This is a genomic window from Kitasatospora sp. NPDC089509 (assembly GCF_044749365.1).
Taxonomy (GTDB): Bacteria; Actinomycetota; Actinomycetes; order Streptomycetales; family Streptomycetaceae; genus Kitasatospora.
The window spans coordinates 1-54963 of the sequence record NZ_JBIVHS010000010.1 but is presented as its reverse complement, the minus strand read 5'-3'; the positions used below and the strand labels follow the sequence as shown (position 1 = coordinate 54963).

Genomic DNA, 54963 nt, shown 5'->3' with positions numbered 1-54963 from the left:
ACGAGTTCGACAAGCTGATCGCCAACGGCGAGCTGCTGGAGTGGGCCGAGTTCGCCGGGAACCGCTACGGGACCCCGCGTGCGGCGGTCCTGGAGAAGCTGGAGCGCGGCGAGCCCGTCCTGCTGGAGATCGATCTGCAGGGTGCCCGCCAGGTGCGCGAGTCGATGCCGGAGGCCCAGCTGGTCTTCCTGGCTCCGCCGAGCTGGGAGGAGCTGGTCCGCCGGCTCACCGGCCGGGGCACCGAGTCGCAGGAGGTGATCGACCGGCGGCTGGAGGCGGCCAAGGTCGAGCTTGCGGCCGAGGCCGAGTTCGACTCGACCCTTGTCAACACCTCCGTCGAGCAGGTAGCGGCCGAACTGCTAGCCTTGCTCGGTGTAGCCTGACCTGTCAGTCTTTTCCACCCTTTCGGAAGGTTTTCGCGTGTCCTCTTCCATGACCGCGCCCGAGGGCATCATCAACCCGCCGATCGACGAGCTGCTTGAGGCCACCGACTCGAAGTACAGCCTCGTGATCTACGCCGCCAAGCGCGCGCGTCAGATCAACGCGTACTACTCCCAGCTCGGCGAGGGCCTGCTGGAGTACGTCGGCCCGCTGGTCGACACCCACGTGCACGAGAAGCCGCTGTCGATCGCGCTGCGCGAGATCAACGCGGGCATGCTGACCGCCGAGGCGGTCGAGGGCGCCGCCTGAGGCAGCCCCGCACTTTTTCCCGGAGGGCCGGGCGGAGACACTCCGCCGGGCCCTCCGGCGTTTTCCGGTGTGCGGGATCCGGTGTGGGCCGGGCCGCTGTGTGGGCTGGGCCGTGGTGTGGGCCGGGCCACGGTGTGGGGGGCGGCCGAGGGGTCGTAGGGTGGGCGGGTTCCGGATCGGAAGAAAGGTCGTGTCTGACTGTGGACGCTCCCCGCGTGGCTCTGGGTGTCAGCGGCGGGATCGCCGCCTACAAGGCGTGCGAGCTGCTGCGCCGGTTCACCGAGTCCGGCCACCAGGTCACCGTGGTGCCCACCGCGGCGGCGCTGCACTTCGTCGGCGAGGCCACCTGGGCCGCGCTCTCCGGCCGTCCGGCCGCCACCGAGACCTGGGAGCGCGTGCACGAGGTGCCGCACGTGCGGATCGGGCAGCAGGCCGACCTGGTGGTGGTCGCCCCCGCCACCGCCGACCTGATCGCCAAGGCCGCCCACGGGCTGGCCGACGACCTGCTGACCAACACCCTGCTCACCGCCCGCTGCCCGGTCGTCCTGGCGCCCGCGATGCACACCGAGATGTGGGAGCACCCGGCCACCCGGGAGAACGTCGCCACCCTGCGCCGGCGCGGTGTGATCGTGCTGGAGCCGGCCGTCGGGCGGCTCACCGGCAAGGACACCGGCAAGGGGCGGCTGCCCGAGCCCGGCGCGATCTTCGAGGCCTGCCGGGCCGTGCTGCGCCGCGGCGGGCCGGTGCCGACCGACCTGGCCGGGCGGCACGTGGTGGTCTCGGCCGGCGGCACCCGGGAGCCGCTGGACCCGGTGCGCTTCCTCGGCAACCGCTCCTCCGGCAAGCAGGGCTACGCGCTGGCGGTGACCGCCGCGGCGCGCGGGGCGCGGGTGACCCTGGTCTCGGCCAACGCCGAGCTGCCCGACCCGGCGGGCGTGGACGTGGTGCACGTCTCGACCGCGCTGGAACTGCGCGAGGCGGCGCTGAAGGCGGCCGCGGACGCGGACGCCGTGGTGATGGCCGCGGCGGTGGCCGACTTCCGGCCCGCCGAGTACGCGACCGGCAAGATCAAGAAGGTCGAGGGGGTCGAGCCGGCGCCGGTCGCGCTGGTCCGCAACCCCGACGTGCTGGCCGAGCTGTCGGCCCACCGGCCCCGTTCGGGTCAACTGGTGGTGGGTTTCGCGGCGGAGACCGACGACGTGCTCGCCAACGGCCGCGCCAAGCTCGCCCGCAAGGGCTGCGACCTGTTGGTCGTCAACGAGGTGGGCGACGGCAAGGCTTTCGGGCAGGACGTCAACGAGGCCGTGGTGCTGGGCGCGGACGGCAGTGAGACCCCCGTACCGGTGGGGCCCAAGGAGGCGCTCGCGGACGTGGTGTGGGATCTGGTCGCAAAGCGGCTGGAACCGGGTCGGAACTGATCGAGCCCCGCTCAAGAACGGTCTTGATTTCCGGAAGCGGTGGACGTTCGACGGAACCAGCCGGTTAGACTCCAGGAATCAAGTCTTTCCGGATGTCCCCGGTTCGCCGGGGGCCTTCAGTCAGCAGCCGCTGCAACCCCAGGGAGCGCTGTGTCTCGCCGCCTGTTCACCTCGGAGTCCGTGACCGAGGGACACCCCGACAAGATCGCTGACCAGATCAGCGACACCATCCTTGACGCTCTCCTCCGTGAGGACCCGACCTCCCGGGTCGCCGTGGAGACGCTCATCACCACCGGCCAGGTGCACGTGGCCGGCGAGGTGACGACCAAGGCGTACGCCCCGATCGCCCAGCTCGTCCGGGACAAGATCCTGGAGATCGGCTACGACAGCTCCAAGAAGGGCTTCGACGGCGCCTCCTGCGGCGTGTCGGTGTCCATCGGTGCCCAGTCGCCCGACATCGCGCAGGGTGTCGACACCGCGTACGAGGCCCGCGTCGAGGGCGACGAGGACGACCTGGACAAGCAGGGTGCCGGCGACCAGGGCCTGATGTTCGGCTACGCGTCGGACGAGACGCCCGAGCTGATGCCGCTGCCGATCACCCTGGCGCACCGCCTCTCCCGCCGCCTCACCGAGGTCCGCAAGAACGGGACCATCCCGTACCTGCGCCCCGACGGCAAGACCCAGGTCACCATCGAGTACGACGGCGACAAGGCCGTCCGCCTCGACACCGTGGTCGTCTCCACCCAGCACGCCTCGGACATCGACCTGGAGTCGCTGCTCACCCCGGACATCCGCGAGTTCGTCGTGGAGCCGGAGCTGAAGGCGCTGGCCGACCAGGGCATCAAGCTGACCACCGAGGGCTACCGCCTGCTGGTCAACCCGACCGGTCGCTTCGAGATCGGCGGCCCGATGGGCGACGCCGGCCTCACCGGCCGCAAGATCATCATCGACACCTACGGCGGCATGGCCCGCCACGGTGGCGGCGCCTTCTCCGGCAAGGACCCGTCCAAGGTGGACCGCTCGGCCGCGTACGCGATGCGCTGGGTGGCGAAGAACATCGTCGCCGCCGGCCTCGCCCGCCGCGCCGAGGTCCAGGTCGCGTACGCGATCGGCAAGGCCGAGCCGGTCGGCCTGTTCGTGGAGACCTTCGGCACCGAGACCGTCCCGGTCCTGGACATCCAGAAGGCTGTCTCCGAGGTGTTCGACCTGCGCCCGGCCGCGATCATCCGCGACCTGGACCTGCTGCGTCCGATCTACTCGCAGACCGCCGCGTACGGCCACTTCGGCCGTGAGCTGCCGGACTTCACCTGGGAGCGCACCGACCGGGTCGAGCAGCTCAAGGCCGCCGTGCAGGCCTGACCTCCCGGCGTTCTTCGAAGCGGCGTCCGCCCCCGTTCGGGGCGGGCGCCGCTCCGCTGTGTGCGCGGTGTCGGTGTGACCTGGTAGTACTTGGGAGCGATGAGCAGCACAGGGGAGAACGGGGCCGCCGAGCCGGAGCAGCTGGCGTTCATCCGGGAGACGGTCAAGCGGGCCAAGCCACGGACCTGGAAGGGCGCCAAGCGGGCCGAGCACCTGCCGGTGGCCCGGGTGGTGGTGGACAAGGGCGTGCTCACCATCGACAAGCTCTTCGACTACGAGGTGCCGGCCGCCATGGCCGAGGAGGCCCAGCCGGGCGTCCGGGTGCGGGTGCGCTTCGGCGCGCGGGTGGTCAGGGGCCAGCGCGAGGGCGGGGAACTGCACGACGGGTTCATCGTCGCCCGGCTGGAGAAGAGCGACTTCGCCGGACCGCTCGCCCCGCTCGCCCAGGTGCTCTCACCCGAACCGGTGCTCACCCCGCAGCTGCTGCGGCTGTGCCGCACCGTCGCCGACCGCTACGCCGGCACCCTGGCCGACGTGCTGCAGCTGGCGGTACCGCCCCGGCACGCCAAGGCCGAGGCCGAGCCCTCGCCACCGCCGCTGCCCCGGCCGCCGGCGCCCGCCCCGGGCGGCTGGCAGCGCTACCCCGCCGGACCGGACTTCCTCGCCGCGCTGGCCGGCGGCGGTTCGCCGCGCGCGGTGTGGGCGGCGCTGCCGGGGCCCGGCTGGCCGTACGAGATCGCCCGGGCGGTCGCCGCGACGCTGGCCGGCGGGCGCGGCGCGCTGGTCGTGCTGCCGGACCGGCGGTCGGTGGCCCGGGTGGACCGGGCGCTGACCGAACTCCTCGGACCCGGCCTCCACTCCGCCCTGGAGGCCGAGCTCGGCCCGCGCGAACGCTACCGGCGCTGGCTCGCGGTCAGCCGCGGGTCGGTGCACGTCGCGATCGGGACCAGGGCCACCATGTTCGCGCCGGTGCGCGACCTCGGGCTGGTCGTGGTCTGGTCCGACGGCGACGGCAGCCACAGCGATCCGCGCGCCCCGCACCCGCACGTGCGCGAGGTGGCACTGCTGCGCGCCGCCGAGGAGGGCGCCGCCGTCCTGCTCGGCGGGCACGCCGTGACGGTGGAGGGCGCCCAGCTGGTCAGCACCGGGTGGGCACGGCCGCTGGTCGCCGACCGGGAGACGGTGCGGCAGGTCGCGCCGCGGGTGCGCACCGTCACCGACCAGGACCAGCACCGGGACGCCGCCGCCCAGGCCGCCCGGCTGCCCTCGGTGGCCTGGGAGGCCGCCCGGGAGGCGCTGGCGGCCGGGCACCCGGTGCTCATCCAGGTGCCCCGGCGCGGCTACGTGCCCCGGCTGGCCTGCGGGCGCTGCCGGACGCCCGCCCGCTGCCGGCGCTGCGAAGGGCCGCTGGAGGCGCCCTCGGCGGACGCCGCGCTGTCCTGCAGCTGGTGCGGGGAGGCGGAGAACGACTGGCACTGCCCCGAGTGCGGCTCCTTCCGGCTGCGGGCCCAGGTGGTCGGCGCCCGGCGCACCGCGGAGGAACTGGGCAAGGCCTTCCCGCGGATCCCGGTCCGGACCTCGGGGCGGGACGCGGTGCTGGACACCGTTCCCGACGAACCCTCGCTGGTGATCTCCACGCCCGGGGCGGAACCGGTGGTCGAGGGCGGTGGCGGCTACGGGGCGGTGCTGCTGCTGGACGGCTGGGCGCTGCTGAGCCGGCCCGACCTGCGGGCCGGGGAGGAGACGCTGCGGCTCTGGCTGGCGGCGGCCGCGCTCGCCCGGCCCTCGACGGAGGGCGGGACGGTCGTGGTGGTGGCCGAGCCCTCGGCCCGGCCGGTGCAGGCGCTGGTGCGCTGGGACCCGCTCGGGCACGCCGGGCTGGAACGGGACGAACGGGCGCAGCTGCACTTCCCGCCGGTGTCGCGGATGGCCGCGGTGAGCGGGAGCCCGGCGGCCGTCGCCGATCTGCTGAACCTGGTCCGGCTGCCGGAGGGCGCGGACGTGCTGGGGCCGGTGCCGGTGCCCGCGCTGCGCGGGGAGGAGCAGGAGCGGGCGCTGCTGCGGGTGGCGCCGGGGCAGGGGGCCGCGCTGGCGGCGGCGCTCAAGGCGGCGCAGATCGCGCGGATCGCGCTGCGGACGGCGGAGCCGGTGCGGGTGCGGGTGGATCCGACGGACATCGGGTAGGGCGCTGCCGGGGTGGCCGTGCTGGGGGCCGTACTGGGGCGGGGTGAGTGGGCCACCCCGCCCCGGGATGGCCCGGTCCGTGCGGGGGTGGTCAGCCGCGGAGAGGGATGCCGGTCTGCGGGCGCTCGACCGGGGTGCGGTCGCGGTCGAGGGGGGTGCGGTCGATGCCCGGGCGGTCGATGCCGGAGCGGTCGATCGGGGTGCGGTCGAGGGGGGTGCGGTCGATGCCCGGGCGGTCGATCGGGGTGCGGTCGAGGGAGTTGCGCTCCAGGCTGGAGCGGTCCAGGCCGCCCTGGCGGGCCGCGGGGACGGTGGCGGCCAGGCCGCCGCGTTCGGTCGGGGCGGGCAGGTCCTCGGAGCGGTCCGGGCGGGCGGGGCCCGGGACGGCGCTGCTGGCGGCGAGGAGTTCGCTGGTCGGGCGGCGCATGCCGTAACGGCGGTGCACCGCCTGCTTGGTGACCCCGAGGGCGGAGCCCACCGAGTCCCAGGAGAACCCGAGCGCCCGGTCGAACTCGACCGCCGCCGCCACCAGGGTCTCCACGCTCTCCCGCAGCTCCTGCGCCAGGCGCACGGTCGGCGCGGGCGCGCGTCCGTACACCACGAAGCCGGCCGAGGTGCTCGGGCGGCGCGGTCGGTAGACGTTGCCCAGTTGGGCGGTGAGCGTCCGCAGCGCGTCGACCTGGCGCCTCACCCGCTCGATGTCCCGCACCAGCAGGTGCAGGCTCGCCCGCGCCCGGGCGTCGTGGTTGATCTGCTCGGCCATGGCCTACGTGCCACCTTCCGTACGGTTCAGCTCGGCCGGGGCGCGGTGTCCCGCGCGCCCGGCCCCGGTCAATCTCTCTTGACCAACGCGGGAGCGGGGGCCGGGGTAACGCGGCTCGGCAGAGTCGGGATATGCCAACGGCCGACGCGGGCGTCCGGGGGCCGCCCGGCGGAGCGTGTGGTGGCGGCCCGGCGGAGCGTGGGGGACGGCCCGGCGGGATGTGCGGGCGGGTTGCATAGACTTGCGGGGAACCAGTCGTTGCCCGTGAGCCCGCGCCCACCCGGACAGGAGCCCGTACCCCGTGGCGATCCAGCCGATCCGTCTCTTCGGAGACCCCGTCCTGCGGGCCACCGCCCAGCCGGTGACCACCTTCGACAAGGAACTGCGCAACCTGGTCGCCGACCTCACCGAGACCATGCTCGACGCCCCCGGCGCCGGCCTTGCCGCGCCCCAACTCGGCGTCTCGCTGCGGGTGTTCACCTACCACGTGGACGGCGTCACCGGGCATCTGATCAACCCGGACCTGTCGCTGAGCGAGGACGAGCAGGAGGGCCCGGAGGGCTGCCTCTCGCTGCCCGGGCTGCGCTACGACACCAGGCGGGCGTACGGCGTGGTGGCCAAGGGCTTCAACATGTACGGCGATCCGGTCACCCTGGAGGGCACCCAGCTGCTCGCCCGGTGCATCCAGCACGAGACCGACCACCTGGACGGCATCATCTTCATCGACCGGCTCGACCGGGAGCAGCGCAAGGCCGCGCTGAAGGCGATCCGGGAGGCCGAGTGGGGCGCCGGGCCGGCGCCGGTGGTCAAGGTGTCGCCGCACAGTACGTTCGGCGCTGCGCGCTGACGCTCGCTCCGTCGAACTCTCGCTCCATCGAATTCCCGTCTGCAGAAAGGCACTTGATGCGTCTCGTCTTCGCCGGTACCCCCGAGGTCGCCGTTCCCGCCCTGGACGCGCTGATCGCCTCCGACCGGCACGAGGTGGTCGCGGTGGTCACCCGCCCCGACGCCCCCGCCGGACGCGGGCGCAAGCTGGTCGCCAGCCCCGTCGCCCAGCGCGCCGAGGAGGCCGGGATCGAGGTCCTCAAGCCGGCGAAGCCCAGTGACCCCGACTTCGTCGCCCGGCTCACCGAACTCGCCCCCGACTGCTGCCCGGTGGTCGCCTACGGCGCGCTGCTGCGGCCCGGCACGCTGGAGATCCCCAAGCACGGCTGGGTCAACCTGCACTTCTCGCTGCTGCCGGCCTGGCGCGGCGCGGCGCCCGTCCAGCACTCGGTGCTGGCCGGCGACGAGGTCACCGGCGCCTCCACCTTCCTGATCGAGCAGGGCCTGGACTCCGGCCCGGTCTACGGCGTGATCACCGAGGCGATCCGCCCGAGCGACACCAGCGGCGAACTGCTCACCCGGCTGTCGCACTCCGGCGCCCGACTGCTCGCCGCCACCATGGACGGGATCGAGGACGGCTCGCTGCAGGCCGTGCCGCAGCCCGCCGACGGCATCACGCTCGCGCCGAAGATCACCGTCGAGGACGCGCGGATCGACTGGAGCCACCCCGCCCTGCGGATCGACCGGGTGGTGCGCGGCTGCGCCCCGGCGCCGGGGGCCTGGACGGAGTTCCGGGGCGAGCGGCTGAAGGTCACCGGGCCGGTCAAGCTGCTGCCGGAGGCCGCCGAGCTGGCGCCCGGCGAGGTCGCGATGGTCGGCAAGAACAGCGTGCGGGTCGGGACCGGGAGCCACGACATCGAGCTCGGGGAGGTGCGTCCGCAGGGGAAGAAGGAGATGCGGGCGGCCGACTGGGCGCGTGGGGCGCGGCTGGAGGCGGGGGAGCGGTTCGGAGACCTCGGAGACCTCGGAGGTCTCGGAGGTCTCGGAGGCTGAGGCTCCGGATCGGCGTTACTGTTCGTACGAAATAACCACCGCAGCACTTTGAGGTATCTGTGAGCACGTCCCCGAACACCCCCGCCGGCGCCCAGCGCGCCCCCCGTCCGCACCGTCGGCCGAAGAAGGACCCGGCCCGGATCGTCGCGTTCCGCGCCCTGCGCGCCGTCGACGAGCGCGACGCGTACGCCAACCTGATCCTGCCGTCCCTGCTGCGCGAGGCCGAGCAGAAGGGCATGGACCGGCGCGACGCCGCCCTCGCCACCGAGCTGGTCTACGGCACGCTGCGCCTCCAGGGCACCTACGACGCGATCATCGCGGCCTGCATCGACCGGCCGCTGAGCAAGGTCGACCCGCCGGTGCTGGACGTCCTCTCGCTCGGCGCCCACCAGCTGCTCACCACCCGCATCCCCAGCCACGCGGCGGTCTCGGCGACCGTCGAGCTGGCCCGGGTGGTGCTCGGCGACGGCAAGGCCAAGTTCGTCAACGCCGTGCTGCGCCGGATCAGCGCCCACGACCTGGACGCCTGGATCGAGCGGGTCGCCCCGGCGTACGACAAGGACGCCGAGGACCACCTGGCGGTCGTGCACTCGCACCCGCGCTGGGTGGTCTCGGCGCTCTGGGACTCGCTCGGCCGCTGGCAGCCGGACGCGGCCGGACGCACCGCGATCGAGGAACTGCTGCGCGCCGACAACGACCGGCCCGAGGTCACCCTGGTCGCCCGGCCCGGTCGGGTCACCGTCGGCGAGCTGGCCGACGCGCTGCCCGAGGCCCAGCCCGGCCGCTGGTCCCCGTTCGCGCTGCGGCTCGCCGAGGGCGGCGACCCGGGCACGCTGACCGCCGTCCGGGAGAACCGGGCCGGCGTCCAGGACGAGGGCAGCCAGCTGGTCGCGCTGGCGCTGGCCGCGGCACCGCTGGAGGGCCCGGACCGGCTCTGGCTGGACGGCTGCGCCGGGCCCGGCGGCAAGGCCGCACTGCTCGGCGCGCTGGCCGCGGAGCGGGGCGCCGGGCTCGTCGCGAGCGAGAAGCAGCCGCACCGGGCCCGGCTGGTGGCGCGGGCGCTGGAGGGCAACCCCGGCCCGTACACGGTGATCGCGGCCGACGGGACCCGCCCGGCCTGGCGCTCCGAGGGCTTCGACCGGGTCCTGGTCGACGTGCCGTGCTCCGGTCTGGGCGCGCTGCGGCGCCGCCCGGAGGCGCGCTGGCGCCGCCGGCCGGCCGACGTCGCCGCCTTCGGGCCGCTGCAGCGGGACCTGCTGCGCTCCGCGATCGAGGCCACCAGGGTCGGCGGCGTGGTCGGTTACGCGACCTGCTCGCCGCACCTCGCGGAGACCCGGGCCGTGGTCGACGACGTGCTGCGCGAGGAAGGCGGCCGGGTCGAGTGGATCGACGCCCGGCCGCTGCTGCCCGGCGTCCCGGCGCTCGGGGACGGGCCGGACGTGCAGCTGTGGCCGCACCTGCACGGGACCGACGCGATGTACCTGGCGCTGCTGCGGCGCACCGCCTGAGGCGCTGCTCCCGGCGGAGCGGCTGCGGACCGGGGCTGTGGCTACGGCTACGGCTGCGGACCGGGGCGGTGGGCCGGGGCTACGGCCAGCGGGGCGGCGGGCCGGGGCAGTTGGTGAGGAAGGCGTGCGCCTGGGCGCGGAGGTGGTCGACCGGCGGGTCCTCGCAGATCGCCTCGAAGTCGAGGCCGGGGGCGTGGCCGGTGGCGTGGCCCGGGTCGGGGAAGGACCGGTAGGCGAGGTACGGGCGGTGGTCGCCGCCGGGGTCGAGCCCGACCGTGAGGGACGCGTGGCGGTCGGGCCGCCCCCCGGCGGCCGTCTGGCCCCTCCGGGAGAGCTGCCACGCGCACTCGTACGGCTCGGGCTCGGCCGGCAGGTCGAGCAGGGCCTGGGCGAGGCGGCGGACCTCGTCGGGGCCGGCGAAGGGCAGCGACTCGGACCACTGCGGTCCGGCCGCGAACAGCTCCCACTCGGCACCGTTGCGGCCGACGGTCAGTGCCCACCCGCCGTCCTGGTCGCGCCAGTGGCAGTCGAGGATCGGATCCATGGTGGTCAACCTCCCTGCGGGGTACGGTCGTTACGAATTCTCCTCATCGTGGCACACCGGGTGTCCGGGGCGGGGTCCGGCGTGACCCGTCCTCGGGCGGCTCGCCAGGCTTCCTGCAGCGGGCGGTAGTCGAGCACGGTGATGCCGTGCTCGGCGATCAGTCGGCGGGCCTCGGCGGACACCAGGAACTCGTAGTCGGTGCGGCGCACCTGCCAACCGTCGTCGGCCGGAGCGTCGTCGGCCGGTCGGTGGTCCGGCGGGGGGCCGGGGCCGGTGGTGAGGCTCGGGTGGACGGCCCACTCGGTCAGGCCCGGCGGGAGGTCGGCCAGCAGCCGGGCGTAGTGGGCGGACTTGTCCGCCGGCGGGACGGTGAAACTGTCCAGGAAGCCGTGGTCGACCACGGGCAGGCCGCGCTCGCGCATCCGCGCCAGAGCGGGCGGCAGCCAGACCCGGACCGCCAGCCCGTACTCGGCGCCGAGGGCGAGCGCGAGGTCGAGGATGTCGTCGCGACCGCCGTCGGCGAGGCAGTGGAAGTCCAGGTGGGTCGGGCTGAGGCCGCTGGGGCCGACCGCGTCGATCTGGGCGCGGAACTCGCGCTCCACGTCGTCGAGTCGGGCGCGGGCGGCCAGTGCGGCGCGGCCTGCGGGGGTGGGGGCGTACAGCTCGCCGGAGGGGTCCAACAGGGAGGGCACCCGGTCACGGGCGGTGAGCGGGCCCCACCGCAGGTGCGGGGTCTCGCAGACCAGGGTGAGGTGGACGCCGAAGGGGATCTCCGGGTGGCGGCGCAGCAGTTGGAGCGCGTGCGGGGCGGCGTGACACGTGGTCATCAGGCTGGCGGAGGCGGCGATGCCCTGCCGGATCGCTTCGATGACGGCGAGGTTGACGGACTCGTCCAGGCCGAGGTCGTCGCAGTTGAGCAGCAGGAGGCGGGCGTCGGGCGGGTGGCCGAGGAGGCGGTTGGCGTGCGGGCCGTCCGGGGTGGGGACTGCGGGGGGCATGGGGGCAGTCTTCACCGGGGGAGGCGGTGGGCGCGCGGGGATTTTTCCGGTCAGTCCGTGGTGGAGGGGGATGCGGGGGCGGGGTGCCAGGGGCGGTCGGGGCGGGTCGGGACCGGGGACGAGGTGAGGCGCAGGGCGTACACCTCGCGGTCCGGGGCCGGGGAGGGGACCGGGCCGAGGTACGCGTGGCCGGTCAGGTGGCACCAGGCGGGGAGGTCGAGCGGGGCGGCCGGGTCGGTGGTGTGGATGTGGACCACCGCGCCGGCCGGGAGGTGGGCGATCCGGGCCCGCAGCCGGAGCAGGAGTTGGACGCAGAGCAGGCCGGTGCCGTCGATGGTGAGGTCGGGGCCGGCGGCGTGGGCGGTGGTCTCGTTCGGGGTGGCCTGGTCGGGGGCGGTCCGGTCGGGGGTGGCCTGGTCCGGGGTGGTCATCGGGGGGTCTCCTGGGTGATGCGCCAGAGGCGGCGGGGCAGTTCGCCCTCCTCGAAGGGGTGGACCTCGATGAGGTGCCAGCCCTCGGCGAGCCGGTCCACCAGCTCGCGGGGGAAGAAGTGGACGGCGAAGCCGCCGTGTTCCCAGATGTCGTCCCCGTGGCCGGTGCCGGCGCCGTAGTGGGCGTCGCCGGTGTGGCGGACGGTGTAGACGAAGGTGCCGCCCGGGCGCAGCACCCGGCGCACCTCGGCGACCAGCGCTCCGAGCTCCTCGGTGCTGAGCGCCATGCAGAGCAGCATGTGGGCGAAGACCGCGTCGACGGAGGCGTCGGGGAGGGGCAGCGGCTCGCGGACGTCGTGCACGGCGGTGCGCACCCGCTCGGCCAGGCCGTGTTCGGCGGCGGCGCCGCGCAGCTGTGCCAGGCCGGTCGCGCTGAAGTCGGTGGCCAGCACGCTGAATCCCGAGCGGGCGAAGTGGAGCGCGTCGCGGCCGTGGCCGGCGCCGAGTTCGAGGACCTGGTGGGCGCCGGCGGCGGCGAAGGCCCGGGCGGCGTGCTCGGCCGGGGCGGAGGGCCGCTCGCCGTACATGCCGGGGTGGGTCTGGTAGGTCTGCTGCCAGTGGGCGCGCTGGGTGTCGGCGAGGGCAGGCGCGGGCTCCCGGCGGGGCGACGCGGCGGCGGAGCTGCCGGACGCCGGGTCGGGAGTGCGGGTCATCGTGCTGCCCTTCGCGAGGGTGTGCGAGTGGTGCGGATGGTTCGGGTGGTGCTGGTGGTTCGGGTTCAGCCTAGGGCGTGGGGTGGGGCGGGGGTCGGTCAGGGGCTCGGGATGGGGCGGTGGTCGGGGGCGGTGCCGCCGAGCCGGGTGAGCAGGGTGGTCAGCTGGGTGAGGTCCTCGCTGGTCCAGCGGTCGGCGGCGAAGTGGTCGGCGGCGACCTGCCGGGCGGTGTGCAGCATCTCGCCGAGTCGCTCGCGGCCGGTCGGGGTGAGGGCGGCGTAGGCGACCCGGGCGTCCCGGGCGGCGGCCTCGCGGGTGACCAGGCCGATCCGTTCCAGCGGGGCGAGGCCGCGGGTGACGCCGGAGGCGGTGAGGCCGAGGGCCTCGGCCAGGTCGACCCGGCGCATCCGGCCGCCGGGGGCCTGGGCGAGGTGCAGCAGCAGGGTGAAGTCGGACAGGCTCACGCCGTGCAGGCCGCTGAGGCTGGCGTCGAAGCGCTTGACCAGGGCGGTCTGGGCACGGACCAGGCGCAGGGCGGTGTCGAGCGGGTCGGGGCGGGCGACGGTGCCGGGGCTGCCGTCGGGAGCGGTGCCGGGGACGGGTGGTGTTGCCGGGGTCGGTGCGGCTGTGGGGTCGGTCGGGCTTGTCATTGCCACCTCCTTGACTACTCAAGTATAGGCATGGGCGGAGCCGTCAAGGAGGTGGCGGAGGGGGAGGGGGTCGGGTCAGCCGGCGCTGTTGGCGGCGCGGCGCTGGCGCTTGCCGAGGGGGGCCTGGGAGAGGTCCTCGGCCTGGGAGCGGAGGTTCTTGTGGCCGTAGCCGCGGTCGGCCAGCCAGGACCGAGCCGCCGCTTCGGCCCGCTCGGTGGCCTCCAGGATGTCCTCCTCGGCCTCGCCCTCGTCCAGGAAGCGGAAGGTGAAGGCGGAGCGGGCGGAGAGGTCGTAGCTGAGGTGGCCCTCACGGGTGAAGGCGGCGTGCAGGACGTCGTGCTCGGGTGCGGCGGCGAGGAGTTCGGCGCGCTGTGCCTCGGTGAGGCCGTCGAAGACGCCGCGCACCATGATGCGGAAGGTTCGGATGGTCATGCGCCGACGATAGGCAGGAGGGGCGGCGGACCGCCAATGCGATTCCGGGGTGGGGGTCTCGGGACGGGGCCGCCGCCCGCCCGGCCGGCCGACGGCGCGGGGCCGTCGGCCGGGTGAGCATGGTCGGGGTTGTGGGAGGGGCCGAGGTCGGGCGTGGGGTCAGGGTGCGAAGGGGCCGAAGGTGACGGCGGCCAGGCGCAGGGCCGGGGCCGGGGTGCCTTTGGAGACGCCGACGGAGTAGACCAGGCGCTTGCGCAGGTCCGCGGTGGCGAAGATGCCGTCGGAGTAGCCGAGGTCGTGGCCGGTCTTGCCCCAGAGCACCGTGCCGTCCTGCAGCGGGAGGGCCAGCAGCCCGGCGCTGTAGCAGGCCCGACCCTTGTCGGGGCCCAACTGGCAGTCGCCGGAACCGTCGTAGGGCAGCAGCCGGCCGGAGGCGTCGCGGGGCAGGGTGAGCAGGTCGTGCATCTGCTGCGGCGGCAGGAGTTCACCGCCGAGCAGGGCGCGCAGGAAGCGGTCCAGGTCGGCCGGGGTGGACACCATCGACTCGGAGTTGCCGCCCTGCTCGGAGACGTCCGTCGGGACGTGGAGGCCGTTGAGGAGGTAGCCGTTCAGGTGCGGTTCGGGCATCTCGGGCGCGCCGTCGGTCAGTTCGGTGTGCCGGAGGTGGAGGGGCGCGAGGATGCGGGTGGTGACCTCCTGTCGGAGTGGGTGGCCCGTCACGCGTTCGATGAGCAGGCCCGCGAGGCGGTAGTTGAAGTTGTTGTACTGCTGCTCGGTGCCGGGTGCGAAAGCGGGTTCGGGCCAGGAGCGGGTGGTGGGGCGCAGGGTTTTCTGGACGACCTGGTCGAAGGTCTCGACGTCGAAGCGCCGGGCGATCATTTCGTCGTCGGGTACCTGCCCCGGGCCCTCGTCGGCCTGCGGCAGCCCGCTGGTGTGGTCGAGGAGTTGGCGGACCGTGATCGGCTGGTAGGCCGGGCCGGGCGAGCCGTCGGGCAGCACGCCGTCGGGGAGCACTCCGGGCAGGTACTGCTGGACGGTGCCGTCCAGGCTGATCCGCTGCTCGGCGGCGAGTTGGAGCAGCACCGTGGCCACGAAGGTCTTGTTGATGCTGCCGATCCGGAAGGCGGCGTCGGGCGCGACCGGTTGGCCGCTCACCGGGTCGTCGGCCGTCCCGCGCCAGGTGTGGCCGTCGACCGTCACCCGGGCGACCACGCCCGCCGTCGGATCCCCTGGTCGGGCTGTTATCGCGGCGCTCAGGGCGGCTCGGTCCGGGCCGTCGTGCGGAGCCCCGGCGTCGGCCAGGGCCGGGGTGGGCCCGGCGGCGAGCAGCAGTCCGGTGAGGGCGAGGGCGGGAACCGTGCGCTTGGTACTGGGCATGTGGTCTCCGAGGAGGGTGGGGTGGAAGGAGGGCGGAATGGCCTCTCATGGAGAACACGAATCTGACGAACGATCAGTTGCGCGGATGCTGCGGGGTGTTGCCGGACGGGCCGGGTGACGTCGCCGGTGTCGGTGTTCCTCGCGACGGTACGGGCGGTGCCGGTGCGGAGGGCGCGGGCGGTGGTGGTGCGGAACACGGTGGAGGCTCCCTTCTCCGGCGGCCCCGGTGGCCACCGTCTCGGTGACCCCAAGACTGGCTGCCGGCACCCCCGCCGCACATCTGCCGATCGGCATAAAGCGTTCACCGGGTCCGGGCTCCGACCCTGCCGATCGGCAGGGTCGGAGCGGGAGTTCAGGCCCCTCGGCTACGCCCGGGCCGGCAGTCGGGTGCAGACCGCCCCCGTCGCCGGTGGTGCGGCCGCCATGCCCAGCGCGGCGAGGGTGAAGTCCGTGGTCAGCGCCATGACGTCGGCACCCCGTCGGATCAGGTAGTGGCTGCCGCCGGGCACCTCGTAGCGTGCGAGGTCCGGTGTCACCTGCCGGGCGCGCAGCGCGTACTCCAGGGACTGGGCGGCGCCGGCCGCGCTGCGGTCGGCCGTGCCGTGCACGATCAGCACCCGTCGCCCGGCGAGGTGCTCGACCCGGTCGCCGCTGGGCAGCCAGGGGGCGATCCCGGCCACCCCGACGACGCTCGGGTGCTCCGCGCACCAGAACGCCGCCCGGCCGCCGAGCGAGTTGCCGATGAGCACCACCGGCGCGCCCGGGTGGCGGCGGGCGAGTTCGTCGAGCGCCCAGCGGGTGTCCACCGCGGTGTCGGCGTCGGCGCCGTTCCAACCGCTGTAGCGGTAGTGCAGCAGGTGCACCGCGAGCCCGTGCGGTCGGCCGCGGTCGGCGAGTTCGGTGGCGAGGCCCCGCATGCCCAGTTCGGCCATCCGGAGCGGGCCGCGGTGGCTGCGGATGAACCCGCCGGGCAGCAGCAGGGCGATGCCGGAGACCGGTCCGTCGTCGTCCCACGGGCTGAGCTCTGGGGTGCGCGGGTGCTGCGCTCGGAACATTCCGGTCCTTCCGGGGCGGTGGTGCGAGGGCGTGTCCCGTGGATTCTGTCGGATCGGGCCGCGGTGCCGGTGGGCGGGCGTCCGGTTGCGCGGGGGGATCTGGGGTTCGCGGGGGACCTGGGGTCGGGGGCGCCCCGGGGCTACGGCTCCGGCGGCGGGTCGCGGTGCGCCAGCAGGGGCCAGAGCACCCACCCGGTGACGCGGGTGCGGGTGACCAGGACCTTCGCCCAGCGGGCGCCGAGCGGCGAGGTCCAGGTGTCCACCACCTCGACCCGGTCGCCGGAGCGGGCCAGCCCGATCACGGTCCGCTCGCCGAAGTGGTCGAGCCGGACGTTGGCGGCGTTGGCGGAGACCTCCCACCACCCGGCGCCGACCCGGGGCGCCCGCTGCTCACCGGGGGTGACGGCCGCCGGGACCAGCAGGATGGCGAGCGACAGCACCGCCGCCGTCGCCCGGCCGATCACCGCCACGACGGCCTCGGGGTGGCACCGTGCCCGGGCCGTGCGGAAGCTGTGGAGAGCGCGGGGGTCATGTACAGCAGAACGAGCCGCCGTCCGTGTGCGTACGGTCGTTCGCCGAGGCTCACCCGGTCGGGGGAGCGCGGGCGGTGGTACGGCGAGGGGCCAAGCTTGTTCCCCTGCCAACTCGTTCCGAGGGAAACGGAGTTGACCTACTCTTGACGTCGCCGCGCCTCCTCGGAGCCCTGCGGGTCCCGCCCGGTCGCCCGGCTGCGCCCGAGCAGCTCCCGCATGCCCGGGCGGCCGCGCCGGGTCCGCGCGGGCGGCCCGTCCGGCTGCTGCCCCGGTTCCGGAGCCGGTCCGAGGCCGGCCTTGGCGGCCGCGTCGGCGAGGAAGTCCGAGGCCTGGCGGCCGGCGTTCTCCACGCTGCGCCGCAGCTGTTCGGCGTCGCTGCGCAGCTTGTCGGCCTGGCGGCTCAGCAGGTCGTTGCGCTGTTCGGTCTCGCCGAGCTGCCGGAGGCTGGCGGCGGCCCGGGCGGCGGAGTCGCGTTCCAGCTGTTCGCCGCGGGCTCGGGCGTCCGCGAGGATCTGCCGCGCCGCGGACTCGGTGAGCGCCTTGAGCTCGGCTATGCCCTGCTCGGCCTCGCGGCGGAGCTGGGCGGCCTCGGTGGCGAACTGCTCCTGCCGCCGGGTGACCTCCTCGTGGGCGCGGGCGAGCAGTTCGTCCGCCTCCCGGCGGCGGGCCAGGACATAGGCGTCCTGCTCGGCCCGCTCGGCGGCGGAGCGGGGGTCGGGAACGGTGGCCGCGGGGTGGCCGGGCCGGCCGAGCGGCCCGGCGATCCGGAGCAGGCGGTCGGCGACCTCCGCGGCGTCGGCCGGGCGGTGGGCCGGGTCCTTGGCGAGCAGGTCGAGCACCAGGGCGTCGAGGTCGGCCGGCAGGGCCGGCGGTCCGGGCCGCAGGGTGCCGGGGGCGGCCGGCCGGGACTCGCCGTGCTGGCGGATCAGCTCGAACAGCGTGCCGCGGAACGGCGGCCGGCCGGTGAGGAGTTCGTACAGCAGGCAGCCGAAGGCGTAGAGGTCGGAGCGGGCGTCCAGGGTGCGGCTGTCGAACCGTTCGGGGGCCATGTAGGCGGGGGTGCCGACGATCACGTTGGTGCTGGTGACGCCGTCGTCGGCGGCGCCGGTGCGGGCGATGCCGAAGTCGACCACCTTGACCGCTCCGCCGGGCTGGACCATCACATTGGCCGGCTTGACGTCCCGGTGGATCACCCCGGCCCGGTGCGCGGTGCCCAGCGCGCCGGCGATCTGGGCGGCCCAGTCGAGGGCGCGGTGCAGCGGCGGCGGGCCGTCGGCCAGGTGGCGGCTGAGCGGGGCGCCGTCGAGCAGCTCCATGACCAGGAAGAACAGCGGGCGGTCGGCGGCGCGGTGCTGTCCGAAGTCGTGCACGGTGACGATGGACGGGTGGTTGAGCGCGCCGGCCGTGGCCACCTCCCGTTCGAACCGGACCGCGTCCTTGGGGGAGCCGGTGCCGCCGGGGAGCAGCACCTTGACGGCGACCAGACGGCGGATGCGCGCGTCGCGGGCCTTCCAGACCGCGCCGAAGGCGCCCTCGCCGATCTGCTCGACCAGTTCGTACCGCCCGTCGAGTACCTCGCCCGGCCGCATCCCCGCCCCCTTCCGCGCGCGGGGCCCGGGCTCCGGCGGCCGCGCCCCGTCCGCTTCAACCTACCGCGCGGGCGCGGTGGTTGGTCACCCGCCGCGGTCGCCCGTCAGCTCGTCCAGGACGGCGGCGAGCAGGCCGGGGAGGCGGGTGTCGAGGGCGTCGCGGCGGCCCGTGTCCGCGGATCGACCCGCGACCGCCGACACCTTCCCGTGGTGCCGCCGGCGGGGAGGAAGGGGCAGAAGGGGACGGAGGGGCTGCAGGGGCAGAGGTGACCGGAGGGGTGGGAGCGGCTGTCGGGGCGGGACGGCTCGGCCACGGGGCGTGACGGCCGGGGTACGGGGCTCCCATGCGTAGGAGAGGGCGGGGTTTTTCCTGCTCTTTGTTCAGGATCTTGCTCTGCTCTGCGACGATCCGATGATCGTCGTCCTGTTTTGTCTGGGCGGCTCTACGCAGGTTCGCAGGGGAGACACCGGCATGGCCAAGGGGCCCGAGGACAGTGAGGTCCGGGCGAGGACGAGGTGGCGCGCCAGGTTCGTCAGGCACCGTGAGGACCTGATGGTGGTCGCCGGCGGGGTCCTGGGAGCCATGTTCGCGAGCCTGGGCCTGGCCGTGCTGTTCGGCCCCGCGAACGGGTTCGGCGGCGACAGCCTGGCCATCATGGGCGCCATCAGCATCCTCGGGCTGCTGCCCTGCGGCGCCGGCTTCGTCTGGGCGCTGATCCACCCCCGGCGCGGACTCCCCTCGGCGGCCGTCGGCGGCGTGCTCGGACTGGGGATCTTCCTCTGCTTCGCCGGGGACGGCCTGAACGACGACTGGAAGGCGCCGCCGGACCAGCCGTCCACCGTCCGCGCGGTCGGCAGCTGGACCAGCGGGAGCCTGGTGGTGCGGGTCCGTCCCGACCAGGTGGTGGCCTACCGCACCGGCAGCGGCTCCGTCGCCTGGCACTGGACGCCGCCGGGCCAGGACTCGGTGTGCACGATGAGCCGGGGCATCGGCGCGGGCGGCATCGGTCTGGTCGGGCACTCACCGCGCGGCAAGCCCTGCGCCGCGGTGACCTCGCTGGACCTCGCGGACGGCCGGGAGGGCTGGACCGACACCGTGGAGGCACCCGCCCGGGACGGGGACGGCGCGGACTCGGACCTCGTCGCGGTGGCGGGCACCCAGGCCGTGCTGCAGGGCACGGACGGCTGGCGGGCGGTACGGCTGACGGACGGCCGGGAGCTGTGGCGCAGCGCGCCCGACACAGGGTGCACGCCGCTGGAGGTCGCGGGCGGGGACCAGGACGTGGTGACGGCCGCGCAGTGCGGTGACGGGGCCGCGGTCCTGCGGTCGCTGGCGCCCGGGAACGGGAAGGACCTGACCCGGATCGACCTGCCGACCGAGGGCGGGCTGAAGAACCTGATGGTGGTCTCGGTCGAGCCGCTCGCGGTCTGGGTCGACGCCCAGGCCGAGCACGGCACCCACGCGGTGCTCAGCTACGACCGCTCGGGCCGGCAGCGGGCCGCGATACCGGTCTCCGGCGACGAGTACGACCTGGACGTGATGCTGGGCGGGGTCCACGCCTTCGACGAGTTCAGCGCCCGACCGCTGCTGGGCGGCGTGGTCGTCGACGACCTGTTGATCGTCCCGGGGGAGAAGCCCGGCGACGTCAGCATCAGCGGCGGCCCGCACCCGAGCCGCACCGCCACCGGGCGGCTGGTCGCCTACTCGCTGGCGGACGGGGCCAAGCGCTGGACGGCGGGCCTGGACGACCAGGTCACCGGCCTCCTGGTGGACGGTGGCTCGGTGTGGGCGATGACCCGCGACAAGCTGACCCGGGTCGACGCGGCGACCGGCCGGCAGAGCCGCGAGCTGGACGTCAACGACACCGCCTCGCTGTACCCGGTGGACCTGGCGGTGTCCGGGCGGGAGCGCTTCACGGTGGTCGCGGAGGACGGGACCAGGGACGAGCCGCCGGTCCGCGGGATGAGCTGACCGGGGGCTGTTCCGGAGGTGCTCCGGGGCCGCTTGCGGGGTCGTGTCGGGCTGCGTCCGGGGGCCGGGCGGCGCGGGCTGAGCGTTGCGGGCGGTTGTGTCAGGCTGGTGGGGGAGCACCGCCGAGGCCGGGAGGCTCGTGATGGCCGAGATCAGGGCGAACGGGGTGTCGCTGCACTACGAGGCCCGCGGCGAGGGCCCCGGGGTGGTGCTGGTGCACGGCTCGTGGACCGACGCGGACTCCTGGGCCCGGGTGGTGCCGGGGCTGGCCGAGTCCACCACCGTCGTCGTCTACGACCGGCGCGGGCACAGCCGCAGCGAGGACCCGCTCACCCAGGGCTCGGTGCACGAGGACGCCGCCGACCTGGCGGGGCTGATCGAGGGGCTCGGGCTCGCCCCGGCGTACGTGTGCGGGAACTCGTACGGCGCGCTGATCGCCCTGCGGCTCGCCGCGGCCCGGCCGGACCTGCTGCGCGGCGTCGCCGTGCACGAGCCGCCCGCCACCGGCGTCCTGCTGACCGAGCCGGAGCTGCGACCGATCGCCACCGCGCTGGCCGGGCGGATCGCCGCCGTCCGGGAACTGCTGGAGCGGGCCGAGTCGGCGGCCGCGGCGGAACTGTTCGTGGACACGGTGGCCTTCGGCCCGGGCGCCTGGGAGCAGTTGCCCGCGCCGGTGCGGCACACGTTCGTCCGCAATGCGCCGACCTACCTGGACGAGCTGCGCGACCCGGACGCGCTGGACCTCGACCTGACCGCGCTCGCCCGGTTCGACGAGCCGGCGCTGCTGACGCAGAGCGACGACAGCCCGCCGATGTACGGCGAGGTGCTGGACCTCATCGACCTCGCCCTGCCGCAGGCCGAACGGCACCTGTACGCGGGGGCCGGCCACGTCCCGCACGTGTCGCAGCCGGAGGAGTGGGTGCGGGTGCTCCTGCCGCGCGCCTTGGCGTGAGCCGAGCGGGGGCGCGCGGTCCTTGTGGTTCCGGCGGTCCTGGTGGTCCTTGTGGTTCCGGCTGTCCTGGCGGTCCCGGTGGTCCGGCTCCCAGGTCAGGATTCGACCCTGGGCGAATTCCGGCCCGAGTACTCGCCTTCCAAGTCGCGGCTGGCCCAAGCTACTTCCGCGACCGCGTCCGTCGGACGCGGTGCCTACGGAAGGACGACCATGACGAGTATGCGCGGCCGTGTCGCCGCCCTGCTGGGCGCCGTCGCGGTGGTCGCCGGCACCACCCTGGCCGGCCCCGCCGCCACGGCGTCGGCCGAGCCACGGCACCGGCCCGGCAGCGGGATCACCGGGCAGGCCCCCTGCCCGGACGCCCCGGAGTTCACCTGCGGAAGCATCACCGTGCCGCTCGACCACAGCGGCGCCACCCCCGGCACCCTCCAACTCGACGTGGCGACGACCGGCAACGCCGACGCCCCCAAGGGCGACCTGCTGTTCCTCACCGGCGGCCCCGGCCAGCCCGGCGTGCCGCTGATGCGCCGGATCGCGAGCAAGCTGACGCCCGTGCTGAAGGACTACCGCCTGGTGATGTACGACCAGCGCGGCACCGGCCGGCGGGCGCTGCAGTGCCCCGGCCTCCAGGCGGACATGGGCTCCTCCGACCTCGCCGTGCCGCGCGAGCAGTCGATCGCCGACTGCGCCACCGCGCTCGGCCCGAACGCCCGCTACTACGGCACGGCGGACACCGTCGGTGACATCGACCTGCTGCGCCAGGCCCTCGGTGACCACCGGCTGACCCTGGACGGCGTCTCGTACGGCACCTTCGTCGCCGAGCGGTACGCCCTCGCCCACCCGGCGCACGTCGAGCGGCTGGTGCTCGACTCGGTGGTGCCGCAGGGCGGTTACGACCCGATGGACCTGGTCGCGCTGCCCGCCACCGCCCGGGTGCTGCGGGCCGCCTGCCAGGCCACCGGCTGCACCACCGACCCGGCCGCCGACCTCGCCGCCACGGTGCGGCAGTACGGCGACGGGGCGCAGATCCTGGACGCGCTCACCAGCTACGAGTTCACCGACCCGAACTACGGCGGGGTGCCGGAAGCCCTGCACGAAGCGGCCGGCGGACACCCGGAGAAGCTCCAGGCCTTCATCGACGACGTGCACAAGGGCGACGCAGCCCCGGCCGAGGCGCTCAGCCAGGGCCTGCACGCCGCCACCCTGTGCGCCGACGGCCGCTACCCGTGGGGCTCCGCGGACACCCCGGTCGAGGGCCGGGCGGCCGCGCTGGAGCGGACCCGGCAGGACCTGACCGCCGAGCAGACCTGGCCGTACGACCCGGCGACCGCGACCGGACTGGGCTCGTTGCTGGTCTGCCTGGACTGGCCGCGCGAGCCGGTGCCGCCGCTGCCGCCGGCGCACCGCAAGCTGCCCAATGTGCCGGTGCTGCTGCTCGGCGGGGGCCGGGACCTCTCCACCCCGAACGAGTGGCTGTACCAGGAGGCGAAGTCGGCGCACGACCCGCAGATCGTGATCGTCCCGGGTGCGGCGCACTCGGTGCAGACCCGGGCGGCCGACCCGGCCGGGCGGCAGGCGGTCTACGACTTCCTGCTCAAGTAGCCCGGGGCGGCCTGGACACGGTCGGCGGCCCGTTCCGCACAGGGGTCGGAACGGACCGCCGCTGCCGGGGAGTTCAGCCCCGGTCCGCGCCCCAGCCGTCGTCCGGCAGGGCGGGGTCGGGCTCGGGGCAGTCGGGGTGGTCGTAGCCCCAGAGCCCGACCTTCGACAACAGCCAGTCGTCCTGCGGGGGTTGGTCGTAGTCGTGCCGGTCGACCAGCACGAAGCCGACCCGGACCTCCCCGGCCGGCGTGACCTCCAGGGTCCGCTGGCCGGGGATGTTCCGGTAGGTCACGGTCTCCCAGGCGCAGCCGGCCGCGGTCAGTGCGGCGGTCAGCGCGGACTCGGTGACCCGGGTGTCGTAGGTGCGCAACCCGCCGCCGTCCACCGGGAGTTCGAGCTCCCCGTGCCAGGTCGGCAGCGAGAAGGAGCGCAGCCGGCGGCAGCCGCAGAACACCGTCCAGGCGTCGCCCCAGCCGAAGGCGTGCGGCCAGCGGGTCTGCTTGTGGACGCGCCCGCTGTCGTACGGGACGCCGAAGCGGGCGGCGAGCTGCGGCAGCGAGGCGTCGTAGCGCAGCCCGCCGAGGTCGGCGGTGGCCGCGAGTTCGGTGAGCCGGGCCAGGAAGTCCGTCACCCCAGGCACCCGCGGACCGCCTCGATCAGCCGGTTGGCGCGGGCGTCGCCGTGGCCGATCATCCGGTTCGCGACGTAGCCGAAGCCGATGCCGAACTCGTCGTCACCGAAGGCGAACTGGCCTCCCGCGCCGTCGTTGCCGAAGCTGCGGGCGCCGAGCAGCGGGCGGAAGCCGGGCGAGTCCAGCAGCATCCCGGAGCCCCAGCGGGCGCCCATGTCGAAGCCCAGGTAGCCCTGCCCGGAGGAGAGTTCCCGGGTCGCGTCGGTCACCGTCCCGGCGGAGAGCAGCCGGGGCCCGCCGTCCAGGCCGGTGGCGGCGGCCGCGTACAGGCCGGCCAGCCCGGTGGCGGAGGCGACGGCGCCCGCGCCGGGCAGCTCGATCGCGTGCAGTGCCGGGTCGTTCCAGCCGTGCGGCACGTCCAGGCCGGGGAAGACCAGGGCGCCGTTCATGGTGACGATCCGGGTGAGCAGGTGCTCGGGGCCGGGCATCGGGCGGCGACCGTCCGCCTCCACCAGCCTGGCCAGGCGCGGGAGTTCGTCCTCCGGCAGGCCGATCCACAGCGGCAGGCCGAGCGGTTCGGCGATCTCCTTGCGGAGGAACGCGCCCGGGGTCAGGCCGGTGATCCGGCGGATCACCTCGCCGACCGCGAAGCCGAACACATGGCCGTGGTACTCGTACGTCGTCCCGGGCTCCCAGAGCGGCTGCTGGGCCTCGATGGCGCGGATCACCGGCTCCCAGGCGGCGATCTCCTCGAAGGGGAGCACCGCGTCCAGGGCGGGCAGGCCGGCCCGGTGGCCGAGGATCATCCGGGTGGTGATCCCCTGCTTGCCGTTCCGGGCGAACTCGGGCCAGTAGCGGGCGATCGGGGCGTCCAGGTCGAGCCGGCCGCGCTCGGCGAGCAGCAGGGCGCTGATGCTGACCGGGCCCTTGGCGCAGGAGAACACCGGGACCACGGTGTCCTGTGTCCAGGCCCGGCCGCTGTGCTGGTCGGCGGTGCCGCCCCAGAGCTCGACCACCTTGCGGCCGCCGACGAACACCGTCACGGCGGCGCCGAGTTCGGGGAAGTCGGCGAAGTTGCCGGCGAAGGCGTCCGCGACGGCGCCGTAGCGTTCATCGGCCCAGCCCTGGTACTGCTGCATCGTGGTGCCCCGTTCTGTGCGACTGGCGAATGCCAAGATCATCGACCGGTCCACGGTACGGGGTGGGGCGGGGCGGGACGACAGGTTTTCGGCAGACCGGGACGGGAGGGGCGGGTGTGACGGGCCCCGGATCGGGCCCGCGCGCTCAGCCGGCGGCGGGGTCGCGCAGGGGGTCGTACAGCCGGTCGTCCAGCGGGTCGTCCAGGGGGTCGTACAGCGGCAGGAAGTTGACCACCGCCTCCTCGTACGGGTGGACGGCCCGGACGGCCGCCAGCACGGCGGCGGCCTGCCCCCGCTCGCAGAAGGACTCCACCCGGCACTCCTCCGCCCGCTCCACCTCGCCCGCCGTGCCCCAGTGCGGCCGGGCGGCGGGGGAGGGCAGCCAGCTGCCGGTGATCCGCCAGACGCTGGAGCAGCGGGCGTACTCGCCGGTGCGGCCCGCGCCGGCGGCGTGCAGGGCCTCGACGACCTGCTCGACGTGGCTCTCCGGGACGGATATCTCGATCTTCAGGCGCGGCATATCGGGACTGTAGCGGGCCGGTGCGCCCGGGCGGCGAGTCCGAGCGCCGTGCCGATGCCGACGAAGGCCGCCGCGCCGGCCGGGACCACCCAGCCGGTGAGCGGGTCGGCGGCCGGGCTGCGGTCGAGTGCGCCGAGGAGGGCGGTGAGCAGGCCGTACGGGATGAGCAGGGTGCCCGCCCAGGCGGTGGCGAGCAACAACCTCCGCGGGAGCGGACGTTGAGGCGGGTGTCGGGCGAGGGTGAGGGCCAGGGCCACGCCGGTGAGCGCCAGGACGGCGGTGAAGTCGACGCCGTGCCGCTCCAGCCAGATCAGGGCGGCGGGCGCGCCGTTGCGCCGGAACTCGTCGGCGAGGTCGAAGCCGTCCGCGAGCCCGGCCCGGCCGCCCGCCGCCCAGTAGGACTTCAGGGCGATGTACGGCAGGGCGAGACCGGCGGCCAGGGCGACGGCGCGTGGACGGTGTCGGGTCATGTCCGCTCCTCGGTGGGTGGTGCTTCCACCGTTGCGGAGCCGGGCCCTCGTGGGCGTCCTGCGCGGGTAGGGGCGGGCTCCCTCGGGCGGGGGAGGCGGGGAGTGGAAAGTCGGTCAGGCCGACTTCCCACTCCCGGGGCGGTGGCGGTGGCGGCGGGGTGCGGTGCGGCCGGGTCGCGCACCGGCTCGACCCGGGCGGGTCAGCGAAGGTACTGGCGGGTGCCGGTCAGCGCGGACTCCTTGATGGCGTCGAGCAGCCGGTGCGTGCGGACCGCCGTGCCGAAATCGGGTTCGAGCGGCCCGCCGCTGCGGATGGCGTTCGCCAGTTCCTGGTAGACGTGGCGGACGTTGCGGACGGCGGGCGGTAGCTGGGGCTGGGTCGGCAGGTAGGGGGCGCTCAGCGGCAGCTGGACCGGGTCGGCCGTGCCGTCGCGGAACTCAAGGACGAACTCCGGGCCGACCAGCGAGTCATCGGTCGAGCGCAGCACCAGACGGCCCGCCCGGCCGTGCAGTTCGATCCGGAAGCCGTCACCGCGCGTTCCGCCGGTCATGAGGTGCGCGGAGGCTGCCGCACCCGATGCGAGCAGTCCCGCCACCACGATCTGGTCCGGTGAGGTGACCTCGATCTCCTCGCCCGTCTCCTCCAGGGTGATCCGCCGGATCCGGGTGGCCAGGGTGGCCGACACCTCGGTGAAGTCGCCGACCACGGAGCAGAACATGTCGAGCGAATGGCCGCCGACCACGGCGAGGTGGTTGACGCCCTTGGTGTGGTCGAACAGGGCCGCGTACCGGCTCGACCACACCTGCGGGGTCGACAGGGAGTAGGTCAGCGAGGCGGACAGCACCTCCCCGATCCGGCCTGCCGCGACCAGGTCCCGCAGCTGGCGCACCGCCGGATGGTGCCGGCTCTGCAGGCCCACCGCGTGCCGGACGCCGACGGTCTGCGCATGGGTGCGGAAGCGTTCGGCGTCCGGTGCCGTCAGTGCCAGCGGCCATTCGCTGTAGACGTGTTTGCCGGCCGCGATGGCGGCCTCCACCAGGCCGTCCCGCCGGGGGAGTTGGACGGCGACGGTGACGAGATCGACGTCGGGGTGCGCGATCAGCGCGTGGGCGTCGTCGAAGGCGTGTTCGGCGCCCCACGCCGTGGCGGCCGCCCGGGCCGACTCCATGCCGGTGCCGGCGACGGCGGTGATGCGGTAGTCGTCAAGGCCTTCCAGTGCGGGGAGGTGCACGCCGCGCCCCCAGCCGCGTGCGGCGTGGGCGCCGATCACTCCGACCCGGATCCTGTCGGTCATGTCGGGATTCCTTTCGTATGGCTCAGCAGCTCAGCAGCTCAGCAGCTCAGCGGTTCAGCGGCCCAGCGGTTGGTGGACGGCGGTGTCCGGCGCGGCGGCGGCCGCGGGGGCGGGGGCCGGGGTGTCCCGCAGGACGAGGAGGGTGACGAGCCAGCCGAGGAAGACGAAGCCGGCCGCGCACACGAAGGCCAGGCTGTAGCCGTCGCGCAGCGCCGTGAGCTGCGCCGTGCCACCGTGCAGCAGGCTGTCGCTGTGCGCGGTGGCCACCGTCGCCAGGACCGCGAGGCCGACCGCGGCCCCGGCCTGCTGCGCGGTGTTGTTCAGCCCCGAGGCCAGACCGGCGTCGGCGGGTTCGGCACCGGACATGGCACGCATGATGACTGCGGGGACGGTCAGGCCCATGCCGAGGCCCTGCACCACCAGGGTCGGCGCGACGTCCACCCAGTAGTCGCCGTGGACCGGGGCCCGGCTGAGCAGCAGCAGCCCGACGCCGAGCAGGAGCAGGCCGGTCAGCAGCACCCGGCGGGTGCCGAAGCGGGCGGTGAGCTTGGCCGAGAAGAGCAGCGAGACCGTACCGATCGTCAGCGGGGCCGGCAGGAACGCCAGCCCGGTCTGCATCGAGTCGAAGCCGAGCACCCGCTGCAGGTAGAGCGCGTTGAGGAACTGGAAGCCGAATCCGGCGGCGAAGGCCAGCACCACCACGACGTTGGCGCCGTTGAGCTCCCGGCTGCGGAAGATGCGCAGGGCCAGCAGCGGGTCGGCCGCCGTGGCCTGCCGTACCACGAAGGCTGCCAGCAGGGCCGCCGAGAGCGCGCCGCAGACGGTCAACTCGCCGCCGCTGAAGCGGTCTTCGGAGACCTGGGAGATGGCGAAGACGCCGAGCGAGAGCCCTGCGGTGACCAACAGCGCGCCGATCGCGTCGGCGCCGGCCCGCAGCCCGGGCCGCGACTGCGGGGTCAACTGCTTCAGCCCCGCGAACGCGGCCACCACGCCGATCGGCAGGTTGATCAGGAAGACCCAGTGCCAGCCGAGGGCGTCGGTGATGACGCCACCGGCGATCAGGCCGACCGACGCGCCGCCCGCGGAGACGAAGCTGTAGACGCCCATGGCCTTGGCCTGTTCGCCGGGTTCCGGATAGAGCCCCACGATCATGCCGAGCACGACGGCGGAGGCCAGCGCCGCGCCGACGCCTTGCAGGAACCGTCCGGCGATCAGCGTGCCCGCGGTGCCGGAGACGCCGCACACCAGCGAGGCGACGGTGAAGGTGACCAGGCCGCCCAGGAAGACCTTCTTGTTCCCCAGCAGATCGCCGAGCCGCCCGGACAGCAGCAGCAGGCCGGCGAACGCGATCAGGTAGGAGTCGACCACCCAGGACAGGCCGCCCTGGGAGAACCGGAGGTCGTTCTGGATCGTGGGGAGGGCGACCGTGACGATCGTTCCGTCAAGGATGATCATCAGCTGCATCGCGCACAGGATCGCGAGCGCCGTCCCGCGTGAACCGGATGTACCGGTAGCCGTGTGGTTCACAACCCGTTCTCTCTCTAGGGGCACTTCTTGTTACAGAGAACATGGTTTGGGACTATTGGGCCCAGCGGAAGGAGGCACTTTCATGTCCCAGAGGAACACCGATGTGACTCACCAGGTCACGGGCCTGCCGGAGTGCGAATCTCCAGCGGCGGAAGCCGCCTGCTCGGTCCTGGAGGTCCTCGGTCGGGTGAGCGGGAAGTGGAGTATCGGGATCCTGCTGGTCACCACCCAGGGCCCGGCGCGCTTCACCGAGTTGGAACGCCAGGTGAAGGGCATCAGCCGGCGCATGCTGACCCTGACGCTGCGCAACCTCGAACGGGACGGCCTGCTCGAACGGACCGTCTACCCGACGGTGCCGCCCAAGGTGGAGTACCGGGCCACGCCGATGGCGTGCGAGCTGTACGACTCGCTGCTCGCGCTGACGGGATGGGCGGAGCGTCATCTCGGCGAGATCGACCGCTCCCGGCTGCGCTACGACAGCGATGCCGACCGGGCCGAGCAGCGGGTGCCGGCCTCCTCGGCCGGGAGGTGAGGAGGGGGAAGTCGGCCGGGCCGACTTCCCCCTCCTGGTGTGGCGGACCGAAGCGCCGCGCCCGCCCCGGGGACGGCGTTACGGGCGGAGGAGCACGATGGAGTTGATCGGCGTCAGGTTGGCGTACACGCCGTTCTGGGCCGCGATGTATTCGCAGCTGCCAGTGCCGTTGTAGCCGGTACACAGCTGCGCACCGGCGCCGCCGGTCTGGTTGTTGAGCACCCAGTGGTTGCCATACATGTTGCTGAGGTTGTGCGGGCCGTACGACCAGAGGGTGAGCATCGGCGAGACCGCCGGGTTCTGGTCCTGCGGGTACACGCAGACGGCGCCGTCGGGGCAGCCCGCCCAGGTCGAGGCCTGGGCGGTGCCGGCGCCCACGGTGGTCATCACGGCGGCGGCCGCGGTGACCGCGACGGCGGCGACGGTGCGGCGGATGGTCATGCGCATGGGTCGGTCCCTTCGGTGACAGGTTCGGTGACGGGTTCGGTAACGGGGCGATGTGGTCGGCCCGGGGCGGGATCCCGGGCCGCGCTTCGATCCTCCGGGTGCGGCCTGGATGGTTTGTAGGGGGAGAACCGGCCATTCCCCTTCGTGCTCATGACAAAGTCTGCCGGGTGGCCGGTTTGGGCAGGCTCGCTCGGACACGCCTATTCAGGGAGCCGTTGATGACCGCAGTGCACGAATCCGTCCTCGACGCGATCGGCGGCACGCCGCTGTTCCGCCTCACCCGGCTCGGCGCCGGGATCGCCGCACCGATCTACGCCAAGGCCGAGTTCCTCAACATCGGCGGCAGCGTCAAGGACCGCGCCGCGCTGTCGATGGTCCTGGCCGCCGAGCGGGACGGCGAACTGAAGCCCGGCGGCACGATCATCGAGGCGACCTCCGGCAACACCGGGATCGGGCTGGCCCTCGTCGGGCGGCAGCGCGGCTACCGGGTGATCGTCGGGGTGTCCGACAAGTCCTCCGCCGAGAAGTCCGACATCCTCCGGGCGTACGGCGCCGAGGTGGTGCTCGCGACGACCTCCGTGCCGCAGGAGGATCCGCGGCACCTGTTCAACGTGGTCCGCCGCCTCACCGAGGAGATCCCGGGCGCCTGGTTGGCCAACCAGTACGACAACCTGGCCAATCCCGACGCCCATGTCCGGACCACCGGCCCGGAGGTCTGGGAGCAGACCGGCGGCCGGGTCACCCACTTCGTCGCGGGCGTCGGCACCGGCGGCACCGTCACCGGCACCGGCGGGTACCTGAAGGAGGCCTCCGGCGGGTCGGTGACCGTCATCGGCGCGGACCCGGAGGCCTCCACCTACGGGGGCGGGGACGGCAGTCCGTGGTTCGTCGAGAGCATCGGCCACTTCCTCCACCCCGAGACCGTCGAGGACCGCTGGCCGCAGGCCTACCGCTCGGAGGTGATCGACTCCTTCGAGCGGATCCCGGACCGCGAGTCGCTGCTGACGGCCCGCCGGCTCGCCCGTGAGGAGGGCCTGCTGGTCGGCCCGTCCTCGGGCACGGCGGTCGCGGCGGCGCTGCGGGTGGCGCGGCGGCTGGGGCCGGAGGACCTGGTCGTGGTGCTGCTGCCGGACTCCGGCCGCTCGTACCTGTCCAAGGTGCACAACGACGCCTGGATGCGGGAGTGGGGCTTCCTGGAGGACGACGCCGAGGGCCTGCGTCCGCTGCTGGACCCCGCCGGGCCGCTGGTGTCGGTGGCCGCCGATGCGACGGTCGGCGAGGCGCTGGACCTGCTGCGCGCGGCGTCGGGCGGGGTCGCCCCGGCGGTGCTGGCGCGGCCGGCGCGGCCGTACGGGGTGGCCGCGCCGGAGGTGGTCGGCTCGGTGTCCCGGGAGGTGTTGACGGCGGCGCTGGCCGACGGCGGGGCCAAGCCGGACGACCCGGTGCGCCCGCTGGTCGGGCCGGTCCTGCCGACGGTGGGGGTCGGGCAGTCGGCGGCCGAGGCGCGGGCGGCGCTGGCGGGCGGGCGTCCGGCGGTGGCGGTACTGGTGGACGGCCGGGTGGCCGGGGTGCTGTCGCGGGAGGTCCTGGGCTGAGTGCTCTGACGGAGGTCCTGGGTCAACTCCCGCTCGGGGAAGCCAGGATGGCGAGGATGACCCGGTCCAGGGTGCGGTCGAAGGCCTGGTCCGGGTCGGCCGGGGGGCCGGCGGTGGCGAAGGCCTGGGCGAGGTTGGGGTAGGCGCCGCTCATGGCCGCCTGGGTGAGGTAACCGACCATCTCCGCCTGCCACTTGGCGCCCGCGGCGGCCGTCTGCTCGTACTGGGCGAACTGGCAGATGAAGCCGTTGAACATCGCCATCGCCTCCATCCGGGTGCCGCCCGGCAGGCCGGTGGGGGCGGTGACGGCGAGGAAGTGGTCGGTGTAGCGCAGGGCGTTGGGGCCGATGCCGGGGCGGGCGATGACCAGGCCGGGCAGCCACGGGTGGCGGCGGAAGATGGCCATCTGCTCGTGCGCGAGGCCGGCGAGGTCGGCCGGGACGTCGCCGCTCGGCTCGGGCGGCAGCCGGTACTCGCCGCAGGCCGCGTCGAGCATCAGGTCGAGCAGGTGCTCCTTCTTCGGCACGTAGTTGTAGAGCGACATGGTGCCCGCGCCGAGCGCGGCCGCGACCCGGCGCATCGAGACGGCGTCCAGGCCCTCGGCGTCGGCGATCGTGATCGCCGCCGCGGCGATCGAGTCGCGGCTGTGGGCCGGTTTGGGGCCGCGGCCGGTGCGCTCGGGGCGCAGCCAGATCAGTTCGGGAGCCTCGGGGGGCACCGGCTTCTGCGGCTCCTCGGGGCGCGCTGCGCTGGTCGGGGACTCGTTCGGGGACTCGTTCGGGGGCTTGCTGGACGGCACTGGAAGATCACCTCGCTTCCCCATCTTAGATACGTACGACGTACGTAGTACAGTTGCGGCTGCACGCACTTCTACGTACGCTGTACCTAGAGAAGGGCAGAGCCATGACCGACCTCACCCGACCCGCCATCGAGATGACGGGCGTGCGGAAACGCTTCGGGACCACCGAGGCCCTGCGCGGCCTCGACCTGACCGTCCCGGCCGGCACCGTCTGCGGCCTCCTCGGCCCCAACGGCGCGGGCAAGACCACCGCCGTCCGTGTGCTCGCCACCCTGGTCGCCCCCGACCAGGGCACCGTCCGGGTCGCCGGGCACGACGCGGTCCGGGAGGCCGAGGAGGTCCGGCGGGCGATCGGCCTGGCCGGCCAGCACGCCGCGCTGGACGAGGGCATCACCGGTCGCGACAACCTCCACCTGTTCGGCCGGCTGCACCGCCTCGGCGGCCGCCGGGCCCGGGCGCGCGCCGACGAACTGCTCACCCGCTTCGGCCTCGCCGAGGCCGGCGACCGGCTGGTCCGCACCTACTCCGGCGGCATGCGCCGGCGCCTCGACCTGATCGCCAGCCTGGTCACCAGCCCGCCGGTGCTCTTCCTGGACGAGCCCACCACCGGGCTCGACCCGCGCAGCCGCCAGGAGATCTGGGCCACCGTCAAGGAGTTGGCGGACGGCGGAACCACCGTGCTGCTCACCACCCAGTACCTGGAGGAGGCCGACCGGCTGGCCGACGACATCGTGGTGGTCGACCACGGCGCCGCGATCGCCACCGGCCCACCGGCCCGGCTGAAGGCGGCGATCGGCAGCCAGGTCTCCGTCACCCTGGCCGACCCGGACCAACTCGGCGCCGCCGCCGTGGTGTTGTCGGCGCTGTCCGACGGCGACGCCCGGGTGGACCTGGCCGAGCGGACGGTCACGGTGCTGGCCGCGCCCGGGGCGAACGTCCTGCTGCCCTCGCTGGTACGGGAGTTGGACGCCGCCGGGGTGACCGCCGAGGACGTCGCCGTCCGGGCGCCCTCGCTCGACGACGTGTTCCTCGCACTCACCGGGAAGCCGCGGGAGACCGCCGAGCCCCGCGAGTCCGGAAACACCGCCGACCTTGGAAAGGTCGCCTGATGTCCGTCGCCGTCCACCCCGCCGTCCGCACCACCGCGCGCCCCTCGACCGGCGCCCGCCTGGTCTCCGACACCGGCACCTCGATGCTCCGCATCCTGCTCAACTACCGCCACTCGCCGGGCCTGTTGGCCGCCTCGCTGGGCGTGCCGGTGGTGATGGTGGTGGTCTTCGGGTACGTCTTCGGCAGTGCCATGCAGGTGCCCGGCGGCGGGGACTACCGGGAGTTCCTGATGCCCGGCCTGTTCGCCATGGTCGCCACCAACGGCATCATGCCCACCATGGTCGGCGCCGCCCGCGACGTCGGCCGCGGGGTGACCGACCGGCTGCGCTCGATGCCCGTCTCCCGCACCGGTCTGCTGCTCGGGCAGACCCTCGCCGACCTGCTGGTCACCGTGGTCGTGCTGGCGCTGCTCACCCTGGTCGGACTGGCCACCGGCTGGCGCGCCCGGCACGGCGTCGCCGACGCGCTGGGGGCGTTCGGGCTGCTGCTGCTCTTCCGGTTCGTGATGACCTGGGTCGGCACCCTGCTCGGGCTGGCCGTCGGCAAGGAGGAGGCGGCCGGTCAACTCTCCATCGTGGTCTTCCCGGTGGCGATGCTGACCAACGCCTACGTGCCGACCACGGGGATGCCCGGCTGGCTGCGGGTGATCGCCGACTGGGACCCGATCAGCTCCGTCGTCCAGGCCAGCCGCGAGCTCTTCGGCAACCCGTCCGCCCCCGGCGACGCCTGGCCGATGCAGCACGCCCTGCTCTCCACCCTGCTGTGGTGCGCGGCGCTGCTCGCGGTCTGCGGGCCGCTGGCCGTACGGAAGTTCGCCACCCACGGGCGCTGATCCGCCCGGTTCGGCGGAATGTGCTGGACACCGTGGCCGGTGTGGCCTTAGGTGGGGCGCCATGGAGTACACCCACCTCGGCCGCACCGGCCTGACCGTCTCCCGCCTCTGCCTCGGCACCATGAACTTCGGCCCCCACACCGAGGAAGCCGAGGCCCACCGCCTCATGGACACCGCCCACGAGCGCGGCATCAACTTCTTCGACACCGCCAACGCCTACGGCCGCGACCCCGAGGGCAACCTCAAAGGCCGCACCGAGGAGATCATCGGCCGCTGGTTCGCCCAGGGCGGCGGCCGTCGCGAGCGCACCGTGCTCGCCACCAAGGCCTACGCCGAGATGAGCGACTGGCCCAACGAGGGCCGGCTCTCCGCGCTCGCCATCCGCAAGGCCGTCGAGGCCAGCCTGCGGCGGCTGCAGACCGACCACATCGACCTCTACCAGATGCACCACATCGACCGGGACACGCCCTGGGAGGAGATCTGGCAGGCGATGGAGGTCCTGGTCGCCCAGGGCAAGATCATCTACGTCGGCTCCAGCAACTTCGCGGGCTGGCACGTCGCCCAGGCCCAGGAGGCCGCCCGCTCCCGGCACTTCCTCGGCCTGGTCAGCGAGCAGTCCCTCTACAACCTGCTCGACCGCACCATCGAACTGGAGGTCATCCCCGCCCTCCAGCACTACGGCCTCGGCCTGATCCCCTGGTCCCCGCTGCGCAGCGGCCTGCTCGGCGGCGTCCTGCGCAAGGAGCGCGAGGGCACCCGCGGCCGCAGCGCCACGGGCTACGCGGCCGACCTCCTGGACCAGCACCGCGAACAGCTCCAGGCCTACGAGGACTTCGCCGCCGAACTCGGCGTCGACCCGGCCGACCTGGCCCTCGCCTGGCTGCTCTCCCGCCCCGCCGTCACCGCCCCCATCATCGGCCCCCGCACCCCGGCCCACCTCGACGCCGCCCTCGGCGCGCTCGACCTGAAGCTCGACCAGAAGACCCTGGACCACCTCGACGAGCTCTTCCCCGGCCACCGCCCGGCCCCGGAGGACTACGCCTGGTAGGTGCTGCGCTCTGTCAGCCCTCGGGCCCCGGCGCCGTGCCGCCGGGGCCCGAGGGGCGGCCCACGGCCGGCGGCCACTCCGCCAGTCCCCGATCCGGCCAGCGAGCGGAAGGATTCAGGCGACCCCCGGTGGGCGGACCGGCGACGGGCAGGGTGTGGAACCCGTCCGAGTCGAGGATGCAGTAGGCGGACCAGGAGGGTGCGAACATCGGGCTGTGCTCGGTCAGCTGGACGGACCACAGCAGGACCTTCTCCTCACCCAGCAATCGTTCGACGGCCGACTGCCGGAGCAGGATGCTGTTGGGCCCGGCGCCGGCGAACCCCGGATCGGTGAGCACGAGTTCGCCGGAGGACCGGTCGGTGAAGTCCAGCCGCCGGCCGGTCCAGCGGGCTTCGAGTCGATCCATGAGCCGGCGGCTGGGCACAGGGCGGGAGACCGCTCCGGCGAATCGTCCGAAGCCCGGCGGCGGCATCCTGATCTCCGGGATCTCGACGGAGGTCGGCATCGGATCCGTGCGGGATCCGTGCGGTTCGGCGAACTCGGCGCGGATGTAGTACTCCGCGAGGAATGCCTCGCCAGGCCAGTTCGATGAGGCCTTCACCCCCTTGAACATGAGGGATCTTCGGGCAAGTGCCTCGATCGCGGCGGTGCGGGACATGACGAATGAGTCGACCCGCAGGACCGGAAGGAATTCTCGGGGCTTGTGGGCGGGAGATGATCTCTGCCAGGCATCGGTGGTCCGGAGAATCGCTCGCCGGCGGTGCAGTCGCGGGAGGTCGGGGCCGGGCTCGTCGTTTTCACCCGCCAGGTGGTGGAAGGCGTTCAGGAGCAGCCACGGTGTCCCAGCGGGGTCGATGCGGGTGAGTACCCGGCTGAGGGCGACCGGTGGTCCGTCGGGCGAGGCCGCCAGGTCGGCCGCAGAGAACGGAGCGGTCCACCAGTTGTCCTTCCACGTCATGCTGTTCGAGGTGGTTCGCCACTCTGCTCCGAGCGTCGGATCGATGGTCCGTTGATGGTGGCGCGCTGCGGCATGTTCGTCGGAGCCGGGGGACGGTGCCCCTTCCTGGAGCCGGGACGCCTGCTCCGCGTACCACTCCTGTTGGGCGCGTTGAAGTGCCTTGCTGACGGCCGCACTCGACGAGTCCGGGTGCAGTTCGTCGGAGGTGCGGAACAGTCTCCTGGGCAGGCCGAGGGTCAGGAATCCGGCCCGACGGGCCAGCCAGACCTGACGAGGCACCGGGCTCTCCTCCTCGAACGGGCACCAGGAGAGCCTGCCGGCTTCGAGGGCGATCGTTCGGCTGCCGAAGGGCAGGGCCTGCATGCGCGGTCGGCGCAACGGGACGGCGGGGAAGCGACTGTCCGTGGTCTGCTCCGTGGTCTGCTCACCGCGGAGCACCTCCCGGACGGCGAGGACGGCATCGTGGATGCGCAGATGAGGTCGCGAAAGGGAGCGGTCGACTGCCACGGACACCCGGATGTCCGTGATCGGCTGCGTAAAACGCGCGAGGGCACCGTAGGCCGCCAACCAGGCGGCCTCCGCCAGGCACTCGTCCGGATCGTGACCGAACCTGGTGAGGTGCCGGGCGATCAGCTCGGGCCGGTCCACCAGGAGGTCTGCCGCGGTGCGGATGCAGGCATCGCGCAATCCGTGGTGGCCCACCGCTGCGAGCCGGAGCAGAAGGGTGCTGACCTCGGCGACGACCTCGTCACCGCGCGGTCCGACGGAACCTGCCCAGGCGATGAGACGGCGGAGCAGGACGATCCCGTCCTCGTCGTCGAGGAGTGCGACGACAGGTCCGGCGAACCGGAGCTCGACGCGACGGCGGCTCCAGGAGGACAGCTGCTCGTCCAGGAACGGTACGCCCAGCGGGTGCCGGTGGCAGGTGGCGTTCACCAGGATGGAGTACAGCGCGCCCGGGGCCGAATCCGGGTCGCGGAGCTGCCGAGCCAGAAAGGCCCGGGACGAGGGGCTGATGTGCTCGGGGGAGCGGCCTTCCATGGAATCCAGTACGGTCCGGGCGACCGCGGACCGGAGCCTGCGGGGTACCAGGTCCGACAGCTCGGCCCGGTCGATGCCCTGAGGAGCCGCGCCGGCGAGCGCCTCCAGCATCCTTCTTTGGTCCATGGATCGGGCCGAATCCGGCTCGTCCTCAGGTGACCCGGCGACGGCCTTCACCAGTCGGGTGACGGCCCGGGCCGGGTGCGGGCCCCGCAGGAGGTTCACCGCCCGTACGTGCTCGGCGAACCGCTGGATGGCGAACCTGACCCGTCGGGTATCGGGGTCCAGTGCGAGCACGCCGGCGCCCTCCAGCCAGCGCAGCATCACCGCCGGCTCGGCTGACCCCGGTACCTCGGCCAGGGCCCGGCAAGCCCTCGGGTAGTCGAGTGTGCCCTCTTCACCCATCTGCTCGGCCAGTGCCTTGCAGACGAGGTCGACCAGGGGTGGCGGCGCGGGTGATGGCCCGGCGCGGAGCCCGTGAGCCTCGTCCAGGTACGCGGCGTAGTCGCTGTCGAGGATCCGTAGCCAGGACTTGAACAGGTCGCCCACGCTGGGCGGGACGATCGGACCGGGCTCCGGCCGCGGATTGCGGTGCAGGGACCAGGCCAGGACCGCGAGCATCAGCGGTCGGCGCAGTTCGGAGAGGTCCGGGGGGAGCAGCAGTTCCGGGAGCCCGTACATGTCCTGGTACACCCGCCAGGCCCGGTCGGGCTCGGAGACCCCGGGGTTCCAGAGGAAGCCGTGCCCTCGGCGGTCCACTTCGTCGGAGACCTGCTCGGGAACGGTCGGGCGGGTGTCGAGCCGGACCGTGCCGACCAGGGTTACCAGGGGATACCCCCGCACCAGATCGGCCAGGGACGCGAAGGCCGTCTGGAAGTCGCCGCGCAGGCAACGGACTTCGTTCAAGGCGTCGACGGCGAGCACCGCAGGGCGACCGGTCAGCAGGGCCTGTTGCTGGAGTGCCGCCAGCAGGTCTCGCAGTCCCCGGGGAGCAGTGCCGGGGGCGACCAGCCGGGGAAGCTGCGCTTCGAACGGTTCGTCCGGGCCGAATTCGTGCCCGCACACGAAGGCGGTGGGCGCGCCCTGGGCGAGGCGTTCCTGAACCCAGCAACCCAGACCGTAGGACTTTCCGGTGCCCCAGCCACCGCCGACGAGGAGGGATCCGGTCTGGCGGGTGGCCAGGACGCTGTCGGCGCAGACGGCGTACAGGCCACGGATACAGGCCAGCAGGTCCTTGAGCGTGGCGATCATGCCGCCGAGTGCCCTGTGCTGTTGGTCCGGCAGTGACTCGTACGGGCGCGCGACGGATACCGAGGACAACAACTCACGGTGGACAGCTTGGATTTCGACCGCGACCTGGCCGCAGAGTCGGAGGGCGGACGTGATGGCCCGGCGCAGCGGTTCTGCGTTCAACTCCCCCGCCTCACTCAGCAGTCGGGCGATCACATCCAACTGGTCCGCGCAGTGGTCCCGTTGCTCCACGGAGGCGGCCCAGCGCCGGGCGGCGGCCGCCATCGGCTCCAGGCACGGGACGGGAAGGCGGTCCGACTGCGGCTGCCAAGTGGACCAGATCCGTAGCGTCGTGGCCGCCCCGGTCAGGCGAGTGATCAGCGAGGACGGGTCATGGAGCTCGCTGAGCGTGTCGGACAGGAAGGTCGCGAGCAGTGGGGACGGCAGATCGACTAGGTCCTGCCGTCGGCGGACGGTGCGGGCGGCAGCGGCCGCGTGGCGGTGGATGTCCGACAACCGTAGGTACGGGGTGTCGAAGTAGGCGGGAATGATCTCGTCCGCCCGAGCTGCGATCACCCGTTCGATCGTGCTCCGGGTGTACGGGTGGAAGCGGATGGGCTGACCGGGCCGGGCGTTGCGGACCGCCTCCGCCCACCGATCGGTCGCCTTCCGCCACTGCTCCGTGCCGGGTGTTCCCCGGCCGCCGCCCGTGAAGTCCTGCGGGAGGAAGACGAGCAGGTCGGTGAGGTCCGGGTGGTGGGTCAGAGCGGACTTCACGGACTCGTCCATGGACTGCAATGCCGAACCCGACGTGGCGTGGTACTTCACCTGGATCCCGACCAGACGGCCGTCCGTGAGCCGCGCGCACGCCTCCAGCCCGCCGTCCGGAGGCCGGAGGGGGAGCAGGGTGCCGCCGATGACGGGGCCGAAGTCCTCCGCCAGGATCGCGGGGAAGAGGTGGACGCACAGGGACTCGAACACCTGGGCCGGAGCGACGCCGAGGTCGGTCCGGAGCCTGGTGAGGTCCACTCCGAGAGGCATGTCGGTCCTTCCGTGCGGTGCGGTCGGGCACGCGGGGGCAGGGAGGCCGGCCTCCCTGCCCCCGGGCCCTGGACGTCAGACCAGAGCGCGGGCGCGTCGATCCCACATCTCGACCCGGGCCATGGTCTCGGTGAGGAGGTCGAGCGCGGAGATGATGTCCCTGCCCGGCCCCCTGAGGTCGCGGCTCATGGTGGTGAGCCACTCCATCATCATGCGGAACAGTCGGAGGGTCTCCAGGCCCTCGCGTGCGGCACCGGACATGCCGATGAGCTGCAGGAGGAAGTCACGGGACTCACTTCCCTCCCACTGCTGCGGCGCCGTTTCGAACATGTCCAGGGAAGCGTGGACGGTCGCGTCGATTCCCGACATCCGCGAAGTGACCTCCGCGGCACAGGCCTTGAGTTCGGCGGCAGGACCATGGAGGGCGGTGGCGAATCGCCGGGCCGACGCGAGCACCGCGGTGGGTGGGCTGCCCTTCGCGGTGGCTCGCTTCATGTCCGGCCCGAACTCCTCTGCCAGGGCGGCAATCGTGGTGACCAACCTGGTCATGGTCTCGATGCCCTGTGTCATGAGGCCCATCTCGGCCTCGATGGCGGCGAAGCGGTCGATCAGTCCCGGTGCGTCCTCGGCGTCGCACTCGGACCCGTCCGGAACCGGCAGGTCGTCCCTCGATCGGAGTCCGAGCAGGATCCGGGCAGGGGTGAGCGGGGCGTATCCCTCCCGAAGTCCCCGGTCCAGGGTTTCCTGGAGCTCCTTGCGGGCGTCCACGAGGCCACTGCGGGAGCGCTCGAACAGGATCGTTCGGATGGGTGAGATGTCGAACGGGAGGCGGCCGTGCTCGCCGATGTGGATGGTCAGGCGCCCGGTGGTATGGCGGAGGCCCAGTTCGTACATGACGTTGGCGTTCCCGCCGGTCACATCGGCGATGACGATGTCGGACCGGAGCACGTGTCGACAGATCTGCTCGGTAATCTCACCGGCCTGCTGGATCTGGTCGGAGCGGAGCGGCTCGATGCCGAGGGAGGCGCAGGCAGGTCGGATGACCTTCTCGAAGGTTTCGAGAGAGGTCTCGTACGCTTCCCGAGCGGTGCTGCCGACCTCCGCGTGCCGGTTCCCGACGGGCCCGATCACGAAGCACGTCATCTGTTCCCCCGAGGCCTCCAGGCAGGACGGTTCCGGTTGGGCGGTCATGGGCATCGCGATCACGAGAGGTCCTTCCAATCGAGCCCGGGGAGCGGCGGCGTGCTCACCCAGGTGTTCAGGTCATCTGCGTAGAGCGGGAGTTCCTCGATGCCCAGGGCGGAGAGCAGGCCCGCGGTGGGCACCCGGTAGCGGCGGCCCGTACGGATGACCGGGCAGGGGAAGGCTCCGCGCCGGATCAGGCGGTACGCGGTGTTGAGACAGATGCCGAGGGCCCGGGAGGCGGTGCGGACGTCCACGGACAGCGGGAGCCCGAACAGCTCGGGGAAGGTCATCAGCCCGTTCGGGGACGGGGCGGTCAACGGGCCATGCCCGTCGGGCGCAGCGTGAGGCTTCCGACCCGGGCACTCCGGAGGGGGCGGTGCGGGCGGCGGACGACGTCCCGCAGGCCGAGGCGGTCGGTGAGCTCCCCGAGGCGTGCCGCCTCGATCTCCGACCGGGACCCGAAGTGCACCGGGGCCGCGGGTTCGTCGACGCGCTCCGGCGACGCGATCACGAGTTCCCAGACGCCGTCGGTCGTCCCGGCACTCCGGGCATCGGCGATCGCGACGACGTCCTCGGTGGGTCGTTCGCCGACCGAGCGACCGGCAAAGGCCCAACCGCGGCGGACCGCGGCACGGAGCAACCGGCCGCCGGCATCAGGGGCGTCCGGAGAGATCTCGGGCAGTTCCTCGACGATGGCGAGCATGAGCTCGGACTCGAGGTCCCGTCGGTCCGCCCGCAGCCGGCTCGACGCCTGGCGGACGACCCGTTGGAGCCGCGGCAGAGCGAGCCAGACGACGGCCTCCACCCAGCCGGTGACATCGGTCGAGCCGATGGCCGCCGCCAGCGCATCGTGTTGGGCCAGTGCGATGGCCTGCCGCCAGACGCGGCGAATCAGTTCCTCGTCCACCGGCCGCTCCCAAAGGGCTGTGCGGGCCTGCGGGAGGTCGAGATTGATGGTCTCTTCCCCGAACTCGACCGTGAGGACGGCCGGTCGCAGGTGGGCAGCAGTGGTCACTCGCTCGTGGATGACGTCGAAGATGCTGGCGTACTTGATCAGAGCCACGGATCTGTTCCTTCCGTTGAACGGTGTCAGTCGCGGTCGAGAGAACGTCGGATCGTCGAGTGGAGGTGGTTGATCGTGCCCAGCAGGGTGAGCCACTTCGGCAGGTGGGGGCGGCTGCAGCCGGGTACGGCGAGGAGGTTGCCGGAGGGAGTCGGGACGTACAGCCACGCCCGTTCGCCGTACTCCCGCCCCGGAACGGTGGCAAGGACGCACTTGAAGAGGTCCGGGTGCAGGCCGGTGTAGCGGTGCCGGACCGCATCCTCGTAGACCCGGTCGGAGAGGATCGCCACCAGGTGGGTGGTCGCCGGACTGGCGTGGGTCAGGACTGCCTTGACCTCGCGGGAATCGAGCAACCGGTGGAGATCGTTACGGGCGGGACCGTTTCCTTCCCCTGGCAGGCCCGGAGCGGTCACGTGCCCGGCGTGGATGCTGGCGCGCATCCGGATGCGCACGTGCTTCGGTTCGGCGTTGTGGCGGGCCAGCTCGCTCCGCAGGCAGTCCAACCCCGGGTCGATGACGAACGGCAGGAGTTCGGGAGCGAATCCGAGCGCCAGGCCATCGCCGGAGTTGGACAGGAATCGTTTCGCGGTTCGGAGGTCGTCGAGCCCGGCAGCGGCGAGGGCGGAGTCGAGAATCGGTTCGAGGTAGGCGCTGATCGGGGCGTGCAGCACGCCGGGCATCGCGGTGTAGCCCCTGACATCGAGCCCGAGGAGGGCCTGGTACAGCGGCAGGGGCTGACTGGAGTCGCCGGGGAGGTACGGGGGTTCGGGCATGGCGGTCTCCTGGCAAAGGTGTGCGGGGGAACACGCGGGTTGACCTCCGACAAGCCGGCCGGGCGTCGGTCATCACGATTCTGGGTGCGGCCGGGGACGGGTACGGGCTTGCCAAGCCCTTAAACCTGTGTCGTCCGCCACACCGGGCCGATGGGCCGGCTGAAGGCCCGCGAGGGTAGCAGGCGGAGAGCGGGGATCGACGGCAACGGATCAACTTGCTCTAGCTGCACATTCGTTGAGGGTCGACCGCCCTACCCTCCCGCTATGACCGATTGCAACAGTTCCTCGCGGGGGCGTTCGTCCGGCGCAGGTCGGAAGCCGCAGCGGACCGCCCCAGGCTCCTCGCCCGTCTCGCACCGGACGTTTCGCGAGCGAGTGGGCGACGCCCGGTGGGGGCACTTCCTCGAAGGCTTCCCGGTGATCACGCGTCCGGCCGGCTGGCCGCTGGTGCACGAAGGGGAGGAAGGCAACCGCGTCTTCGCCCTGATCGGCGGAGTGGTGGGTGTGGAGCAGAGCGGAGTCGACCGGAGGGAACTGGAGCAGTTGCTCGTCTTCCGGGGCGGCGGCGACCTCATCGGTGACATGGCGGTGATCGAAAGGATCTCGCGGACGGCCACCGTCAGGGCACGTACCGAATGTGAGGTGGCGATCATTCCCGGGGTGAGGTTCATGAGCCCCGAGTTCCAACGGGAATGGGGCGCCGAGGTTTCGGCGTACATCTCCGGCCGGGTCCGAGAGGTCCAGACGCTGTCGCGATCGGGCAACGATTCGGCCAGGGTCGCCCATGTCCTGCTGCCGCTGCTCCGTGACGCCGAGAGGGCAGGCCGAACGTCCGGCGGGTTCCATCTGCGGGTCTCGCAGCAGGAAGTGGCCAACTGCCTCGGCATCGGCCGGGACACGCTGCGGCGACTCACGTCGCTGCCGCCCTTCGGAGGGTGGCCCAAGGGGCGCGGTGGTGGGCTCGTCATCACAGACCCGGCCGCCCTGCGCACCGTCGCCGCTGGACTCGGCGGCTGGCACCCACAGGTCGGATGAGGTCATCCGGCGATGATGAGGGCGGCGCAGGTCTCCACGATGTGGTGCCAGGACTGGTCAGTTGACTGCACTAACTCGTTGACCGGCTCGACTCGGTGGCGGCGGTTCTGGAGCATCTGGGCATGTCGTTGTCGCATGAGAGCTCCCGTGTTCATCGGGATCTGATGGATGGTCGGGTACGGCTGACGGGTGCCGGGGCGGTGGTGGCCGGTCCGACGGTGTCGTTGCCCTGGGTGGTGGTGGATGCGGCGGGCCGGGAGGTGGAGCCGGTCAGCGCTTACCTGCGCGATCGGCTGCTGGGGGACGTGAGTCCGCTGACCTGCCGGAGTTACGCCTTCGATCTGCTGCGCTGGTTCCGGGTGCTGTGGACGGTGGACGTCGGGTGGGAGCAGGCCGCCGAGGCCGAGGCCGCGGCGATGGTCGGCTGGTTGCGGTCGGCCCGGAACCCGCAGCGGCAGCGCCGCCGCGAGGGCGGCCACCCGCCAGGGTCGGTGAACCCGAAGACCGGCAAGAGGGTCCTGCCGATCGGGTACGCGCCGGCGACCATCGCGCACAGCCTCTCGGTGGTGCACGGGTTCTACGCCTTCCACCTGCACTTCGGACGCGGGCCGGTGCTCAACCCGGTGCCGGAGAACCGGGCCCGTCGCTCCGCGCTCGCTCACCGGTCCCCGATCGACGCGCAGGCTCGGCACCGGCGGGGCCGGCTGCGGCCGAAGGTGCCGGTGCGCCAGCCCCGGGCGATCCCCGACGCGCAGTGGGACGAGCTGTTCGCGCAGATGCGGTGCACCCGCGACCGCGCCCTGCTGGCCTGCTACGTCTCCTCCGGCGCTCGGGCCAGCGAACTGCTGGGCGTCCAGCTGAGCGATATCGACTGGCACAAGGGCCAGTTGTGGGTGGTTTCCAAGGGCACCCGAGAGCGTCAGCCGGTCCCGGTGTCCCCGGAGGCGTTGGCCTACCTCGCGGCCTACCTGGAGGGGGCCGGTCTGCCCGGCCCTGGTGAGCCGGTCTGGCGAACCCGCCGGGGCGAGGTGAAGCCGCTCAGCTACTGGGCGGCCCGGCGCATCCTTCAGCGGGCGACCGAGCACCTGGGCATGAACTGGACGCTCCACGACGCCCGGCACACCGCGGCGACCCGGCTGGCCCGAGATCCAGCGATGACGCTGGCGGAGGTGCAGACGATCCTGCGGCACGCGCATATCACCACCACCGCCCTCTACACCGTGGTCGGCCTGGACGACCTGGTCGACAAACTCGCCGAGCACTACAGCCGCCCACAGCAGCCGGCCGCCTGGTCGCAGCAGTACGACCCCGAGGACGTGGCGGTGGTGTTCGGTGCCCGGTAGTCAGGTCGGAACCAGCGCCCGGGTGAAGGGGCCCACCACCGGCCGGGTCCGCCGGCACTCGGTCGAGCTCTACGAGCGGGACTTCGCCTTCTCCCCGACCGCGGTCCAGCCCGCGCCCCCGCCTCCTCCGGTTCATCCGCCCCGGCCGCTGGGCGAGCTGTCGACCGCCCCGGCCGAGCAGATCGCTCAGCTCACCGGCACTGCCTTCGGCTCGCTGACCCGCAGCAGCTCCCGGCCGGTCGAGGGGATGCGGAAGCTGCTGGCGATCCTGGAGCAGTTCCCCGGCGCGACCTGGCAGGAGCGTTGGGAGGCGTCCGGGCTGAACGAACGGGGCCGTCTGGCCAAGGACCTCTACCCGGGCACTTCCAAGGCGATCATGAGCATGGTCAACACCGCCGCCGGCCACGCCTTCGTGATGCGCCTGATCCAGCCGTCGCTGCTGGCCTTCCGCTCCTACCGGTTCCCCGACTATGTCGGCTGGTTCCGGAGCGTGGCCCAGGACCCCGCGCTGGAAGAGTTCTGCGAACGCGCCATGAAGCTGCCGATGAGCGCGGCCTCCATCCAGCGGGCCAAGTACGACGTGTGCGTCGCGCTCACTGTCTTCGGCATCACCGTCGCTGACCTGACCCCCGAGGCACTGCTGCACTACGCGATTGAGTCGCGGAGGTACGGCGTCACCCGGGGCGAGGTCGCGGGCGACGGCTGCTTCGCCGCCACCCAGGCGTGGGTGGTGCTGTCCGAGATGGGGCACTTCCCGGCCTCGGCCCCTCGCACCCTGCGGGCGGCGGTGGTCAAGGGCCAGCGGACCGTGGCCGAGCTGGTCGACAAGCACCAGCTCCGCAACCAGGCGGTGCGCAACCTGCTGGTGGACTACATCGGCCGCCGCGCCGTCGAACTCGACTACTCCAGCCTCACGGGCCTGGTGAACAATCTGGTTCGGCTGTTCTGGAAGGTGATCGAGGAGTTCAACCCCGACCAGGCCGACCTGCGGCTGAGTCCCGAAGCGGTCGCGCACTGGAAGGAGAAGCTGCTGGTCAACCGGGACGGCACACCCCGGCTGCACCTGGACGCGCCGTTCATGTCCGTCCGCGCCTTCTACCTGGACCTGCACACCTGGGCGGTCGCCGAACCGGAACGCTGGGCGCAATGGGTCGCGCCCTGCCCGATCCGGGACGAGGACCTGCGCTGGTTCCACGTCCGCCGCCGGCGCCTGCAAGAGCGGATGGCCAATCGCACCCGCGAGCGCCAGCCGCTGCTGCCGATCCTGTCCCAGCACGTCACCGACCAGTGGCACCGCTGGCGCACCCTGCTGGACGCGGCCGTTGCCGTCGACCTGGGCGAACGCTTCACCGTTGACGGCGTCGAGTGGCAGCGCGTCTCGGCGAAATCGGACGTGAAGAGGCCCGATCCGTCGACGGCCGCGGTTCGGGCGGTCAACCGGAGCACCGGCGAGCTGGTGCAGCTCACCCGCACCGAGAACCAGGTGTTCTGGCAGTGGGCGATCGTGGAGACCCTTCGCCTGGCCGGCCTACGCGCCGAGGAGCTCACCGAGCTGACTCACCTGAGCGTGCGCAACTACCAGCGGCCCAGCGGCGAAGTCGTCGCGCTGCTGGTCATCAGCCCCTCCAAGAGCGACCGGGAGCGGGTGATCCCGATGTCCGCCGAGCTGTTCCACGTCATCGCTCAGGTGATCCGCCGCCACATCCGCGCGCACGGCACCGTCCCGGTCTGCACCCGCTACGACCTGCACGAGAAGATCTGGAACGAACCGCTGCCCTACCTGTTCCAGAACATGCATGGGGGAGCGATCAGGGCGATGTCCACCACCACGATGTGGCGCATGATCCACCGGGCCGCAGACGGGCTGGTCGCCACCGATCCGCGGTTCGCCGAGGTGAAGTTCGCCCCGCACGACTTCCGCAGGCTGTTCGCGACCGAGCTGGTCAACAACGGGCTGCCGATCCACATCGGAGCGGCCTTGTTGGGCCACTTGAATATCCAAACCACTCGTGGCTACGTCGCCGTCTTCGACGACGATGTGGTCCGCCACTACCAGGAGTTCCTCGACCGCCGCCGGGCCCAGCGGCCCGAGAGCGAGTACCGCAAGCCGACCGAGACCGAGTGGAGCGAGTTCAACGAGCACTTCGACAAGCGCCGGGTCGAACTCGGTTCCTGCGGCCGGCCCTACGGCACCCCCTGCACGCACGAACACGCCTGCGTCCGCTGCCCGATGCTGAGCATCAACCCGAAGATGCTGCCGCGGCTCGACGAGCTGGAAGAGGACCTCGTTGCCCGCCGCGAACGCGCCGTCGCCGAGGACTGGCGGGGTGAGATCGACGGACTCGACCTCACCCTCACCTTCCTGCGGAGCAAGCGCGAGCAGGCCAGGCGATTCCAGCGCACCGGCCCGGTCTCCCTCGGGCTCCCTGTGATCCCGCATCAGAAACCCCAGATCACAGACGGGTGATCAGGAGCGCGGACACAAGAAGGGCCCCAGAATGCAGGGCCTGATCAGCCAGATACATCCCATTGAGCCCTGCCGTCCGCAGCTCGGCGAAGGCCGGCGAGCCGGTGTGCTGCAACAGCCAGCGCACCGGCCAACGCCGGTCCAACAGGGCATGGGTGGCAGCCGACCACGCGAACCCGACAGCCAGCCCGGTCATCGACACCGGCAGCGGGATGAACAACCACACCAGAGCCATCAACGCGGCCATGACCAGGTGGTACTGGGCGACGTGAGCCAGGCACGCGGCCCAGCCCCGACGCGGGCTCGCCCCGGCAGCCACATCCTCCGCGCTCGGGGCCCCCTTGTTCGCGGCCTGGTGGTCACTCTGGCCGAAGACGTGGTCCGCGACGTTGTGACCGACAGCCAGCACGGCCCAGGTCGAACCGAACGCCGCCAGGGTCGTGAGCTGCTCGATGCTCATCATCGAACACCCCCGAGGTGTCGGCGAGTCCTGCGACCCTGAAAGCTCTTACTGCCACGACACCGAGGAGACCGGCGACGATGACTAGTCGAGCTGAGGCAAACAGGATCACCAGGGAACGCGCGGAGGAACTGGTCAGCGCGGTATTGAAGGCCGAGGGATACGCGGTCACCAACCTCAATCAGCTCGCAGGCAACTTCCCGTTGGCCGACCTCATCGCCCGCAGAGAGACACGGCTGCTGGTCCAGGTCCGTGGCACCACGATCTCCGAGGGCAAGTACAGGACCCCGCCGCAGAAGGCTCGCACCTTCAACCGTCTCGGCGTCGAGCTTGGATGCCCAGCCGTCTACGCCTTCGCTCATCTCGCCCCAGAGCAGCCGGTCGTTCGCTTCGCCTTGGCGACCGAAGTCGCCGAGCTCGCTGAGGAGGACGAAGCGAACTACTCCGGAGTTAACGCCTTCCACGTGAACATCGGGCAGTTCGAGATCGGCGTGAGCCGACTCCAAGAACTCCTCGGTCACCCGCGCTGAGCGATACAACCCACTAGTGCAGAGAAGGTCGAGGATGTAGGCGCCGTTCATGCCGTGGTCGGCCAGTCGGGCGAAGTTGCCGCGGCGGGTGGCGTCGGCTGCCCGGAGCAGAGGTCCGCGGCGGTCGGCGAGGTAGTGGGTGGCCGCGGAGACGGCGAGGGCGGTGAGGACTCGTCGGAGCTTCGGGCGTAGGCCGAGGAGGCGGGTGCCCATGAGTAGGGCGGCGGCCTGCGTGGTGGTGTAGGCCGCGACGTGGGCCGCGCAGGCGCGCCGGCCGGCCGGGGATCGTTCTCCCTTGATGGCGGCCTGGTGGTCGGTCTGGATCCAGTGGTCGGCGAGGTCGGCGGAGGCGCGCAGCAGGGCGTAGGCGGCGGCGAAGGTGGCTGCGCGGCTGGTGGGGTCGGGTGTGGGCGTGGACATCGGGCTCCGATCGCTGAACAGGATGAAACGGGACGGTTGTTGGGCCGGTTGTGGTAGCAAGGCACCCATGAAGGAGCGGGAGGCGTACCACCACGGGGCGTTGCCGGAGGCGCTGGTGGCGGCGGCGTTCGAGGTGGTGGACGAGCAGGGCCAGGAGAAGGTGAGCGTGCGGGAGGTGGCGCGCCGGGCCGGAGTGTCGGCGGGGGCGCCGTTCCGGCACTTCGCCGACCGGCAGGCGCTCTTGACGGCGGTGGCGGACCGGGTGCTGGCGGACTTCGCCCGGTGGCAGGAGGCCGAGGTGGCGGCGGCCGAGGCGGTCGGCGGGTCGGCGATGCGGGCGCTCGGGCTGGGGTTCGTCCGGTACGCGCTGCGCCATCCGCGACGGTTCGAGCTGGTGCGCTCGCGGGTGTTCGCGGCCTCCCGGGATCCGCAGCTGCGGGAGCAACTGGACGGCATGGACCGGGCGTTCACCGAGCTGATCGTGGCGGACCAGGTGGCCGGCCGGGTGCGGGCCGGGGATCCGGAGCTGGTGCTGCTGTCCGGGCAGGCGCTGGTGTACGGGCTGGCGCAGATGATCGTGGACGGCTATCTGCCGGCCGAGAAGGCGGAGGAGTTGGCCCTCCAGGTGCTCGACACCTTCCGGCAGGGCATAGGGGGCGCTGCCGACGGAGTCGGGAAGGGTGTCAACCCGCCCGGGCGGTAACGGAATTGTGGCTGCAGCGAGCCTTGACCGACCCCGTGCGCGCTGATGTAATCACCGATTACATGAGGCGCTGGGGCGCGTTCGGGAGGTCGGCATGTCGATGGGAAACACGTTCGTCCGCTCGATGTTCGCCAAGCCGCGACGGGGCTACACCACCGCCGCCGCCACCGGCGACACCGTGGTGCTGCTGATCGGCATGCGGATCAACCGCTTCTGGGCCGTGCACCACTGGGGCCCGGTGATGTTCGCGATGTTCCGGATGCTGTACGAGCTGGGCCGCAGCCCTCAGCGCGGTCTGCGCGGCCGGATCCTGCTCACCGCCTCGCCGCGCTCCTACTACGTCGTCCAGTACTGGGAGTCGAAGGAGCACCTCTACCGCTACGCGACCGCCCCGGACGGCTTCCACCACACGGTGTGGGGCATCGCCAACCGGATGGTGCGGGAGGGCAAGTCGCGCGGGCACGTCGGGCTCTGGCACGAGACGTACATCGTCCCCGAGGGCGGCTACGAGTCGATCTACTTCGACATGCCGGCCTACGGCCTGGCCGGGGCGACCGGCCAGCTGCCGGTGGAGGAGCGCGGGCGGCACGCCGCCCAGCGGCTGGCCTACCGGTCGGACGGGGAGCAGTCGGGCGGCGAGCGGGTGGACGAGGTGGACGGGGCGTCGGTCGAGGCGCCGGTCAAGGACGGCGCCGCGGGCGTGTAGCGGGAGGGGCCGGCGCACGGCTCCGGGGTCCGAGTAGGTGTACCCGAGGAGTGTCGTCGGTCGTCCGGCCGCCCCGGTGTGGGAGCGTTCGGGGATGGTCGATCAGGACGGCGCCGTGCGACCGGCGCGGGTGGTGCACGAGGTGCCGTACCGGGCGCAGTGGGAGTCCGCGGAGCTGGTGCGGGACATCGTGGACGGGCGGCTGGACGCGGCACGGGACCCGCGCTGGGGCCAGTCGGGAGCGGCCACCGCGGAGGAGTACGCGTGGTGGTCCTGGCGGCTGTGCGGGGTGGCCTGCCTGCGGATGGCGCTGGAGCACTGGTGGGGCGTGACCCCGGCCGCGATGGTGCTGGCGGCCGAGTGCCTGGCCGCCGGGGCGTACGTCCGGGACGGCGAGAGCCTGCGCGGGCTGGTCCACGTGCCGTTCGCCGACTACGCCCGGCGGCGCTGGGGACTGGCCGCCCGGGCGGCGGAGCTGACGCCCGTGGAGGTGGCGGCCGAGGTGACCGGCGGGCGGCTGGTGATGCTGTCGGTGCACCCGTCGATCCGCGAGCCGGACGGTCCGGAGCCGATCCGGCGCGGCGGCCATCTGGTGCTGGCGGTGGGTGCCACCCACTCGGCGCTGCTGATCCACAACCCGTCCGGCTTCCCGGGGGAGTCCCAGGCCTTCGCCCGGGTGCCGTGGCGCTCGTTCGGGCAGTTCTACGCCGGGCGGGGGATCGTGCTCGGCCCGCCCGGCGCGGGTGATGCTCAGGTCTGGTGAGGCTCGGGTCCGGTGAGGGACGGGTCCGGTGAGGGTCGGCGCGCTCGGGCGGACTCGGCTGGTGCGACGCGCGGCTGGTGTGACGCTCAGCTGTTGTCCGGGAGCCCCACCGGGTAGAACGGCAGGGAGCTGCGACACAGTGCCGAGATCGGCTTCAACGCCGCTGCCAGGTCGTCGAGTTCGGCCCGCGGGTAGTCCTCCCAGACCCGGGCGGCGGCCAGGTCGGTGGCGGCCTCCAGGGCCTGGTGGCGGATCCGGCCGAGCTCGGTGACCGTGCCGTCGGCGGTGAGCCAGCCGCGTTCGACCAGACGCTCCGCGGCCGCGTCCCACTCGTCGTCCGTCCAGCCGCGCACCGACTGGAGCTGCTCGCGCCGCATGTCCATCGCGCAGCGGATCACCAGTGCCTCGCAGCCGTCCAGCCCGGAGGCCACCAGCGCGGCCACGTGGCCGTCCCCGCGGTGCTCGCGCATCACCGTGGCGGCCTGCCACAGCCGCTCGTACAGTCCGGTCGGTGCCGGGAGCGCGGCGTTGGCGGCGGCCAGCACCCGGCCGGCGCAGTCCAGTCGGGCCGCGGCCTGCTCCAGGGTCTCGACCGCCCGCTCGACCTGCGACCGCCCCACGTGCTCCAGCAGCCGGGCCAGCGCCGCGCCCGAGCCCTTGGTCCGGGCGGCCAGCGCCTCCTGCGGGCTCGCCAGCGACCACACCGCCGGCAGGGCGCGCTCGACCATCGCCGGGGCGAAGTTGAAGAAGGCGGCGGTCACCGGCGGGGCGTCCACCGCGCCGAGCGGGGCCGAGCGGCCCGCGAAGTAGCCGCGCCAGAAGCCGCGCAGCCCGGCCGCCTCGAAGGCGTCGCGGGCCTCGGGCTGGAAGTAGGTGACGGCGTGCACAGGCTCGAAGAGCCACCAGAGCGCACGGGCGGGATGGACCAGATCGGCCATCGGGAGACCTTCCTCGGACGGAGCTCCGGGCGGGGGCGGGGAGCTCGACTGGTCGGCACGGCCCCGGCGCGGTCGCGCGGACGGCGGGGTGCGGGGGCCGTCCGGGCGGGTGTGCGGGGGTCGTTCACCTGCTGATGACCACGGGGGAGGCTCCGATAATCCCGGGCGGGGTGTGACGGCGGTCACGTCGGGGCGCGGTACGGGTATGACGGCCGGTCAGCGGCGCCCCGGTGGAACCGCGGGACGGGTGGTCGGACAGGGCCTAGGGGCGGACCGCTGGCATCGCCAGCGGGTCGATCGGCATCTGCGCCCGGCAGATCGCCGCCAGTGGCCTCAACGCGGCCGTCATTCGGTCGAGTTCGCCGTCCGGGAGGCCCTCCCAGGGTCGGGCGGCGGCCAGGTCGGTGGCGTCCTCCAGGGCCTGGTGGCGGATCCGGCCGAGCTCGGTGACCGTGCCGTCGGCGGTCAGCCAGCCGCGTTCGACCAGTCGGGCCCCGGCGGCGTCCCACTCGTCGTCCGTCCAGCCGCGCATCGGCTGGAGCACCTGGCGGGAGGCCCCCGTCGCGCAGTGCAGCACCGGCGCCTCGCAGCCGTCCAGCCCGGCGGCCACCAGCGCGGCCACGTGGCCGTCGCCGCGGTGCTCGCGCAGCACGGTCGCGGCCTGCCACAGCCGCCCGTACGCGTCCGCGGGGCGCGGCAGCGCGGCGTTGGCGGCGGCCAGCACCCGGCCGGCGCAGTCCGCCCGGGCGGCGGCCCGCTCCAGCGCGGTGGCCGCCGCCTCGACCTGTTCGGACGGCACCTCCGACAGCAGCCGGGCCAGCACCGCCGCCGATGCCTCGGTGCGGGCGGCCAGCGCCTGCCCGGGGCTCGCGTGGGCCCACACCGCAGGTAGGGCGCGCTCGACCAGCGCCGGGGCGAAGCTGAAGAACGCGGCGGTCACCGGCGGGGCGCCCAGCACGCCCACCGCGCCCAGCGGGGCCGAGCGGGCGGCGAAGTAGCCGCGCCAGCTGCCGTCCAGTCCGAGCGCCTCGAAGGCCGCCCGGCTCTCGGGCTGGAGGAAGGTGACGGCGTACACCGGTTCGAAGAGCCACCACAGGGCGCGGGCGGGGTGGACGGCGCCGACGGGATGGACCGAGCCGACGGAGCGGACGGACTGGGCGGAGCCGACGGACTGGGCAGAGCGGACGGACTGGGCAGAGTGGACGGGGTCGGACATCGGGACGCCTTCCTCTTCGCTGCGGGGGCCGGCCGCGGGCCGGGAGTCGTCCACGAGCTGACCGCCACCGGGGCGGCCCCGGCAACCCGGCCGGGGTGTGATCACGGTCACCCGCTGGCCGAGGGGTGCGGTCGGCGACCGCGCGACGCGGGATGATGGGGCGAGGTGCCCGTCCCGGGTGCCGAGGCGCCCGCCCCGTGGACGCCCAGCCCTCGCAAGCCCCTCGCACGAAGGTAGTCGGCCATGCCCCAGATCAGCCCCAGCATCCTCTCCGCCGACTTCGCCCGGCTCGCCGACGAGGCCGAGGCCGTCCGGGGCTCCGACTGGCTGCACGTGGACGTCATGGACAACCACTTCGTGCCGAACCTGACCCTGGGCGTCCCGGTGGTCGAGTCGCTCGCCCGGGCCACCGACATCCCGCTCGACTGCCACCTGATGATCGAGGACCCGGACCGCTGGGCCCCCCAGTACGTCGAGGCCGGGGCCGGCTCGATCACCTTCCACGTCGAGGCCGCCGCCGCGCCCGTCCGGCTCGCCCGCGAGATCCGCGCCAAGGGCGCCCGCGCCTCCATGGCGCTCAAGCCCGGCACCCCGATCGAGCCGTACGAGGACCTGCTGCCCGAGCTCGACATGCTGCTGATCATGACGGTGGAGCCCGGATTCGGCGGCCAGGCCTTCCTGGACATCATGCTGCCGAAGATCCGCCGCACCCGGGAGCTGATCGCCAAGCACGACCTGGAGCTGTGGCTGCAGGTCGACGGCGGCGTCTCCGCGGCCACCATCGAGCGCTGCGCCGAGGCCGGCGCGGACGTCTTCGTGGCCGGCTCGGCGGTGTACGGGGCCGAGGACCCGGCCCAGGCGGTCCACAACCTGCGCGAGCTTGCCGCCAAGGCCTCGGCGGACGCCTGGTGGGCCTGCGAGCACTGAGGCAACCCCCGCTCCCCGCGGCGCCGCCGGATGGCCGGGCACGGGTGGAGGAACCGGGCGCCGTGCCGGATGATCGGTGCGAACGCCCCCCTCGCACCCGACCCGGCCCCGCTCCTCTCCGTACGGTGGTGGAACCGCGATGAGCAACCTGGACCTCAGGCCCGCCCCGACCAGCTGCGGCGGCGAGACCAGCGGCGGCCCGGTCCGCGACCTGCTGACGGGCCGTCGAGTACCGCTCGGTGAGAGCACGGTGGTCCGCCGGCTGCTGCCCAACCTGGGCCGCCGGATGGTCGGTGCCTGGTGCTTCGTGGACCACTACGGGCCGGACGACATCGCCGACCGGCCCGGCATGCAGGTCCCGCCGCACCCGCACATGGGCCTGCAGACGGTCAGTTGGCTGCACAGCGGGGAAGTCCTCCACCGCGACAGCCTCGGCAGCCTGCAGACCGTCCGGCCGTACGAACTGGGCCTGATGACCTCCGGCCGGGCGATCTCCCACTCCGAGGAGTCCCCGCGCCCGCACGCCCGCTACCTGCACGGCGCCCAGCTCTGGGTCGCCCTCCCGGACGCCCACCGGCACACCGGCCCCTCCTTCGAGCACCACCCCGACCTGCCCGTGGTCACCGCCCCCGGCCTGCGCGCCACCGTCATCCTCGGCACCCTGGACACCGCCACCTCGCCCGGCACCACCCACACCCCCCTGGTCGGCGCCGACCTCGTCCTCGCCGAGGGCGCCTCCCACGCCCTGCCGCTGCTCCCCGACTTCGAGTACGCCGTGCTCGCCATGACCGGCCGGATCGACGTCGACGGCGTCCCGGTCGAACCCGGCTCGATGCTCTACCTCGGCTGCGGCCGCCGTGAACTCCCGCTCCGCGCCCACACCGACGGCGCCGTCCTGCTGCTCGGCGGCCTGCCCTTCGAGGAGCGGATCGTCATGTGGTGGAACTTCATCGGCCGCACCACCGAGGACATCGCCCGGGCCCGCGCCGACTGGACGACCGGCTCCCGCTTCGGCGAGGTCCACGGCTACGCCGGCACCCGGCTGCCCGCCCCGGAGCTCCCCGCCACCCCCTTGAAGCCACGCGGGCGCGAACGCTGAGCGGGAGTACGGCCGGCGAACGCTTGCCACCCGAGTGGGACGGTGCCGCCCGCATGGTCGCCGTGGAGGTCGAGTTGGGTGTAGTGTTTTCTAGCTGCTCGGCTGGGAGCACCGGACACGCATCACAGCGCGGACGGTCCCGGGGTAGCCAATCCTTTGAAACACCACTTCTCGGTTCGCGCCGGGTCCTGTTCGCGTTTTTTCGCGTCCTGGCCTGGGGCTTATTTGTCATGTGCGTTTTATCGGATTGCGGCCGGATTCGCTTTTCGGAGCGGAGGTCGGCTAGAGTTTGGGACGTTGGACGGGGCTTCGAGCCGCAGAAGACACCAGCGAATTGGGTGAGTGAAACTCCGAAAAACGGAGCGGAAAACATCTGATAAGCTGGAAACACGAAAGAACGAAGCGCCCGGAGGGCCCGCTGGAAGGCGGTCCGAAGGAAGCGTCCGTTCCTTGAGAACTCAACAGCGTGCCA

Annotated in this window: 53 protein-coding genes (1 of these 53 only partly in view); 25 read left to right on the top strand and 28 right to left on the bottom strand. The window is 73.1% G+C overall.

Translation table 11 applies throughout. From position 1 onward, the window contains the following. The 5 genes from gmk to ACIP4P_RS21780 form a co-directional block, all read left to right on the top strand. Positions 1 to 383 carry the 3' portion of a guanylate kinase gene (gmk, locus tag ACIP4P_RS21800; protein ID WP_350512861.1) on the top strand. Its footprint begins 175 nt before the window's first position, so 383 of the gene's 558 nt are visible here — the last part of the coding sequence; the start codon falls outside the window, past its left edge; its stop codon occupies positions 381 to 383. Positions 384 to 420: 37 nt separating this feature from the next. Next, positions 421 to 690: a DNA-directed RNA polymerase subunit omega gene (rpoZ, locus tag ACIP4P_RS21795; protein ID WP_188297240.1), complete on the top strand. Its 270-nt coding sequence runs from the start codon at positions 421 to 423 to the stop codon at positions 688 to 690. A gap of 200 nt (positions 691 to 890) precedes the next feature. Beyond that, entirely contained in the window at positions 891 to 2108 is a 1218-nt protein-coding gene (gene coaBC, locus ACIP4P_RS21790) for a bifunctional phosphopantothenoylcysteine decarboxylase/phosphopantothenate--cysteine ligase CoaBC (RefSeq protein ID WP_400920810.1), read from the top strand. Positions 2109 to 2258: 150 nt separating this feature from the next. Beyond that, positions 2259 to 3467, top strand: coding sequence for a methionine adenosyltransferase (metK, locus tag ACIP4P_RS21785; RefSeq protein ID WP_400920808.1), 1209 nt, complete (start codon positions 2259 to 2261; stop codon positions 3465 to 3467). A 99-nt stretch (positions 3468 to 3566) separates the two neighbouring features. After that, positions 3567 to 5651: a primosomal protein N' gene (locus tag ACIP4P_RS21780; protein ID WP_400920806.1), complete on the top strand. Its 2085-nt coding sequence runs from the start codon at positions 3567 to 3569 to the stop codon at positions 5649 to 5651. 91 nt (positions 5652 to 5742) lie between these two features. Here ACIP4P_RS21780 and ACIP4P_RS21775 read toward each other — a convergent pair whose 3' ends face one another. Continuing rightward, positions 5743 to 6414, bottom strand: a complete 672-nt coding sequence (locus tag ACIP4P_RS21775) for a hypothetical protein (RefSeq protein WP_400920804.1) — start codon at positions 6412 to 6414, stop codon at positions 5743 to 5745. A 301-nt stretch (positions 6415 to 6715) separates the two neighbouring features. On the opposite strand from ACIP4P_RS21775, the gene def reads away from it, so the two are divergent. From def to ACIP4P_RS21760, 3 genes are read left to right on the top strand one after another with little or no spacing between them, the layout of a single operon-like run. After that, positions 6716 to 7261: a peptide deformylase gene (def, locus tag ACIP4P_RS21770; protein WP_350512856.1), complete on the top strand. Its 546-nt coding sequence runs from the start codon at positions 6716 to 6718 to the stop codon at positions 7259 to 7261. Positions 7262 to 7317: 56 nt separating this feature from the next. After that, complete coding sequence (gene fmt, locus ACIP4P_RS21765) at positions 7318 to 8292, top strand: methionyl-tRNA formyltransferase (RefSeq protein ID WP_400920801.1); 975 nt, start codon at positions 7318 to 7320, stop codon at positions 8290 to 8292. Positions 8293 to 8351: 59 nt separating this feature from the next. Beyond that, the gene (locus tag ACIP4P_RS21760; RefSeq protein WP_400920799.1) at positions 8352 to 9800 is read left to right on the top strand and encodes an RsmB/NOP family class I SAM-dependent RNA methyltransferase; all 1449 of its coding nucleotides are present in this window, start codon (positions 8352 to 8354) and stop codon (positions 9798 to 9800) included. A 79-nt stretch (positions 9801 to 9879) separates the two neighbouring features. On the opposite strand, the gene ACIP4P_RS21755 is transcribed toward ACIP4P_RS21760, so the two are convergent. The 10 genes from ACIP4P_RS21755 to ACIP4P_RS21710 form a co-directional block, all read right to left on the bottom strand. Then, entirely contained in the window at positions 9880 to 10344 is a 465-nt protein-coding gene (locus tag ACIP4P_RS21755; RefSeq protein ID WP_400920797.1) for a hypothetical protein, read from the bottom strand. Positions 10345 to 10349: 5 nt separating this feature from the next. After that, positions 10350 to 11342 carry a ChbG/HpnK family deacetylase gene (locus ACIP4P_RS21750; protein ID WP_400920795.1) on the bottom strand — a complete coding sequence of 331 codons (993 nt, stop codon included), beginning with the start codon at positions 11340 to 11342 and terminating at the stop codon, positions 10350 to 10352. Between the two features lie 50 nt (positions 11343 to 11392). Beyond that, positions 11393 to 11773, bottom strand: coding sequence for a sulfurtransferase TusA family protein (locus tag ACIP4P_RS21745; RefSeq protein ID WP_400920793.1), 381 nt, complete (start codon positions 11771 to 11773; stop codon positions 11393 to 11395). Next, complete coding sequence (locus tag ACIP4P_RS21740; RefSeq protein ID WP_400920791.1) at positions 11770 to 12486, bottom strand: class I SAM-dependent methyltransferase; 717 nt, start codon at positions 12484 to 12486, stop codon at positions 11770 to 11772. The genes ACIP4P_RS21745 and ACIP4P_RS21740 overlap by 4 nt, the downstream gene beginning before the upstream one ends. Positions 12487 to 12584: 98 nt before the next feature. Continuing rightward, complete coding sequence (locus ACIP4P_RS21735; RefSeq protein ID WP_400920789.1) at positions 12585 to 13136, bottom strand: MarR family winged helix-turn-helix transcriptional regulator; 552 nt, start codon at positions 13134 to 13136, stop codon at positions 12585 to 12587. 75 nt (positions 13137 to 13211) lie between these two features. Continuing rightward, on the bottom strand, positions 13212 to 13568 hold the full coding sequence (locus ACIP4P_RS21730; RefSeq protein ID WP_350512848.1) for a DUF6204 family protein: 357 nt from the start codon (positions 13566 to 13568) through the stop codon (positions 13212 to 13214). 159 nt (positions 13569 to 13727) lie between these two features. Continuing rightward, complete coding sequence (locus tag ACIP4P_RS21725; protein WP_400920786.1) at positions 13728 to 14945, bottom strand: serine hydrolase domain-containing protein; 1218 nt, start codon at positions 14943 to 14945, stop codon at positions 13728 to 13730. A 365-nt stretch (positions 14946 to 15310) separates the two neighbouring features. After that, on the bottom strand, positions 15311 to 16000 hold the full coding sequence (locus ACIP4P_RS21720) for an alpha/beta hydrolase (RefSeq protein WP_400920784.1): 690 nt from the start codon (positions 15998 to 16000) through the stop codon (positions 15311 to 15313). A 140-nt stretch (positions 16001 to 16140) separates the two neighbouring features. Continuing rightward, positions 16141 to 16470 (bottom strand): hypothetical protein, encoded by a 330-nt coding sequence (locus ACIP4P_RS21715; protein WP_400920782.1) that lies wholly within the window; start codon positions 16468 to 16470, stop codon positions 16141 to 16143. Positions 16471 to 16670: 200 nt separating this feature from the next. Then, complete coding sequence (locus ACIP4P_RS21710; protein WP_400920780.1) at positions 16671 to 18122, bottom strand: protein kinase; 1452 nt, start codon at positions 18120 to 18122, stop codon at positions 16671 to 16673. 472 nt (positions 18123 to 18594) lie between these two features. Between ACIP4P_RS21710 and ACIP4P_RS21705 the strand changes: the two genes are divergently transcribed. The 3 genes from ACIP4P_RS21705 (at position 18595) to ACIP4P_RS21695 (ending at position 22648) form a co-directional block, all read left to right on the top strand. Beyond that, positions 18595 to 20094: a PQQ-binding-like beta-propeller repeat protein gene (locus ACIP4P_RS21705; RefSeq protein ID WP_400920778.1), complete on the top strand. Its 1500-nt coding sequence runs from the start codon at positions 18595 to 18597 to the stop codon at positions 20092 to 20094. A 142-nt stretch (positions 20095 to 20236) separates the two neighbouring features. Further along, a complete protein-coding gene (locus ACIP4P_RS21700; RefSeq protein WP_400920776.1) occupies positions 20237 to 21046 on the top strand; it encodes an alpha/beta fold hydrolase in 810 nt (269 codons plus the stop codon). A 219-nt stretch (positions 21047 to 21265) separates the two neighbouring features. After that, positions 21266 to 22648, top strand: a complete 1383-nt coding sequence (locus ACIP4P_RS21695; RefSeq protein WP_400920774.1) for an alpha/beta fold hydrolase — start codon at positions 21266 to 21268, stop codon at positions 22646 to 22648. 73 nt (positions 22649 to 22721) lie between these two features. Here ACIP4P_RS21695 and ACIP4P_RS21690 read toward each other — a convergent pair whose 3' ends face one another. The 6 genes from ACIP4P_RS21690 to ACIP4P_RS21665 form a co-directional block, all read right to left on the bottom strand. Continuing rightward, entirely contained in the window at positions 22722 to 23279 is a 558-nt protein-coding gene (locus ACIP4P_RS21690; protein WP_400920772.1) for a hypothetical protein, read from the bottom strand. After that, on the bottom strand, positions 23276 to 24460 hold the full coding sequence (locus ACIP4P_RS21685; protein WP_400920770.1) for a serine hydrolase domain-containing protein: 1185 nt from the start codon (positions 24458 to 24460) through the stop codon (positions 23276 to 23278). The genes ACIP4P_RS21690 and ACIP4P_RS21685 overlap by 4 nt, the downstream gene beginning before the upstream one ends. A gap of 103 nt (positions 24461 to 24563) precedes the next feature. Then, positions 24564 to 24938, bottom strand: a complete 375-nt coding sequence (locus ACIP4P_RS21680) for a hypothetical protein (protein WP_400920768.1) — start codon at positions 24936 to 24938, stop codon at positions 24564 to 24566. Then, the gene (locus tag ACIP4P_RS21675) at positions 24926 to 25408 is read right to left on the bottom strand and encodes a hypothetical protein (RefSeq protein WP_400920766.1); all 483 of its coding nucleotides are present in this window, start codon (positions 25406 to 25408) and stop codon (positions 24926 to 24928) included. The genes ACIP4P_RS21680 and ACIP4P_RS21675 overlap by 13 nt, the downstream gene beginning before the upstream one ends. 200 nt (positions 25409 to 25608) lie before the next feature. After that, a complete protein-coding gene (locus tag ACIP4P_RS21670) occupies positions 25609 to 26703 on the bottom strand; it encodes a Gfo/Idh/MocA family protein (protein WP_400920764.1) in 1095 nt (364 codons plus the stop codon). Between the two features lie 54 nt (positions 26704 to 26757). Then, complete coding sequence (locus ACIP4P_RS21665; RefSeq protein WP_400920762.1) at positions 26758 to 28167, bottom strand: MFS transporter; 1410 nt, start codon at positions 28165 to 28167, stop codon at positions 26758 to 26760. Between the two features lie 145 nt (positions 28168 to 28312). Here ACIP4P_RS21665 and ACIP4P_RS21660 point away from each other — a divergent pair, with 145 nt between their 5' ends. Then, positions 28313 to 28762 (top strand): winged helix-turn-helix transcriptional regulator, encoded by a 450-nt coding sequence (locus ACIP4P_RS21660; protein ID WP_400920760.1) that lies wholly within the window; start codon positions 28313 to 28315, stop codon positions 28760 to 28762. Between the two features lie 78 nt (positions 28763 to 28840). On the opposite strand, the gene ACIP4P_RS21655 is transcribed toward ACIP4P_RS21660, so the two are convergent. Next, complete coding sequence (locus tag ACIP4P_RS21655; protein ID WP_400920758.1) at positions 28841 to 29209, bottom strand: hypothetical protein; 369 nt, start codon at positions 29207 to 29209, stop codon at positions 28841 to 28843. 218 nt (positions 29210 to 29427) lie between these two features. Between ACIP4P_RS21655 and ACIP4P_RS21650 the strand changes: the two genes are divergently transcribed. Further along, positions 29428 to 30804: a pyridoxal-phosphate dependent enzyme gene (locus ACIP4P_RS21650; protein WP_400920756.1), complete on the top strand. Its 1377-nt coding sequence runs from the start codon at positions 29428 to 29430 to the stop codon at positions 30802 to 30804. A gap of 22 nt (positions 30805 to 30826) precedes the next feature. On the opposite strand, the gene ACIP4P_RS21645 is transcribed toward ACIP4P_RS21650, so the two are convergent. Then, a complete protein-coding gene (locus tag ACIP4P_RS21645; RefSeq protein WP_400920754.1) occupies positions 30827 to 31603 on the bottom strand; it encodes a TetR/AcrR family transcriptional regulator in 777 nt (258 codons plus the stop codon). Between the two features lie 104 nt (positions 31604 to 31707). Here ACIP4P_RS21645 and ACIP4P_RS21640 point away from each other — a divergent pair, with 104 nt between their 5' ends. From ACIP4P_RS21640 to ACIP4P_RS21630, 3 genes are all read left to right on the top strand, one after another. Next, positions 31708 to 32712: an ATP-binding cassette domain-containing protein gene (locus tag ACIP4P_RS21640; protein ID WP_400920752.1), complete on the top strand. Its 1005-nt coding sequence runs from the start codon at positions 31708 to 31710 to the stop codon at positions 32710 to 32712. Then, on the top strand, positions 32712 to 33545 hold the full coding sequence (locus tag ACIP4P_RS21635; protein ID WP_400920750.1) for an ABC transporter permease: 834 nt from the start codon (positions 32712 to 32714) through the stop codon (positions 33543 to 33545). The genes ACIP4P_RS21640 and ACIP4P_RS21635 overlap by 1 nt, the downstream gene beginning before the upstream one ends. Positions 33546 to 33606: 61 nt before the next feature. After that, a complete protein-coding gene (locus ACIP4P_RS21630) occupies positions 33607 to 34593 on the top strand; it encodes an aldo/keto reductase (RefSeq protein ID WP_400920748.1) in 987 nt (328 codons plus the stop codon). 13 nt (positions 34594 to 34606) lie between these two features. On the opposite strand, the gene ACIP4P_RS21625 is transcribed toward ACIP4P_RS21630, so the two are convergent. The 5 genes from ACIP4P_RS21625 to ACIP4P_RS21605 all read right to left on the bottom strand — a co-directional run bounded on the left by ACIP4P_RS21625 (position 34607) and on the right by ACIP4P_RS21605 (position 41884). Then, positions 34607 to 38863 (bottom strand): hypothetical protein, encoded by a 4257-nt coding sequence (locus ACIP4P_RS21625; protein WP_400920746.1) that lies wholly within the window; start codon positions 38861 to 38863, stop codon positions 34607 to 34609. Positions 38864 to 38938: 75 nt separating this feature from the next. After that, a complete protein-coding gene (locus ACIP4P_RS21620; RefSeq protein ID WP_400920743.1) occupies positions 38939 to 40069 on the bottom strand; it encodes a hypothetical protein in 1131 nt (376 codons plus the stop codon). Beyond that, positions 40066 to 40365: a helix-turn-helix domain-containing protein gene (locus ACIP4P_RS21615; protein ID WP_400920741.1), complete on the bottom strand. Its 300-nt coding sequence runs from the start codon at positions 40363 to 40365 to the stop codon at positions 40066 to 40068. The genes ACIP4P_RS21620 and ACIP4P_RS21615 overlap by 4 nt, the downstream gene beginning before the upstream one ends. Continuing rightward, positions 40362 to 41111 carry a hypothetical protein gene (locus tag ACIP4P_RS21610; RefSeq protein WP_400920739.1) on the bottom strand — a complete coding sequence of 250 codons (750 nt, stop codon included), beginning with the start codon at positions 41109 to 41111 and terminating at the stop codon, positions 40362 to 40364. The genes ACIP4P_RS21615 and ACIP4P_RS21610 overlap by 4 nt, the downstream gene beginning before the upstream one ends. 26 nt (positions 41112 to 41137) lie before the next feature. Continuing rightward, positions 41138 to 41884: a hypothetical protein gene (locus tag ACIP4P_RS21605; RefSeq protein ID WP_400920737.1), complete on the bottom strand. Its 747-nt coding sequence runs from the start codon at positions 41882 to 41884 to the stop codon at positions 41138 to 41140. Between the two features lie 264 nt (positions 41885 to 42148). On the opposite strand from ACIP4P_RS21605, the gene ACIP4P_RS21600 reads away from it, so the two are divergent. Next, the gene (locus tag ACIP4P_RS21600; protein WP_400920735.1) at positions 42149 to 42919 is read left to right on the top strand and encodes a Crp/Fnr family transcriptional regulator; all 771 of its coding nucleotides are present in this window, start codon (positions 42149 to 42151) and stop codon (positions 42917 to 42919) included. A 2-nt stretch (positions 42920 to 42921) separates the two neighbouring features. Here the strand turns inward: ACIP4P_RS21600 and ACIP4P_RS21595 are convergent, their stop codons facing one another. Beyond that, positions 42922 to 43056 carry a hypothetical protein gene (locus tag ACIP4P_RS21595; RefSeq protein WP_400920733.1) on the bottom strand — a complete coding sequence of 45 codons (135 nt, stop codon included), beginning with the start codon at positions 43054 to 43056 and terminating at the stop codon, positions 42922 to 42924. A 27-nt stretch (positions 43057 to 43083) separates the two neighbouring features. Here ACIP4P_RS21595 and ACIP4P_RS21590 point away from each other — a divergent pair, with 27 nt between their 5' ends. Both ACIP4P_RS21590 and ACIP4P_RS21585 read left to right on the top strand, forming a co-directional pair. Beyond that, complete coding sequence (locus tag ACIP4P_RS21590; RefSeq protein WP_400920731.1) at positions 43084 to 44262, top strand: tyrosine-type recombinase/integrase; 1179 nt, start codon at positions 43084 to 43086, stop codon at positions 44260 to 44262. Then, positions 44252 to 46729, top strand: coding sequence for a tyrosine-type recombinase/integrase (locus ACIP4P_RS21585; RefSeq protein WP_400920729.1), 2478 nt, complete (start codon positions 44252 to 44254; stop codon positions 46727 to 46729). The genes ACIP4P_RS21590 and ACIP4P_RS21585 overlap by 11 nt, the downstream gene beginning before the upstream one ends. Here the strand turns inward: ACIP4P_RS21585 and ACIP4P_RS21580 are convergent. Further along, positions 46716 to 47189 carry a hypothetical protein gene (locus ACIP4P_RS21580; RefSeq protein ID WP_400920727.1) on the bottom strand — a complete coding sequence of 158 codons (474 nt, stop codon included), beginning with the start codon at positions 47187 to 47189 and terminating at the stop codon, positions 46716 to 46718. The genes ACIP4P_RS21585 and ACIP4P_RS21580 overlap by 14 nt on opposite strands. An 80-nt stretch (positions 47190 to 47269) precedes the next feature. On the opposite strand from ACIP4P_RS21580, the gene ACIP4P_RS21575 reads away from it, so the two are divergent. From ACIP4P_RS21575 to ACIP4P_RS21560, 4 genes are all read left to right on the top strand, one after another. Continuing rightward, positions 47270 to 47719, top strand: coding sequence for a hypothetical protein (locus tag ACIP4P_RS21575; protein WP_400920725.1), 450 nt, complete (start codon positions 47270 to 47272; stop codon positions 47717 to 47719). A gap of 487 nt (positions 47720 to 48206) precedes the next feature. After that, entirely contained in the window at positions 48207 to 48842 is a 636-nt protein-coding gene (locus ACIP4P_RS21570; protein ID WP_400920723.1) for a TetR/AcrR family transcriptional regulator, read from the top strand. A 124-nt stretch (positions 48843 to 48966) separates the two neighbouring features. Next, positions 48967 to 49548, top strand: coding sequence for a DUF4188 domain-containing protein (locus ACIP4P_RS21565; RefSeq protein WP_400921072.1), 582 nt, complete (start codon positions 48967 to 48969; stop codon positions 49546 to 49548). Between the two features lie 94 nt (positions 49549 to 49642). Beyond that, on the top strand, positions 49643 to 50311 hold the full coding sequence (locus ACIP4P_RS21560) for a C39 family peptidase (RefSeq protein ID WP_400920721.1): 669 nt from the start codon (positions 49643 to 49645) through the stop codon (positions 50309 to 50311). Between the two features lie 86 nt (positions 50312 to 50397). Here the strand turns inward: ACIP4P_RS21560 and ACIP4P_RS21555 are convergent, their stop codons facing one another. Beyond that, positions 50398 to 51249, bottom strand: a complete 852-nt coding sequence (locus tag ACIP4P_RS21555) for a hypothetical protein (protein ID WP_400920719.1) — start codon at positions 51247 to 51249, stop codon at positions 50398 to 50400. A gap of 262 nt (positions 51250 to 51511) precedes the next feature. Continuing rightward, positions 51512 to 52465 carry a hypothetical protein gene (locus ACIP4P_RS21550; protein ID WP_400920717.1) on the bottom strand — a complete coding sequence of 318 codons (954 nt, stop codon included), beginning with the start codon at positions 52463 to 52465 and terminating at the stop codon, positions 51512 to 51514. Between the two features lie 243 nt (positions 52466 to 52708). On the opposite strand from ACIP4P_RS21550, the gene rpe reads away from it, so the two are divergent. After that, positions 52709 to 53392 (top strand): ribulose-phosphate 3-epimerase, encoded by a 684-nt coding sequence (rpe, locus tag ACIP4P_RS21545; RefSeq protein ID WP_400920715.1) that lies wholly within the window; start codon positions 52709 to 52711, stop codon positions 53390 to 53392. Positions 53393 to 53531: 139 nt separating this feature from the next. Further along, on the top strand, positions 53532 to 54491 hold the full coding sequence (locus tag ACIP4P_RS21540) for a pirin family protein (RefSeq protein ID WP_400920713.1): 960 nt from the start codon (positions 53532 to 53534) through the stop codon (positions 54489 to 54491). Positions 54492 to 54963: the final 472 nt, after the last annotated feature.

Coding starts and splice junctions, on each gene's coding strand:
- ACIP4P_RS21780 (WP_400920806.1), top strand. CDS start 3,567: ATGAGCAGCACAGGGGAGAACGGGGCCGCCGAGCCGGAGCAGCTGGCG.
- ACIP4P_RS21775 (WP_400920804.1), bottom strand. CDS start 6,414: ATGGCCGAGCAGATCAACCACGACGCCCGGGCGCGGGCGAGCCTGCAC.
- fmt (WP_400920801.1), top strand. CDS start 7,318: ATGCGTCTCGTCTTCGCCGGTACCCCCGAGGTCGCCGTTCCCGCCCTG.
- ACIP4P_RS21755 (WP_400920797.1), bottom strand. CDS start 10,344: ATGGATCCGATCCTCGACTGCCACTGGCGCGACCAGGACGGCGGGTGG.
- ACIP4P_RS21750 (WP_400920795.1), bottom strand. CDS start 11,342: ATGCCCCCCGCAGTCCCCACCCCGGACGGCCCGCACGCCAACCGCCTC.
- ACIP4P_RS21745 (WP_400920793.1), bottom strand. CDS start 11,773: ATGACCACCCCGGACCAGGCCACCCCCGACCGGACCGCCCCCGACCAG.
- ACIP4P_RS21740 (WP_400920791.1), bottom strand. CDS start 12,486: ATGACCCGCACTCCCGACCCGGCGTCCGGCAGCTCCGCCGCCGCGTCG.
- ACIP4P_RS21735 (WP_400920789.1), bottom strand. CDS start 13,136: ATGACAAGCCCGACCGACCCCACAGCCGCACCGACCCCGGCAACACCA.
- ACIP4P_RS21730 (WP_350512848.1), bottom strand. CDS start 13,568: ATGACCATCCGAACCTTCCGCATCATGGTGCGCGGCGTCTTCGACGGC.
- ACIP4P_RS21725 (WP_400920786.1), bottom strand. CDS start 14,945: ATGCCCAGTACCAAGCGCACGGTTCCCGCCCTCGCCCTCACCGGACTG.
- ACIP4P_RS21720 (WP_400920784.1), bottom strand. CDS start 16,000: ATGTTCCGAGCGCAGCACCCGCGCACCCCAGAGCTCAGCCCGTGGGAC.
- ACIP4P_RS21710 (WP_400920780.1), bottom strand. CDS start 18,122: ATGCGGCCGGGCGAGGTACTCGACGGGCGGTACGAACTGGTCGAGCAG.
- ACIP4P_RS21705 (WP_400920778.1), top strand. CDS start 18,595: ATGGCCAAGGGGCCCGAGGACAGTGAGGTCCGGGCGAGGACGAGGTGG.
- ACIP4P_RS21700 (WP_400920776.1), top strand. CDS start 20,237: ATGGCCGAGATCAGGGCGAACGGGGTGTCGCTGCACTACGAGGCCCGC.
- ACIP4P_RS21695 (WP_400920774.1), top strand. CDS start 21,266: ATGCGCGGCCGTGTCGCCGCCCTGCTGGGCGCCGTCGCGGTGGTCGCC.
- ACIP4P_RS21685 (WP_400920770.1), bottom strand. CDS start 24,460: ATGATCTTGGCATTCGCCAGTCGCACAGAACGGGGCACCACGATGCAG.
- ACIP4P_RS21680 (WP_400920768.1), bottom strand. CDS start 24,938: ATGCCGCGCCTGAAGATCGAGATATCCGTCCCGGAGAGCCACGTCGAG.
- ACIP4P_RS21675 (WP_400920766.1), bottom strand. CDS start 25,408: ATGACCCGACACCGTCCACGCGCCGTCGCCCTGGCCGCCGGTCTCGCC.
- ACIP4P_RS21670 (WP_400920764.1), bottom strand. CDS start 26,703: ATGACCGACAGGATCCGGGTCGGAGTGATCGGCGCCCACGCCGCACGC.
- ACIP4P_RS21665 (WP_400920762.1), bottom strand. CDS start 28,167: ATGCAGCTGATGATCATCCTTGACGGAACGATCGTCACGGTCGCCCTC.
- ACIP4P_RS21660 (WP_400920760.1), top strand. CDS start 28,313: ATGTCCCAGAGGAACACCGATGTGACTCACCAGGTCACGGGCCTGCCG.
- ACIP4P_RS21655 (WP_400920758.1), bottom strand. CDS start 29,209: ATGCGCATGACCATCCGCCGCACCGTCGCCGCCGTCGCGGTCACCGCG.
- ACIP4P_RS21650 (WP_400920756.1), top strand. CDS start 29,428: ATGACCGCAGTGCACGAATCCGTCCTCGACGCGATCGGCGGCACGCCG.
- ACIP4P_RS21640 (WP_400920752.1), top strand. CDS start 31,708: ATGACCGACCTCACCCGACCCGCCATCGAGATGACGGGCGTGCGGAAA.
- ACIP4P_RS21635 (WP_400920750.1), top strand. CDS start 32,712: ATGTCCGTCGCCGTCCACCCCGCCGTCCGCACCACCGCGCGCCCCTCG.
- ACIP4P_RS21630 (WP_400920748.1), top strand. CDS start 33,607: ATGGAGTACACCCACCTCGGCCGCACCGGCCTGACCGTCTCCCGCCTC.
- ACIP4P_RS21625 (WP_400920746.1), bottom strand. CDS start 38,863: ATGCCTCTCGGAGTGGACCTCACCAGGCTCCGGACCGACCTCGGCGTC.
- ACIP4P_RS21605 (WP_400920737.1), bottom strand. CDS start 41,884: ATGCCCGAACCCCCGTACCTCCCCGGCGACTCCAGTCAGCCCCTGCCG.
- ACIP4P_RS21600 (WP_400920735.1), top strand. CDS start 42,149: ATGACCGATTGCAACAGTTCCTCGCGGGGGCGTTCGTCCGGCGCAGGT.
- ACIP4P_RS21595 (WP_400920733.1), bottom strand. CDS start 43,056: ATGCGACAACGACATGCCCAGATGCTCCAGAACCGCCGCCACCGAGTC.
- ACIP4P_RS21590 (WP_400920731.1), top strand. CDS start 43,084: ATGGATGGTCGGGTACGGCTGACGGGTGCCGGGGCGGTGGTGGCCGGT.
- ACIP4P_RS21580 (WP_400920727.1), bottom strand. CDS start 47,189: ATGAGCATCGAGCAGCTCACGACCCTGGCGGCGTTCGGTTCGACCTGG.
- ACIP4P_RS21575 (WP_400920725.1), top strand. CDS start 47,270: ATGACTAGTCGAGCTGAGGCAAACAGGATCACCAGGGAACGCGCGGAG.
- ACIP4P_RS21570 (WP_400920723.1), top strand. CDS start 48,207: ATGAAGGAGCGGGAGGCGTACCACCACGGGGCGTTGCCGGAGGCGCTG.
- ACIP4P_RS21565 (WP_400921072.1), top strand. CDS start 48,967: ATGTTCGCCAAGCCGCGACGGGGCTACACCACCGCCGCCGCCACCGGC.
- ACIP4P_RS21560 (WP_400920721.1), top strand. CDS start 49,643: ATGGTCGATCAGGACGGCGCCGTGCGACCGGCGCGGGTGGTGCACGAG.
- ACIP4P_RS21555 (WP_400920719.1), bottom strand. CDS start 51,249: ATGGCCGATCTGGTCCATCCCGCCCGTGCGCTCTGGTGGCTCTTCGAG.
- ACIP4P_RS21550 (WP_400920717.1), bottom strand. CDS start 52,465: ATGTCCGACCCCGTCCACTCTGCCCAGTCCGTCCGCTCTGCCCAGTCC.
- rpe (WP_400920715.1), top strand. CDS start 52,709: ATGCCCCAGATCAGCCCCAGCATCCTCTCCGCCGACTTCGCCCGGCTC.
- ACIP4P_RS21540 (WP_400920713.1), top strand. CDS start 53,532: ATGAGCAACCTGGACCTCAGGCCCGCCCCGACCAGCTGCGGCGGCGAG.